The sequence below is a fragment of the Micromonospora coerulea genome (genome assembly GCF_016598485.1).
Lineage (GTDB): Bacteria > Actinomycetota > Actinomycetes > Mycobacteriales > Micromonosporaceae > Micromonospora > Micromonospora coerulea.
In genome coordinates, this window is the sequence record NZ_JAEMUW010000019.1 from 53,858 (window position 1) to 110,126 (window position 56,269).

53 protein-coding genes, 1 tRNA gene, 2 pseudogenes and 1 riboswitch (2 of these 57 cut by a window edge) are annotated in these 56,269 nt (G+C 73.4%); of the genes and pseudogenes, 27 read left to right on the forward strand and 29 right to left on the reverse strand.

The window, feature by feature from the left end; translation table 11 throughout:
• The 5 genes from I8N68_RS23155 to I8N68_RS23175 all read right to left on the reverse strand — a co-directional run.
• Nucleotides 1–137: the 5' end (the start) of a hypothetical protein gene (locus I8N68_RS23155; RefSeq protein WP_200213969.1), read on the reverse strand. 373 nt of this gene lie to the left of the window's left edge; the window shows 137 of its 510 coding nt (coding positions 1–137); its start codon is at nt 135–137; its stop codon lies beyond the left edge, outside the window.
• Nucleotides 138–248: 111 nt separating this feature from the next.
• On the reverse strand, nt 249–1,319 hold the full coding sequence (locus tag I8N68_RS23160) for a coiled-coil domain-containing protein (RefSeq protein ID WP_200213971.1): 1,071 nt from the start codon (nt 1,317–1,319) through the stop codon (nt 249–251).
• Nucleotides 1,320–1,322: 3 nt separating this feature from the next.
• Nucleotides 1,323–1,454: riboswitch (cyclic di-AMP (ydaO/yuaA leader) on the reverse strand.
• Between the two features lie 143 nt (nt 1,455–1,597).
• Complete coding sequence (locus tag I8N68_RS23165; protein WP_200213973.1) at nt 1,598–2,512, reverse strand: cation diffusion facilitator family transporter; 915 nt, start codon at nt 2,510–2,512, stop codon at nt 1,598–1,600.
• A gap of 105 nt (nt 2,513–2,617) precedes the next feature.
• On the reverse strand, nt 2,618–4,735 hold the full coding sequence (locus tag I8N68_RS23170) for a HelD family protein (protein WP_200214191.1): 2,118 nt from the start codon (nt 4,733–4,735) through the stop codon (nt 2,618–2,620).
• A 117-nt stretch (nt 4,736–4,852) separates the two neighbouring features.
• On the reverse strand, nt 4,853–5,806 hold the full coding sequence (locus tag I8N68_RS23175) for an alpha/beta fold hydrolase (protein ID WP_200213975.1): 954 nt from the start codon (nt 5,804–5,806) through the stop codon (nt 4,853–4,855).
• 148 nt (nt 5,807–5,954) lie between these two features.
• Here I8N68_RS23175 and I8N68_RS23180 point away from each other — a divergent pair, with 148 nt between their 5' ends.
• Entirely contained in the window at nt 5,955–6,581 is a 627-nt protein-coding gene (locus I8N68_RS23180) for a carbonic anhydrase (RefSeq protein WP_200214193.1), read from the forward strand.
• 68 nt (nt 6,582–6,649) lie between these two features.
• Here I8N68_RS23180 and I8N68_RS23185 read toward each other — a convergent pair whose 3' ends face one another.
• On the reverse strand, nt 6,650–6,979 hold the full coding sequence (locus tag I8N68_RS23185; protein WP_109804978.1) for a hypothetical protein: 330 nt from the start codon (nt 6,977–6,979) through the stop codon (nt 6,650–6,652).
• A gap of 323 nt (nt 6,980–7,302) precedes the next feature.
• Here I8N68_RS23185 and I8N68_RS23190 point away from each other — a divergent pair, with 323 nt between their 5' ends.
• From I8N68_RS23190 to I8N68_RS23205, 4 genes are all read left to right on the forward strand, one after another.
• Nucleotides 7,303–7,794: a DUF3145 domain-containing protein gene (locus tag I8N68_RS23190; RefSeq protein ID WP_200213977.1), complete on the forward strand. Its 492-nt coding sequence runs from the start codon at nt 7,303–7,305 to the stop codon at nt 7,792–7,794.
• Between the two features lie 39 nt (nt 7,795–7,833).
• Nucleotides 7,834–9,564: a glycoside hydrolase family 3 protein gene (locus tag I8N68_RS23195; RefSeq protein ID WP_200213979.1), complete on the forward strand. Its 1,731-nt coding sequence runs from the start codon at nt 7,834–7,836 to the stop codon at nt 9,562–9,564.
• 96 nt (nt 9,565–9,660) lie between these two features.
• Nucleotides 9,661–10,641 (forward strand): glycosyltransferase family 2 protein, encoded by a 981-nt coding sequence (locus I8N68_RS23200; RefSeq protein WP_307812938.1) that lies wholly within the window; start codon nt 9,661–9,663, stop codon nt 10,639–10,641.
• Nucleotides 10,638–12,917, forward strand: coding sequence for a hypothetical protein (locus tag I8N68_RS23205; RefSeq protein ID WP_200213981.1), 2,280 nt, complete (start codon nt 10,638–10,640; stop codon nt 12,915–12,917). The genes I8N68_RS23200 and I8N68_RS23205 overlap by 4 nt, the downstream gene beginning before the upstream one ends.
• 59 nt (nt 12,918–12,976) lie before the next feature.
• Here I8N68_RS23205 and I8N68_RS23210 read toward each other — a convergent pair whose 3' ends face one another.
• The 8 genes from I8N68_RS23210 to I8N68_RS23245 form a co-directional block, all read right to left on the reverse strand.
• Complete coding sequence (locus tag I8N68_RS23210; RefSeq protein ID WP_200213984.1) at nt 12,977–13,693, reverse strand: class I SAM-dependent methyltransferase; 717 nt, start codon at nt 13,691–13,693, stop codon at nt 12,977–12,979.
• A 122-nt stretch (nt 13,694–13,815) separates the two neighbouring features.
• Nucleotides 13,816–14,967: an IS30 family transposase gene (locus tag I8N68_RS23215; RefSeq protein WP_443673263.1), complete on the reverse strand. Its 1,152-nt coding sequence runs from the start codon at nt 14,965–14,967 to the stop codon at nt 13,816–13,818.
• Between the two features lie 144 nt (nt 14,968–15,111).
• Complete coding sequence (locus I8N68_RS23220) at nt 15,112–16,536, reverse strand: acyl-CoA carboxylase subunit beta (RefSeq protein WP_200213988.1); 1,425 nt, start codon at nt 16,534–16,536, stop codon at nt 15,112–15,114.
• 22 nt (nt 16,537–16,558) lie between these two features.
• On the reverse strand, nt 16,559–17,782 hold the full coding sequence (gene fabF / locus I8N68_RS23225; protein ID WP_200213990.1) for a beta-ketoacyl-ACP synthase II: 1,224 nt from the start codon (nt 17,780–17,782) through the stop codon (nt 16,559–16,561).
• Nucleotides 17,783–17,784: 2 nt separating this feature from the next.
• On the reverse strand, nt 17,785–18,024 hold the full coding sequence (locus tag I8N68_RS23230) for an acyl carrier protein (protein ID WP_088972559.1): 240 nt from the start codon (nt 18,022–18,024) through the stop codon (nt 17,785–17,787).
• An 84-nt stretch (nt 18,025–18,108) separates the two neighbouring features.
• Nucleotides 18,109–19,053 (reverse strand): beta-ketoacyl-ACP synthase III, encoded by a 945-nt coding sequence (locus I8N68_RS23235; RefSeq protein ID WP_200213992.1) that lies wholly within the window; start codon nt 19,051–19,053, stop codon nt 18,109–18,111.
• The gene (locus I8N68_RS23240) at nt 19,053–20,222 is read right to left on the reverse strand and encodes an acyltransferase domain-containing protein (RefSeq protein ID WP_200213994.1); all 1,170 of its coding nucleotides are present in this window, start codon (nt 20,220–20,222) and stop codon (nt 19,053–19,055) included. Before I8N68_RS23240 ends, I8N68_RS23235 begins: the two co-directional genes overlap by 1 nt.
• A gap of 78 nt (nt 20,223–20,300) precedes the next feature.
• The gene (locus I8N68_RS23245; RefSeq protein WP_307812939.1) at nt 20,301–21,602 is read right to left on the reverse strand and encodes a PucR family transcriptional regulator; all 1,302 of its coding nucleotides are present in this window, start codon (nt 21,600–21,602) and stop codon (nt 20,301–20,303) included.
• 66 nt (nt 21,603–21,668) lie between these two features.
• Between I8N68_RS23245 and pyrE the strand changes: the two genes are divergently transcribed.
• Together pyrE and I8N68_RS23255 are read left to right on the forward strand one after the other, a co-directional pair.
• Nucleotides 21,669–22,214 carry an orotate phosphoribosyltransferase gene (gene pyrE, locus I8N68_RS23250; protein ID WP_307812940.1) on the forward strand — a complete coding sequence of 182 codons (546 nt, stop codon included), beginning with the start codon at nt 21,669–21,671 and terminating at the stop codon, nt 22,212–22,214.
• A gap of 179 nt (nt 22,215–22,393) precedes the next feature.
• Entirely contained in the window at nt 22,394–22,732 is a 339-nt protein-coding gene (locus tag I8N68_RS23255; RefSeq protein WP_200213999.1) for a hypothetical protein, read from the forward strand.
• 24 nt (nt 22,733–22,756) lie between these two features.
• On the opposite strand, the gene I8N68_RS23260 is transcribed toward I8N68_RS23255, so the two are convergent.
• Nucleotides 22,757–23,410: a hypothetical protein gene (locus I8N68_RS23260; protein WP_200214001.1), complete on the reverse strand. Its 654-nt coding sequence runs from the start codon at nt 23,408–23,410 to the stop codon at nt 22,757–22,759.
• A gap of 245 nt (nt 23,411–23,655) precedes the next feature.
• On the opposite strand from I8N68_RS23260, the gene I8N68_RS23265 reads away from it, so the two are divergent.
• On the forward strand, nt 23,656–24,282 hold the full coding sequence (locus tag I8N68_RS23265) for a copper resistance CopC family protein (protein ID WP_307812941.1): 627 nt from the start codon (nt 23,656–23,658) through the stop codon (nt 24,280–24,282).
• 106 nt (nt 24,283–24,388) lie between these two features.
• Here I8N68_RS23265 and gltX read toward each other — a convergent pair whose 3' ends face one another.
• The 3 genes from gltX to I8N68_RS23280 are packed head-to-tail and all read right to left on the reverse strand — an operon-like array spanning nt 24,389 to nt 28,448.
• Entirely contained in the window at nt 24,389–25,798 is a 1,410-nt protein-coding gene (gene gltX, locus I8N68_RS23270; RefSeq protein WP_200214009.1) for a glutamate--tRNA ligase, read from the reverse strand.
• A 47-nt stretch (nt 25,799–25,845) separates the two neighbouring features.
• Nucleotides 25,846–27,123 (reverse strand): MFS transporter, encoded by a 1,278-nt coding sequence (locus I8N68_RS23275; protein ID WP_200214010.1) that lies wholly within the window; start codon nt 27,121–27,123, stop codon nt 25,846–25,848.
• Entirely contained in the window at nt 27,120–28,448 is a 1,329-nt protein-coding gene (locus I8N68_RS23280; protein WP_234040431.1) for a GH1 family beta-glucosidase, read from the reverse strand. The genes I8N68_RS23275 and I8N68_RS23280 overlap by 4 nt, the downstream gene beginning before the upstream one ends.
• Before the next feature lie 188 nt (nt 28,449–28,636).
• On the opposite strand from I8N68_RS23280, the gene I8N68_RS23285 reads away from it, so the two are divergent.
• Nucleotides 28,637–29,083 carry an SRPBCC family protein gene (locus I8N68_RS23285; RefSeq protein WP_200214011.1) on the forward strand — a complete coding sequence of 149 codons (447 nt, stop codon included), beginning with the start codon at nt 28,637–28,639 and terminating at the stop codon, nt 29,081–29,083.
• Nucleotides 29,084–29,274: 191 nt separating this feature from the next.
• On the opposite strand, the gene aceE is transcribed toward I8N68_RS23285, so the two are convergent.
• Nucleotides 29,275–32,019 carry a pyruvate dehydrogenase (acetyl-transferring), homodimeric type gene (gene aceE / locus I8N68_RS23290; RefSeq protein ID WP_200214013.1) on the reverse strand — a complete coding sequence of 915 codons (2,745 nt, stop codon included), beginning with the start codon at nt 32,017–32,019 and terminating at the stop codon, nt 29,275–29,277.
• Between the two features lie 247 nt (nt 32,020–32,266).
• On the opposite strand from aceE, the gene I8N68_RS23295 reads away from it, so the two are divergent.
• A complete protein-coding gene (locus I8N68_RS23295; RefSeq protein ID WP_200214015.1) occupies nt 32,267–32,671 on the forward strand; it encodes a secondary thiamine-phosphate synthase enzyme YjbQ in 405 nt (134 codons plus the stop codon).
• Between the two features lie 11 nt (nt 32,672–32,682).
• Here the strand turns inward: I8N68_RS23295 and I8N68_RS23300 are convergent, their stop codons facing one another.
• Complete coding sequence (locus tag I8N68_RS23300; RefSeq protein WP_200214017.1) at nt 32,683–33,459, reverse strand: AraC family transcriptional regulator; 777 nt, start codon at nt 33,457–33,459, stop codon at nt 32,683–32,685.
• A gap of 97 nt (nt 33,460–33,556) precedes the next feature.
• Here I8N68_RS23300 and I8N68_RS23305 point away from each other — a divergent pair, with 97 nt between their 5' ends.
• The 8 genes from I8N68_RS23305 (at nt 33,557) to I8N68_RS23340 (ending at nt 41,432) form a co-directional block, all read left to right on the forward strand.
• A complete protein-coding gene (locus I8N68_RS23305) occupies nt 33,557–35,056 on the forward strand; it encodes an MFS transporter (protein ID WP_200214019.1) in 1,500 nt (499 codons plus the stop codon).
• Between the two features lie 54 nt (nt 35,057–35,110).
• Complete coding sequence (locus tag I8N68_RS23310) at nt 35,111–35,593, forward strand: MarR family winged helix-turn-helix transcriptional regulator (RefSeq protein ID WP_200214020.1); 483 nt, start codon at nt 35,111–35,113, stop codon at nt 35,591–35,593.
• A 51-nt stretch (nt 35,594–35,644) separates the two neighbouring features.
• Nucleotides 35,645–38,248: a transketolase C-terminal domain-containing protein gene (locus I8N68_RS23315; RefSeq protein ID WP_200214021.1), complete on the forward strand. Its 2,604-nt coding sequence runs from the start codon at nt 35,645–35,647 to the stop codon at nt 38,246–38,248.
• A gap of 110 nt (nt 38,249–38,358) precedes the next feature.
• A complete protein-coding gene (locus I8N68_RS23320) occupies nt 38,359–38,796 on the forward strand; it encodes a DUF3052 domain-containing protein (RefSeq protein WP_200214022.1) in 438 nt (145 codons plus the stop codon).
• Between the two features lie 82 nt (nt 38,797–38,878).
• Nucleotides 38,879–39,346, forward strand: coding sequence for a peroxiredoxin (locus I8N68_RS23325; RefSeq protein ID WP_200214023.1), 468 nt, complete (start codon nt 38,879–38,881; stop codon nt 39,344–39,346).
• 84 nt (nt 39,347–39,430) lie between these two features.
• Nucleotides 39,431–39,502: transfer RNA gene (locus tag I8N68_RS23330), tRNA-Val, on the forward strand.
• A 511-nt stretch (nt 39,503–40,013) separates the two neighbouring features.
• Entirely contained in the window at nt 40,014–41,177 is a 1,164-nt protein-coding gene (locus tag I8N68_RS23335) for a low temperature requirement protein A (protein WP_200214024.1), read from the forward strand.
• A 63-nt stretch (nt 41,178–41,240) separates the two neighbouring features.
• Nucleotides 41,241–41,432: a cupin domain-containing protein gene (locus tag I8N68_RS23340; protein WP_200214026.1), complete on the forward strand. Its 192-nt coding sequence runs from the start codon at nt 41,241–41,243 to the stop codon at nt 41,430–41,432.
• Between the two features lie 140 nt (nt 41,433–41,572).
• Here I8N68_RS23340 and I8N68_RS23345 read toward each other — a convergent pair whose 3' ends face one another.
• A complete protein-coding gene (locus I8N68_RS23345; RefSeq protein WP_200214028.1) occupies nt 41,573–41,785 on the reverse strand; it encodes a hypothetical protein in 213 nt (70 codons plus the stop codon).
• A 148-nt stretch (nt 41,786–41,933) separates the two neighbouring features.
• Here I8N68_RS23345 and I8N68_RS23350 point away from each other — a divergent pair, with 148 nt between their 5' ends.
• Nucleotides 41,934–42,185, forward strand: a complete 252-nt coding sequence (locus I8N68_RS23350; protein ID WP_200214030.1) for a hypothetical protein — start codon at nt 41,934–41,936, stop codon at nt 42,183–42,185.
• Nucleotides 42,186–42,672: 487 nt separating this feature from the next.
• Here I8N68_RS23350 and I8N68_RS23355 read toward each other — a convergent pair whose 3' ends face one another.
• Together I8N68_RS23355 and I8N68_RS23360 are read right to left on the reverse strand one after the other, a co-directional pair.
• Nucleotides 42,673–43,095 carry a type II toxin-antitoxin system PemK/MazF family toxin gene (locus I8N68_RS23355; protein ID WP_200214040.1) on the reverse strand — a complete coding sequence of 141 codons (423 nt, stop codon included), beginning with the start codon at nt 43,093–43,095 and terminating at the stop codon, nt 42,673–42,675.
• A gap of 155 nt (nt 43,096–43,250) precedes the next feature.
• The gene (locus I8N68_RS23360) at nt 43,251–43,841 is read right to left on the reverse strand and encodes a dienelactone hydrolase family protein (RefSeq protein WP_200214042.1); all 591 of its coding nucleotides are present in this window, start codon (nt 43,839–43,841) and stop codon (nt 43,251–43,253) included.
• Between the two features lie 63 nt (nt 43,842–43,904).
• Here I8N68_RS23360 and I8N68_RS23365 point away from each other — a divergent pair, with 63 nt between their 5' ends.
• On the forward strand, nt 43,905–44,489 hold the full coding sequence (locus I8N68_RS23365) for a winged helix-turn-helix domain-containing protein (protein ID WP_200214047.1): 585 nt from the start codon (nt 43,905–43,907) through the stop codon (nt 44,487–44,489).
• Between the two features lie 101 nt (nt 44,490–44,590).
• Here the strand turns inward: I8N68_RS23365 and I8N68_RS23370 are convergent, their stop codons facing one another.
• From I8N68_RS23370 to I8N68_RS23380, 3 genes and pseudogenes are all read right to left on the reverse strand, one after another.
• A complete protein-coding gene (locus tag I8N68_RS23370; protein WP_200214070.1) occupies nt 44,591–45,697 on the reverse strand; it encodes a DNA glycosylase AlkZ-like family protein in 1,107 nt (368 codons plus the stop codon).
• A 75-nt stretch (nt 45,698–45,772) separates the two neighbouring features.
• Nucleotides 45,773–46,099 (reverse strand): annotated as a pseudogene (locus I8N68_RS23375) (GNAT family N-acetyltransferase); the annotation flags it as partial.
• Nucleotides 46,100–46,195: 96 nt separating this feature from the next.
• Complete coding sequence (locus I8N68_RS23380; RefSeq protein ID WP_200214072.1) at nt 46,196–46,723, reverse strand: hypothetical protein; 528 nt, start codon at nt 46,721–46,723, stop codon at nt 46,196–46,198.
• Nucleotides 46,724–46,873: 150 nt separating this feature from the next.
• Here I8N68_RS23380 and I8N68_RS23385 point away from each other — a divergent pair, with 150 nt between their 5' ends.
• From I8N68_RS23385 to I8N68_RS23395, 3 genes are all read left to right on the forward strand, one after another.
• Nucleotides 46,874–47,617 carry a Stf0 family sulfotransferase gene (locus I8N68_RS23385; protein ID WP_200214075.1) on the forward strand — a complete coding sequence of 248 codons (744 nt, stop codon included), beginning with the start codon at nt 46,874–46,876 and terminating at the stop codon, nt 47,615–47,617.
• A 241-nt stretch (nt 47,618–47,858) separates the two neighbouring features.
• A complete protein-coding gene (locus I8N68_RS23390) occupies nt 47,859–49,349 on the forward strand; it encodes an NCS2 family permease (protein WP_200214078.1) in 1,491 nt (496 codons plus the stop codon).
• Nucleotides 49,350–49,605: 256 nt separating this feature from the next.
• A complete protein-coding gene (locus I8N68_RS23395; RefSeq protein ID WP_200214081.1) occupies nt 49,606–50,403 on the forward strand; it encodes an alpha/beta fold hydrolase in 798 nt (265 codons plus the stop codon).
• An 88-nt stretch (nt 50,404–50,491) separates the two neighbouring features.
• Here I8N68_RS23395 and I8N68_RS23400 read toward each other — a convergent pair whose 3' ends face one another.
• Nucleotides 50,492–51,448 (reverse strand): phosphotransferase, encoded by a 957-nt coding sequence (locus I8N68_RS23400; RefSeq protein ID WP_200214091.1) that lies wholly within the window; start codon nt 51,446–51,448, stop codon nt 50,492–50,494.
• A gap of 75 nt (nt 51,449–51,523) precedes the next feature.
• Between I8N68_RS23400 and I8N68_RS23405 the strand changes: the two genes are divergently transcribed.
• Complete coding sequence (locus tag I8N68_RS23405) at nt 51,524–51,739, forward strand: hypothetical protein (RefSeq protein ID WP_200214094.1); 216 nt, start codon at nt 51,524–51,526, stop codon at nt 51,737–51,739.
• Nucleotides 51,736–52,887 carry a polysaccharide pyruvyl transferase family protein gene (locus tag I8N68_RS23410; RefSeq protein ID WP_200214097.1) on the forward strand — a complete coding sequence of 384 codons (1,152 nt, stop codon included), beginning with the start codon at nt 51,736–51,738 and terminating at the stop codon, nt 52,885–52,887. The genes I8N68_RS23405 and I8N68_RS23410 overlap by 4 nt, the downstream gene beginning before the upstream one ends.
• Nucleotides 52,888–52,897: 10 nt before the next feature.
• Here the strand turns inward: I8N68_RS23410 and I8N68_RS23415 are convergent, their stop codons facing one another.
• Entirely contained in the window at nt 52,898–53,104 is a 207-nt protein-coding gene (locus I8N68_RS23415; protein ID WP_200214100.1) for a DUF8847 domain-containing protein, read from the reverse strand.
• A 79-nt stretch (nt 53,105–53,183) separates the two neighbouring features.
• Between I8N68_RS23415 and I8N68_RS23420 the strand changes: the two are divergent.
• Nucleotides 53,184–53,540 (forward strand): annotated as a pseudogene (locus tag I8N68_RS23420) (mycothiol transferase); the annotation flags it as partial.
• A gap of 12 nt (nt 53,541–53,552) precedes the next feature.
• Here the strand turns inward: I8N68_RS23420 and I8N68_RS23425 are convergent.
• On the reverse strand, nt 53,553–54,425 hold the full coding sequence (locus I8N68_RS23425; RefSeq protein WP_200214104.1) for a carbohydrate kinase family protein: 873 nt from the start codon (nt 54,423–54,425) through the stop codon (nt 53,553–53,555).
• A gap of 63 nt (nt 54,426–54,488) precedes the next feature.
• Here I8N68_RS23425 and I8N68_RS23430 point away from each other — a divergent pair, with 63 nt between their 5' ends.
• A protein-coding gene (locus I8N68_RS23430) for a DEAD/DEAH box helicase (RefSeq protein WP_200214106.1) crosses the window boundary here: on the forward strand, nt 54,489–56,269 show its 5' portion. 1,363 nt of this gene lie beyond the right edge of the window; the window shows 1,781 of its 3,144 coding nt (coding positions 1–1,781); its start codon is at nt 54,489–54,491; its stop codon lies off the right edge, out of view.

A 56,269-nucleotide genomic window follows, 5' to 3' on the forward strand; every position in this document is an offset into this window, starting at 1 on the left:
ACCACCGCGGGGTCGGCGCCGCGCAGTACGGCGACGCCGAGGGTGAGCAGCACCAGGTCCGCCCCGAGCCAGCCCAGCGAGGTGACCAGGTGCAGGGTCAGCAGGGCCTTGCGGGTGGCGGGGGACAGTCGACTCATGCCCTCGATGCTCGTCCGCCGGCGCGGCCGCGTCGTGGGGCCGGCGGCGACATCCGACGTACGTCAATGGGCGTAGGGGTGACCCGTCGGGGCGACGGGCCACCCCCGCGCTCAGTAGACCGACAGGTGCACGTGGTTGGTGTGGTCGCTGGACGGGTCCCCGTTGCCCCCGCTGTACGACTTCCACCCGCTGCTGGGCAGCCAGATCTGCTTGAACCAGATCACGTAGAGCACGGCCAGCGCGTCGGAGTTGCGGACGAAGTACGCGGCCAGGTTGTTGCCGTACGTCCGGTCGCCGCCGCTGGCGACCCCGCCGAAGCCGTCCGTCTGCGCGGCGAAGTCGCAGGCCCGGCCCTTCGGATGCTCACCGGAGCCGCTGGGCCGGTAGCAGGAGACGTACCGGGTGAACCCGGCCGACTTGGCCTCGTTGAGCGCGTGCAGCGTCCGCGGCGTGATGCAGCCGTCGGCCGGGGTCGGGTCGTTGACGCTGCACGACTCGGGCGGCCAGGAGCCGTCGGCGTTGCGGGGCGCCGGGTCGGCGTTCGCGGTGGAGGTGCCCCGGACCGTGCCGCCGGTGCTGGGGCTGTCGGCGCGGTCGTTCGCCACCTCCAGGGCGCGTTCGGCCTGCTGCTTGCGCTTGGCCATCACCGTGACCTGCTTGCGCTGCTCCTGGATCTCAGTGTTGAGCGCGAGGCGGGTCTTGGTCGCCCGGTCCCGGGTCTCGATCAGGTCGCGCAGCGCCCGGTCCTCGTGGGCGGCGACCTGCTCGAGCGCGGCGGCCCGGTCCATGAAGCCCTCCGGGCTGCCGCTGGACAGCAGCGCGGAGGCGGTGCCGAGCCGCCCGGTCCGGTACGCCACCTCGGCGATCTCGCCGACCTTGCTGTCGCGGACGCTCAGCTCGGCGTTGATCGTGGTGAACTGGTCGGTGAGCTGCTTCTGGCGGCTGACCGAGCGGGCCAGCGACGCCTTCGCCTCGAGCCAGCCCTTGCTGGCCGCGTCGAGCTGGGCGCGCAGCGCCGGGGTGCCGCCCTCGTCGTCGCCGGGGGCGGCGGCGAGCAGGCCGGTGCGGGGGGCCGCCGCGGCGGGCCCGACCGGTACGGTCGCGACGCCGAGGGCGAGCGTCGCGACGAGCAGGGCCGCCAACCGGGCGGCCGTCCGTCGTACAGGTGCCACTGCTGGCATTCAATGTCCTTCCGTCAGCCGCCGACCGGGTTAGCTGACGGGTTCGGGACGGAAGATCCCTACCGCTGTCGCGGATGCACCCCACGTACGTGGTTCCCCGGTTCGCCGCGGGCGGCGATTAGGCGGCGGCCACCGCAGGCGCCGGAGGGCGCCGCCCGGCGGAGGCCGGGGCCGAGCCTACCGGTGCTGCTCCGGCCGGGCCCGGCGAGCAAAGGCCCCGGCCGGGGGCAAAACCGGCACTAGTGCACAATACCCACACAGATTTAAGTTTGCCCTAATTACCACTCGACCGCACCACAGGCCCCAGGTGACGTTCCGGGCTCGATCTGCAGCGTGGCGTGATCGATCCGGAAGTCCTGGTGCAGGGCGGTCCGGGCGGCGGCCAACACCTCGCCCACCTCGGCGCCGGGCGCCATGGTCAGGTGGGCGGAGGCCACGTCCATGCCCGAGGTCAGGGTCCAGACATGCAGGTCGTGCACCTCGGCGACGCCGGGCACCGCGGTCAGCCGGTCATGCACCGCGGTCACCTGAAGGTGCTCCGGGGCGGCCTGCACCAGGATGCGTACCGCGGCCCGGCCCAGCCGCCAGGTCCGGGGCAGGATGAACAGGCCGATCGCGACGGCGACCACCGGGTCCGCCCACCACCAGTCGGTGAACGCGATGACCAGGGCGGCGCCGATCACCCCGAGCGAGCCGAGCAGGTCGCCCAGCACCTCCAGGTACGCCCCGCGCAGGTTGATGCTCTCCTTCGCCCCGCCGCGCAGCAGGCCGAAGGCGGCGATGTTGGCCAGCAGGCCGAGCAGCGCCACCGCGAGCATCGGGCCGGCCAGCACCTCGGGTGGCTCGCCGAACCGGCGGACCGCCTCGACCACGACGTAGACCGCGACGGCGCCGAGCAGCACGGCGTTGGCCAGCGCGGCCAGCACCTCCAGCCGGTAGAGCCCGAAGGTGCGCTGCGGGTCGGTATCGCCCCGCCGGGTGGCGGTGATCGCGGCGAGGGCCATGCCGATGCCCAGCACGTCGGTGAACATGTGCCCGGCGTCGGAGAGCAGGGCCAGCGAGCCGGTCGCGAAGGCGGTCACCGCCTCGACCAGCATCAGCGCGGTGAGCAGCCCGAAGGCGGCCCAGAGCCGGCCCCGGTGGTGGTACGCGGCGTTGGCGACGGAGCCCTGGTGGTCATGACCTGCGCCCACGCCCACACCCTCCGTCCCTCGCCCGGACCCGGCCCAATCTATGTTCACATCGCTATGTGTGCAAGTAAAGGGTCGGCGCCCTCCCGACACCCGTGGACGCCCTGCTCAGCCCCGCGAGTCGACGGTGGTGAGCCGCTGCGTGGCCCGGGAGAGCGCCACGTAGAGGGTGCGTACCCCGGAGCCCGGGTCGGCCCGGATCTCGCTCGGGGCGACCAGCACGACGCCGTCGTACTCCATGCCCTTGGCCTCCAGACTCGTCACCACCTGGAGCCGGGAGCCGCCCAGGTCGCCGAGCCAGCCGGCCACCTCGTCGCGGCGCGGCACCGGCGTGATCACCCCGACCGTCCCCTCCACCTCGGCCAGCAGCGTGCCGGCCGCCTCGACGGTGGCCGTCGGCAGCTCGCCGGCCGGCACCGACCGCTGGACCGGGTCCACCCCGGTGGACCGGACCGCGGTGGGCAGCGGCAGATCCGGGTAGAGCCGCCGGATCTCCGCGGCCGCCACGGCGAAGATCTCCGCCGAGTTGCGGTAGTTGGTGGTCAGCGTGAACTGGTGCCGCCGGCGCCGACCCAGCGCCTGGTCCCGGGCCCGGGTCAGCTCGTCCGGGTCGCCGGTCCAGGCGGTCTGCGCCGGATCGCCCACCACCGTCCAGGAGGCCAGCCGGCCACGCCGGCCGATCATGCGCCACTGCATCGGGGAGACGTCCTGCGCCTCGTCGACCACCACGTGCGCGTACTCCCGGTAGTCCTCCGGCCGCTCCCGCGCCGCGGCCCGCGCGGCCCGCTGCCGGTCGGCGAACGTGCTCAGCTCGCGGACCCCGCCGGCGAGCTGGAACGGGTCGCGCTTCGCCTTCGCCGGCCGCACCGGCTTCCCCAGCAGCGCGTCCAGCTCGTCGAGCAGCGCGATGTCCGCGATGGTCAGCCCCGCGTCGTCCAGGCTCCGGTACGCCTGGGTGAGCAGCCCGATCTCCGCACCGGAGAGGATGCCGCCGGCGTACCGGCGCAGCCTTTCCGGGCGGGCCAGCCAGCCGAGCACGTGCCGCGGGTGCAGCCGGGGCCACCAGGCCTTCAGGAACTCCCGGAACTCCGGCCGTTCGATGATCTCGTCCTCGAAGGCGCGCTGCTCGGGCAAGCGGCCGACCCGCAGCTGGCGGGCCTGGACGTACAGCGCCGCGAGCACCCCGTCGAAGCCGGCCCGGCGCACCTCGTTGCGACGCGCGCCCCGGGTCAGCGCCCGGTCCCGGATGCCGTCCAGTTCCCGGCGCTCCAGCCGGAGCAGCTCGCCGCGGTAGAGCAGCCGCAGCTCGGTCGGGGAGTCGGGCACCCCGTCGCGGGCCGCCCGCTCCAGCACCCGGCGCATCCGCAGCGACCCCTTCACGGCCGCCACCTCCGGCGGATCGGTCCGGTTCGCCGACATGCCGGGGAACAGCGAGCCGAGCGAGTGCAGGGTGGCCGTCTCCTCGCCCAGCGAGGGCAGCACCGAGGCGATGTACTGGACGAAGACGCCCGAGGGGCCGACCACCAGGATGCCGCCGCCGGCGTACCGGCTGCGGTCCGAGTAGAGCAGGTACGCCGCCCGGTGCAGCGCCACCGCCGTCTTGCCGGTGCCCGGACCGCCGGAGACGATCGTCACGCCCGAGCCGGGGGAGCGGATCGCCTCGTCCTGTTCCCGCTGGATCGTCGCGACGATGTCCCGCATTCCCCGCCCGGTGGCCCGGGACAGGGTGGCCAGCAGCGCCCCGTCGCCGACCACTGCCATGTCCGGCGGCGCCGACTCCGGGTCGAGCAGGTCGTCCTCGATCCGGGTCACCTTCTCCGCAGAGGACTGGATGGTGCGCCGACGCACCACGCCCATCGGCTCGGCCGGGGTGGCCTGGTAGAAGGCCGCGGCGGCCGGCGCCCGCCAGTCGACCACCAGGGTCTCGGCGTGCTCGCCGCGCACCCCGAGCCGCCCGACGTGCAGCACCTGCCGGGTCCGCAGGTCGAGCCGGCCGAAGACCAGACCCTCGTGCTCGGCGTCCAGCGCGTGCCGGCGCTGCGCGGCGTGGAAGACCATCGCGTCCCGCTCGACCAGCGCCCCGAAGTTGCCCACCCGGGCCAGCCGGTAGCCCTCCCGCTCGGCGTCGGCGGCCGACCGGCGCAGCTCCGCCAGGCGGATGTACACCCGGTCGAGATGCCGTTGTTCGGCGGCCATCTCCTGTTCCAGGGTGGTCTGGTCGGTCAACGCGGCAACTCCTGTGGTCATGCGGGCGGGCACGGTGGCTGAATGAGGGTACGGGCCGGCGATCGGGCCCGCGTCGGGGCCATGCCGGTCCGGGGGCCCCGCCGCCCGGGTTGCCCGTTATCCGACCGTTCCCACCCCGGCGGACGGCCCGTCACCGGCCCGGTCCGGCGCCGGCCGGGCCAGCGCCTGCTCGAGCACCGCCGCCAGGGCCGCGTTCACCTCGTCCGGCCGCTCCATCATCAGCATGTGCCCGGCGCCCGGGCAGACGGTCAGCTCGGTGGTGGGCAGCGCGGCGGCGATCGACTCGGCGCAGGGTGGCGGGGTCAGCCGGTCCCGGTCGCCCACCAACGCGGCGGCCGGCAGGTGGGCCAGGGCGGCCAGGGTGTCCAGCCGGTGCTGGGCGCCGATCGAGGCGCGGAACCCACCGATCGAACGCAGCGAGGCGTGCGCCACCGCCGAGGTGACCAGCCGGATGTCCGCCGGGTCGCAGCGGTCGCCGAAGAGCATCCAGCGGATGCTGGGGCGCAGCGCGCGCAGCAGCGCCCGGGGCGGCCGCCACGATCCGCAGCGGGCCAGCACCCCGGCGCCGGTGGTCTCGGCGAGCCGGATCAACCGGGCGATCCGGGGCGACAGCCCGTAGACCGTGTGCGTGTGCCCCTCGGCGGTGGTGGAGACGAAGACCAGGCCGGCAATACGGGCGGCGAAGTGGCCGGGGTGGCGGTGGGCGTACTCCATCACGGTCATCCCGCCCATCGAGTGCCCGACCAGCACGACCTTGCCGGTCGGGGCGACCTGGTCCAGCACCGCGGCCAGGTCGTCGCCGAGCTGGGCCAGGGTGGCCGTACGCAGCGCCATGCAGCTGGACCGGCCGTGCCCACGGGCGTCGTAGGTGACCACCCGCACCCGGTCGCCGAACCGCTCCCCGACCTCGGCGAGCTGCCGGTGCCAGCTCCGGCCGTCCAGCGTCCAGCCGTGCAGCAGGATCGCGGTCACCTCGGCGTCGGCCGGCCCGGTCACCGCCACGTGCAGGCGTACGTCGTCCGGTAGGCGTACCTCCACGTGCTCCGGCATCGCTACCTCCCCCGGGCCGACCGGTCTCCCATGCACCGGTTAACCCGGCGGTAACACCGGCTACCCGTCATGACAACACGCCAACCGTGGTGGTGAGAAGATTCGCAACCCCGCCCCGGGCCGTCGATCGGTGACCAGGCTGGAGGGCATGCCGCCGCCGAACCCGACTCCGGCCGCCGGAGCGGCCCGGACGCCGCGAACCGCGCTGGCCGAGCTGCTCGCCGGGAACCGCCGCTTCGTCAGCGGCCAGCCGGTCCACGGGCACGACGTCACCGCCGCAGCGGCGGTGGCCTCCGGGGACCAGCAGCCGTACGCGGTGGTCCTGGGCTGTATCGACTCGCGGGTCCCGCTGGAGGCGATCTTCGACCAGACGTTCGGGTCGATCTGCGTGATCCGCACCGGCGCGCACGTGCTCGACCAGGCGGTCTGCGGCTCCATCGAGTACGTGGTGGGCCAGCTCGGGGTGCCGCTGGTGATGGTGCTCGGGCACGAGCGGTGCGGGGCGGTCGGGTCGGCGGTGGAGGCGCTGCGCAGCGGGGAGCGGCCGGGCGGCTCGCTGGCGTACGTGGTGGACCAGATCGCCCCGGCGGTGGCCGAGGTGGGCGCGGACGACCCGCGGGCGCATCCCATGGCGGTCCGCCGGCACGTGCTCCGCACGGTGGCCACGCTGCGGGCCGACGACCTGCTCACCGGACCCGTCGCCGCCGGCCGGGTCGCCGTGGTCGGCGCGCTCTACGACCTTGCCACCGGCAACGTCACGCTGCTGGAGGAATGACGGGGCCGAGAAATGACGAACCGCCCGCCGGGTGACCCGGCGGGCGGTTCGTGGTGACGCGAGAGGGCTCAGCCCTCGAAGACGCCGGCCTCGACGAGACGCTTCTCGGTGGCGTCCCAGCCGTGGCCCGGGTGGGCGGCCGCGAGGCCGTTGATCTCCGCCCGGATCTTGGCGGCGTGGCCGGCCGCGGCCAGCACCCGGATCTCCTCGACGAAGGCCTCGGAGTCGGTGCGCAGGTGCGCGGTCTTGCCGTTGGTCAGGTTCCGCACGTAGGCGTGCTTGCCGCCGTTGAGCGGGATGACGTACTTGAACTCGCCCAGAACGCTGAGGGCGCCACCCTGGCCAGCCTGGCCGGCCCGGACTGACGCGCGCGCGGTCTTAGAGGTGTTGCTCGCCACGGAGGTACTCCTTGCAGACGTACGGGAGGACTTGATCGTCCGGGGGCTGTTGCGGGTGACGCCCGGATGAGCCTCGGCCCGCGAAGATGTACGGCGGCACACAACCGCCCAAGAAACTGTACACGACTGCGACACCTGGCTGGTCGTCGCGCCGTCATGGTGGTCAACGGGGTCACCCGGCCGGCTATTCCGGCCCGATCCCGGCACCGAATTTTCCGATTCGCTGGCGCACCATCCTTCACACGGGCCATCATGTGTTGCACAGGCCACTGGAGTGGACGAGGTCGTAGGGGAAGACGCACCTCGCTCTCCGGGAGGTCACCGTGCCAACGCGTGGCGTCGTATACGTCCACTCGACCCCGCTCGCCGTGTGCTCACACGTCGAGTGGGCGATCGCGCGCGTCCTCGCCGCGCCGGTCAACCTGCAGTGGACGGCTCAGCCCGTCGACCCCGGCGCCCGCCGGGCCGAGTGCGGGTGGACCGGTAGCCCGGGGACGGGCGCCGAGCTGGCTGCTGCCCTCCGGCAGTGGCCCATGATCCGTTTCGAGGTGACCGAGGAACCCAGCCCCGGCGCCGACGGCGAGCGCTTCATGTACGTGCCGGGGCGGGGCCTGTTCCGGGCCACCGTCGGCGCGGCCGGCGACATCCAGCTCGGCGAGGACCGGCTGCGCACCATCATGGCGTCCGCCCGCGCCCCGGAAGCCCTCGCGCACGCCCTGGACAAGGCGCTCGGCACCGCCTGGGACGCGGAGCTGGAGCCCTACCGGTACGCCGGCGACGGTGCGCCGGTGACGCTGCTCACCCGGGTCGGTTGACGAAGGTCAAGTTGCCCCGATACATGGCGCACTGGTGGGATGGGCCGCGTGTCGATTTCTCCGCGACGTGCCGGCGTCGCGCTCGCCGCACTGACCGCGCTGCTCGTCTCCGGATGCTCGGCGGAACCGGAACGACCGCGCAGCGGACCGTCGCCGAGCGCGTCCTCGGCCGGGCCCGCGCCGACTCCCACCGTGGCCGCCGACCCGGCCGCCCGCGCCGCGGCCCTGGTCGGCACGCTCGCCGACGAGGACCTGGTCGGCCAGGTGCTGATGCCGTACGCATACGGCAGCTCCGCCACGAAGGTGTCGCCCGGGTCCGCCGCCGGCAACCGGGCCCTGGCCGGGGTGGACACCCCGGCGGAGATGGTGGCGAAGTACCGGCTGGGCGGGCTGATCCTGGTCGGCTTCAGCGCCGACGACCCCACCGCCGGCAACCAGGCCACCACGAACGTCGACAACCCGAAGCAGGTCCGGGAGCTGACCGACGGGCTGCGGGCGGCCGCCGGGAAGCTCCCCGCCGGCTCGGCCCCCTTCCTGATCGGCACCGACCAGGAGTACGGGGTGGTCACCCGGATCACCGACGGGGTGACCCTGCTGCCCAGCCCGCTCGCGGCCGGGGCGGCCCGGCAGCCGGCGCTGACCGAGGCCGCCTGGCGGGCCGCCGGCGCGGAGCTCGCCGCGATGGGGATCAACCTCGACTTCGCCCCGGTCGCCGACGTGCTGGTCACCCGCAGCACGGTGATCGGCTCCCGCTCCTTCGGCGCCGACCCGGCCAACGCCTCCGCCCAGGTGGCCGGCGCGGTGCGCGGCCTGCAGGCCGAGGGGGTGGGCGCCAGCGTCAAACACTTCCCCGGCCACGGCCTGAGCGCCACCGACTCGCACAAGGACCTGCCGGTGATCGGCCAGTCCCGGGCGGTGCTGGACCGGACCGCGTTCCCGCCGTTCCGCGCCGGCATCGACGCCGGCGCGATGGCCGTCATGTCGGCCCACCTCGACGTGCGGGCCGTCGACCCGGGCACCCCGGCCACCTTCTCCCGCAAGCTCCTCACCGACGTGCTGCGCGGCCAGCTCGGCTTCCAGGGGGTGGTCATCACCGACGGGATGAACATGCCGCCCGCCAAGCGCTGGTCGCCCGGCGAGGCCGCGGTGCGGGCCCTCACCGCCGGCAACGACCTGATCCTGATGACCCCGAACGTCGGCCAGGCGTACGCGGGACTGCTCGCCGCGCTCCGCGACGGCTCGCTGCCCCGGGCCCGGCTGGTGGAGGCGGCCACCCGGGTGCTGACCATGAAGTTCAAGCTGGCCGACCGGCCGGCCCCGGCGCTGTCCGGGCTCGACGGCCCCGCGCACCGCAAGGCCGCCGCCGACCTGGCCGCGGCCGCGGTCACCGTGCTGCGGGGCAGGTGTGGCGGCCCGATCGCCGGCCCGGTCACCGTCACCTCCTCGGGCGGTCGGGACCGCACCCGGGGGACGCTGACCGAGGCGCTCACCGCGGCCGGGGTGAAGGTGGTGCCGAGCGGTGGCACGATCGTCCACCTCGTCGGCTACGGCGACGGCGCCGACGACCTGCGCGCCGACGCGGCGGTCACGGTCGCCATGGACACGCCGTACGTGCTGGCCGCCGCGAAGTCGCCGACGCTGCTGGCGACGTACTCGTCCAGCCGGGCGTCGATGACCGCGCTGGCCGGGGTGCTCGCCGGCAAGGCCCGGCCGGGCGGCCGGTCGCCGGTCCCGGTGACCGGGCTGCCCGCCACCACCTGCGGCACCTGACCGGCGGGGGCCGCCGCGACCGGGCCGAGCGCGACGGGCCGGACTGGTAGCGTTCGGGCCGTCCGCCGCCGCAGGTAGTACGGGGGGTCGAGCGTCGTGACCGGACCTCAGCCGGCACTCTCCGTGGTGGTGCCGATGTTCAACGAGGAGAGCGTCCTGCCGCTGCTGGCCGAGCGGCTGCGCGGCGTGCTGGACGGCCTCGGCGAGGCGTACGAGGTGGTGGCGGTCGACGACGGCAGCACCGACGGCACCGTCGCCGGGCTGACCGCCCTGCGCGCCGGCTGGCCGCAGCTGCGGGTGCTGCGGCTGCGCCGGAACAGCGGCCACCAGGCCGCCCTGGTCGCCGGGCTGCTCCGGGCCCGCGGCGGGTACGTGGTCAGCATCGACGCCGACCTCCAGGACCCGCCCGAGGTGATCGTCGAGATGCTCCGCCGGGCGCGTGCCGACGGGCTGGACATCGTCTACGGCGTCCGGGCCGACCGGAGCCGGGACAGCGCGTTCAAGCGGTGGACCGCGGCCGGTTACTACCGGCTGATGCGACGGCTGGTCGGCAAGCAGGTGCCCGCCCAGGCCGGCGACTTCCGGCTGCTCAGCCGGGCCGCCGTGGAGGCGCTGCGGGAGCTGCCCGAGCGCAGCCCGGTGCTCCGGCTGGTGGTGCCCTGGCTGGGCTTCCCCAGCGGCGAGGTCGGCTACGAGCGGCAGGAACGCGCGGCCGGGCGGACCAAGTACCCGCTGTCCCGGATGGCCGGGCTGGCCGCCGAGAGCGTCACCAGCTTCTCCGCCGCGCCGCTGCGGGTGGCCACCTGGCTCGGGCTGGCCGGCGTGGCGGTGTGCGGCGTGCTGGTGGTGGTGGCGGTGCTCGCCTGGTTCGCCGGCGCCACGGTGACCGGGTGGCCGTCCCTCTACGTGGCGGTCCTCTTCCTCGGCGCGGTGCAGCTGCTCTGCCTCGGCCTGCTCGGCGAGTACGTCGCCCGGATCTACACGGCGGTGCAGGGCCGGCCCGCCTACTTCGTGGCCAGCGACACCGCCGCCGGCTCGCCCGCCGATCCGGTCGAGCTGGCCGACAGCCTGTGGTGACCACGCTCGCCACCGGGGAGGCCACCGGGTCGACCGTGGACCCGCGCCGCCACGGGGTCGCGGTCCGGTTCGCCCCGGCCGTCGCCGGCTACGCGGTCGTCGTGGTCTTCCTGCTCCACACCGGTACGCCCGCGCTCGCGGTGGCCCGCTGGACGGCGTACGCCCTGCTCGCCGTGCTGCTGCCCGGCACGCTGGTGTTCCGGGCCCTGCGCCGCCGGCCGCACACCCTGGTCGAGGACCTGGCGATGGGCGCGGCCGTCGGCCTGGTGCTGGAGCTGGCCGCCTGGGCGGCGTTCACCGCCGTCGGGGCGCCCGGTTGGCTGCGGCTCTGGCCGCTCGCCGTGGTGCTGCCGTTCGCCGCCGTGCCCCGGCTGCGCCGGCACTGGCGGGTCCGGTACGCCACCGTCGCCCCGGTGGGCTGGGCCTGGTCGCTCGCCGCGGTGGTCGCCGGCTTTGCCGGCTACCTGCACGCCTCGTTCCTGGCCGTCAACCCAGTGCTGCCCACCGACGAGGGGCAGGCGCAGTACCTCGACCTGGCGTTCCAGCTCTCCCTCGCCGGGGCGGCCACCCACCAGGTGCCGCTGGACGTCCCGCAGGTGGCCGGTGAGCCGCTGCACTACCACTGGTTCGGCTTCGCGCACCTCGCGGCGACCAGCCTGGTCAGCGGGGTGGACCTGCCGACGGTCTTCTTCCGGCTCGCCGTGCCGGCGCTCTGCGCGCTCGCCGCCGTGCTGGTCGCGGTGGTCGGCTGGCGGATCACCGGGCGGCCGTACGCCGGGGTGGTCGCCGCGGCGCTGATGTTCACCGTCGGCGAGTTCGGCTTCGAGAACGGGTGGCGCCAGCTCTTCGGGACCCAGGCCACCTTCATCGTCTGGGGCAGCCCGTCGATGACTTACAGCTGGGTCCTGCTGCTGCCGCTGATCGCGGCGCTCGGGGAGGTCGTCGGCCGGGCGCGGGGGGTGGCCGTGCCCCCGCTCGGCCGCGGCGCCTGGGTGCTGGCGGCGTCCTTCCTGGCCGCCTCCACCGGCGCGAAGGCCAGCACGGTGCCGGTGGTGCTGGCCGCCCTGGCGTTCACCGCCGTGCTGTTGCTGGCGATCCGGCGGCGGCTGCCCCGCGCGGTGCTGGCCGCCGCCGGCCTGGCCCTCGCGGCACAGGTCTTCGCCACGGCCGTGCTCTTCGCCTTCGAGAGCCACGGGGTGACCGTCGACCCGTTCTCCGGGCTGCGGACGTACCTGCCGGTGGACCAGTCCGCCGGGGCCGCCGCGGTGACCTGGGTGGCGGTCGGCCTGGCCTTCCTGCTCAGCCTCCAGCTCCGACTGGCCGGGGTGCTGGCGTTGCTGCGGGTGCGCCGCTGGCGGCTGGAGGCGGTGCAGCTCTTCCTGCTCGGCGGCGCGCTGGCCGGCCCGGCCACCTACCTGCTGGTGGGGCATCCGGGCAGCAGCAACCAGTACTTCACCCGGACCGGCTTCGCCTTCGGGGTGATCCTGTCCGCCTGGGGCTGGGCCGAGTTGGCCGACCGGGCCGCCCTGTCGGCCCGGGGACGGCTGCTGCTCGGGGCGGGGACGGCCGGGTTCGCGGTGCTGCTGACCGCGGTCCAGCTCGACTCCGCGGCCAGCACGCCCATCACCCCCGCGTACGCGCGGGTGCTGCCGCTGCTCTGCTGGGCGGCCGCCCTGACCGTGCTGGCGCTGCTGGTGGCCCTGTGCTGGCCGGCGTTGGTCGGCCGGTGGCCCGGGCTGGCCGGCCGGGGTGGGTTGCTGCTGCTCACCGCCGTGCTGGTCGCCGGCGCCCCCGGCCTGGTGATGGACGCGGCCGCCGCCCGGAAGCAACCGAACGGCGGGGCGTACGCCGTGGTGCCGATGCCCGCCTCCCGGGTGGAGGCCGCCCGCTGGGTCAACGCGCACAGCGATCCCGACGACGTGCTCGCCACCAACGTGCACTGCCGAACCGTGGTGGACGGCTGGTGCGACGCCCGCTCGTTCTGGCTGAGCGGCTACGCCGAGCGCGCGGTGCTGGTGGAGGGGTGGGCGTTCGCGCCCCGGATGGTCGGCCGGCCGGAGGGCCCGTACGCCCCGTTCTGGGACGCCGAGCGACTGCGCGCCAACGACGCCGCCTTCACCGCCCCGACGGCCGCCGGGCTGGCCTCGCTGCGGGATCGGTACGGGGTCCGCTGGCTGGTGGTCGACCGCACCGTCGGCCCCGAGTCCCCGGCGCTGCGCACCCTGGCCGAGCTGCGTTTCGGCAACGCCGGGACGGCCGTCTACCGGCTGCGCTGATCCCCGGCCGGGTCGTCGCGCCGGGCCACGTCGGCATCGGGTCCGGACGACGTCGGGGCTCAGTCCTCGGTCGGACGATGGGCGCGGAGCATCAGCGAGACGCCGGGCAGCGACCGCACCGGCAGGTACCGCTCGGCGGTGATGATCGTGCGCAGCCCGAGGTTCACGACCGGGTGCGGGTCGGCCAGGTCGCTGCCGGTGGAGCTGCGGCGCCGCCAGGCGGCGACCGGGCGGAGTATCACGTTCCAGCTCCAGAGCTCGTCGACGACCAGGCCGGCCTTCGCCACCACCGCACGCAGCCCGGCCCGTTCGTAGCGGCGCACGTGCCCCACCGCCACGTCGTGGGCGGACCAGAGCCGCATGTCGCAGGGCACCGCGATCAGGGCGGTCCCGCCCGGGCGCAGGGTGCGGCGGATCTCCGCCGCGGCCAGGTGGTCCTCGTCGAAGTGTTCCAGGATGTCGAAGGCGACCACCAGGCCGAGGCTGGCGGAGGGTACCGGCAGGTGCCGCGCGTCGGCCCGGATCACGTCGAGGCCGCGCTCCCGGGCCACCCCGGCGCCCTCGGCGCTGTACTCCAGGGCCAGCGGCCGCCAACCGTGCGCCCGCAGCACCCGGGTGTTGCCGCCGCCGGCCGCGCCGATGTCCAGCGCCCGCCCCGGCCGCGTCCCGGCCGCTGCCAGGCGGCGCAGCGCCCGACCGAGCAGGGCGCGTCGCTCCCGGTACCACCAGTGGGTGTCCTCCAGCGCGGCGAGCTTGCGGATCTCGGTCGCTTCCACGGCGTACTCCTCGGCGGGTCGGCGGTCCTCACCCTAACCGCGCGGCCGCCGTCGGGCCGGGCGCGGACATGCGGAAGGGCCCCCGCGACGGGCGGTTTCGAGGGGTCGTTGCAACACGAGGTCTAGCTGGTGACGGCTAGGAGCTTAGCGAGGCGCTCGGCTGGGGTGTCCCAGCCGAGCGTCTTGCGTGGGCGGGCGTTGAGTTCGGCGGCGACGGCGGCGAGGTGTTCGCGGGTGTGGACGGCCAGGTCGGTGCCTTTGGGGAAGTATTGGCGCAGCAGTCCGTTGGTGTTCTCGTTGGAGCCGCGTTGCCAGGGTGAGTGCGGGTCGCAGAAGTAGACCGGCATGTCCGCGGCGATGCTGAACTCGTGGTGCATGGCCATTTCCGCGCCTTGGTCCCAGGTCAGAGACCGTTTCAGGTGGTGCGGCAGGGTGGCCATGGCGGCGAGCAGGCCGTCACGGACCCGGTCGGCGCTGCGGCCGGCGCCCAGGTGCACGAGCAGGACGTAGCGGGTGGCGCGTTCGACGAGGGTGCCGATCGCGGAGCCGTTGTCCTTGCCGATGATCAGGTCGCCTTCCCAATGACCCGGGACGGCACGGTCGTCGGCCTCGGCGGGCCGCTCGCTGATCATCACCATCGGATGAGTGAAACGGGGCTGGCGCTGCCCGGGCTGACGGCGCGGGCGTCGCACCACCCGGCCGGTGCGCAGCGCGGCGCTCAGTTCCCGGCGCAACTCGCCGCGGCCCTGGACGTAGAGCGCCTGGTAGATCGTCTCGTGTGACACGTGCAGCTCGCTTCGCTCGGGAAAGTCGCGGCGCAGCCGACGGCTGATCTGTTCCGGGCTGTGCTTGCAGTCGAGCATGCCCTGCACCAGGGAACGTAACTGCGGGCAGGCGGCGATCTTGCCGAGCTTCGGGCGAGGCCGCCGACTGTCGGCGCGTTGCTGGGCCGCGTAGGGCTGGTAGTCGCCGCTGTCCGGATGCCGGTTGCGGCGGATCTCCCGGCTGATCGTGCCCGGCGACCGTCGCAACTCAGCGGCGATCGCCGCCTGAGAGGCACCCTCGCGCAGCTGGTCAGCGATCACGATCCGCTCGTCCTGCGACAGATAGCGGCCCGACACGGCCGAAGGCCGGGCAGCAGGACGAGATACGTCCTGCTGCCCGGCCTTCGCCTGGCTCATGCGCCCGTAGCGCCAGCGGTGACCAGTCTTGCGATTGATCCCAACCAGCCGACACGCTTCACTCGTACTCACACCCCGCGCCACAAGATCCAAATATGCCTGGCGCTCCGCGCGAAGCTTCTTACGACCCTGCGGCCGACGATCCCCACGGATCTCGAACACTGCAACCCCTGATCAGGTCAGGCGTTGCAACGATCCCTAGAACCTAAGGACGGCGGGGGCCCTTCCTGGCTGGCGTTACAGCGGGATGTTGCCGTGCGCGCCCCGGGCGGCCGGGGCCGCGGCGAGCGCCTCGGCGATCCGCCGGCGGGTCTGCTCCGGCTTGATCACGTCGTCCACCACGCCGATCTCCAGCGCCCGGTTGACGCCACCGGCGACCCGGATCTGCTCCTCGATCAGCTGCGCCCGCAGCGTCTCCCGGTCCTCGGACGAGGCGGCGGCGAGCTTCTTGCGGTGCAGGATGTTCACCGCGGCGCTGGCGCCCATCACCGCGACCTCCGCGCTCGGCCAGGCGAAGACCGCGGTGGCGCCCAGCGAGCGGGAGTTCATCGCGATGTACGCGCCGCCGTACGCCTTGCGGGTCACCAGCGTCACCCGCGGCACCACCGCCTCAGCGAAGGCGTGCAGCAGCTTGGCGCCGCGCCGGACCACGCCGTCCCACTCCTGACCGAGACCGGGCAGGTAGCCGGGGACGTCGACCAGCACGATCAGCGGCACCCCGAGCGAGTCGCACATCCGCACGAACCGGGCCGCCTTCTCCGCGCTGGACGCGTCGAGGCAGCCACCGAGCCGCAGCGGGTTGTTGGCGATCACGCCGACGGTCCGGCCGGCGAACCGGCCGAGCGTGGTGACCACGTTCGGCGCCCACTTGGCGTGCAGTTCCACGCCCGGGGCGTCGAGCAGCGCCTTGACCACCGGCTTCACGTCGTACGCCCGGTTGGTCTCGGCCGGCATCTTCGCGGCCAGGTCGTGCCCGTCGACGTCGTCGGCCGGCACGTCGTCGGGCGAGAGCCGCCCCTGGTGACCCAGCAGCGCGGCGAGCTTGCGCGACTCGGTCATCGCCGCCTCGTCGTCGGCGCAGGTCACGTGGACCACACCGGAGCGTCGGCCGTGCGGCTCGGGGCCGCCCAGGCGCTCCATGTCGACCTGCTCGCCGGTGACGCTGCGGACCACCTCGGGACCGGTGACGAAGATCCGGCCGGCGCCGCTCATCACCACGATGTCGGTCAGCGCCGGGCCGTACGCGGCGCCACCGGCGGCCGGGCCGAGCACCACCGAGATCTGCGGCACCCGGCCGGAGGCCCGGACCATGGCGGCGAAGACCTGCCCGACGGCGTCGAGGGCGACGACGCCCTCGGCCAGTCGGGCGCCGCCGGAGTGCCAGAGGCCGAGCACCGGCACCCGCTCCCGGACCGCCGTGTCGATGGCGTCGACGATGTGCCGGCACCCCTCGGTGCCCATCGCGCCGCCCATCTTCGTGGCGTCGGTGGCGTAGGCGATCGCCGGCGTACCGTCGATCTCACCCCGGGCCCAGAGCACGCCGGAGGTGTCCCGCGGCGCCAGCAGGCGCAGCGAGCCCGCGTCGAACAGGGCCCGGAGCCGGACCTCGGGATCGCGGTAGTCCACTGTCGAGCTGTCCGCGCTGACGGCGGTCGTGGTCACTTGTGCCTCCAAGGCTGTGGTCTCAGGCCCGCGTGAAGACGAGAGCCACGTTGTGACCGCCGAAGCCGAACGCGTTGTTCAGCGCGGCGGGGATCTCCAGGTGGCGTGCCTTGTGGGCGGCCACGTCCATGGTCAGGCCCTCGTCCGGGTCGTCCAGGTTGATCGTCGGAGGGACGACACTGTCGCGGATGGCGAGGATCGCGGCGATCGACTCCAGCGCGCCGGCCGCGCCGAGCAGGTGCCCGGTCATCGACTTGGTGGCCGACAGCACCGGGTGGTCGCCGAGCGCCTTGTGCAGCGCGCCGATCTCCAGCATGTCGCCCACCGGGGTCGAGGTGGCGTGCGCGTTGACGTGCGTGATGTCCGTCTTCGCGACGTCCGCGTCGGCGATCGCCTTGGCGATGGCCCGGATCGCCCCCTCGCCCTCGGCGTGCGGCTGCACGATGTCGTACGCGTCGGAGGTGATGCCGGCGCCGGCGAGGCGCGCGTAGACCCGGGCGCCGCGGGCGGCGGCGTGATCGGCGCGCTCCAGGACCACCACGCCCGCACCCTCGCCGAGCACGAAGCCGTCGCGGCCCTTGTCCCACGGCCGGGAGGCCCGTTCCGGCTCGTCGTTGCGGGTCGACATGGCCCGCATCGAGGCGAAACCGGCGATCGGCAGCGGGTGGATGACCGCTTCGGTGCCGCCGGCCACCACCACGTCGGCCCGGCCGGCGCGGATGATGTCCAGGCCGAGTGCGATCGCCTCCGCGCCGGTGGCGCAGGCGCTGGCCACCGAGTGCACGCCGGCCTTGGCGCCCAGCTCCAGCCCGACCCAGGCGGCCGGGCCGTTCGGCATCAGCATCGGCACCGTGTGCGGGGAGACCCGCCGCGGGCCGGACGCCTCCAGGATGTCGTCCTGGGCGAGCAGGGTGGTGGCGCCGCCGATGCCGGAGCCGACGCTGACGGCCAGCCGCTCCGGGTCCACGGAGTCGGCCAGGCCGGCGTCGACCCAGGCCTGCTGCGCCGCGATGAGGGCGATCGCCTCGGACCGGTCCAGCCGGCGCAGCTTGACGCGCTCCAGCACCTCGGACGGGTCCACGGCGAGCTGGGCGGCGATCCGGACGGGGAGTTGCCCGGCCCACTCCTGGGTGAGCGCACTCACCCCGGAGCGGCCGGCGAGCATTGCGTCCCAGGTCGACGCGACGTCCCCGCCGAGCGGGGTCGTCGCGCCGAGCCCGGTGACGACGACGTCGGGGCGAGTCATGATCAGGACTGCGCCGCGATGTAGCTGACGGCGTCCCCGACGGTCTTGAGGTTCTGCACCTCGTTGTCCGGGATCTTGACGCCGAACTTCTCCTCGGCCGCCACCACGACCTCGACCATGGAGAGGGAGTCGACGTCGAGGTCGTCGGTGAAGGACTTCCCCTCGGCCACGTCGTCCGGGTTCACCCCGGCAACCTCTTCGAGGATCTCGGCGAGGCCGGCGGTGATCTCGTCACGGGTCATTGCGGTTGGTTCCTCTCATCGGGGGTTCTCGGCGGCCGACGTTGCCGGCCGCCATCCTCGGCGCGTGCGCGCCCGAGGGGGTCTTCAGGGGCAGCGGATGACCTGACCGGCGTAGGTCAGGCCGCCGCCGAAGCCGAACAGCAGCACCGGGGCGCCCGCGGGCACCTCCCGCCGCTCGACCAGCTTGGACAGGGCCAGTGGCACGCTCGCCGCCGAGGTGTTGCCGGACTCGACGATGTCCTTGGCGATGATCGCGTCCGGGATGTTCAGCCGCTTGGCGATGCCGTCGATGATCCGGGCGTTGGCCTGGTGCGGCACGAACGCGGCCAGCTCGGACGGCGCCACCCCGGCCTTCTCGCAGGCCTGCAGTGCCAGCGGGGCCAGCGCGGTGGTGGCCCAGCGGAAGACCGCCTGCCCCTCCTGCGCGATGTACGGCCGCCAGCCCTCGATGCGGACCGCGTCGCTCTTCTCCGGCACCGAGCCCCAGACCACCGGGCCCACCCCGGCCGGCTCGCCCTCGGCGGCGGCGGTCACCACGGCCGCGCCGGCGCCGTCACCGAAGATGATGCAGGTGGAGCGGTCGGTCCAGTCGGTGAAGTCGGAGAGCTTCTCCGCGCCGACGACGATCGCGTTGCGCGCCGCCCCGGCCCGGATGGCGTGGTCGACGGTGCCCAGCGCGTACGCGAAGCCCGAGCAGGCGGTGTTGATGTCGTACGCGGCCGGGGCGGTGATGCCCAGCTTGGCGGCGACCCGGCAGGCCACGTTGGGGCTGCGGTCGACCGACGTGCAGGTGGCCACCACGACCAGGTCGATGTCGGCGGCGGTGAGGCCGGAGTTGGCCAGCGCCTTGCCGGCGGCGGCGGTGGCCATGTCGGCGACCGTCTCGTCGCCGGCGATCCGGCGGGTGACGATGCCGACCCGGTCCCGGATCCACTCGTCGTTGGTGTCGACGAGCTGGGCGAGGTCGTCGTTGGTCACCACCCGCGACGGCTGGTAGTGCCCCATCGAGACGATCCGACTGCCGGCCATTAGTGCTGTCCTCCGATGCGGGCGAGCGGCTGGCCCGGGGCGACCGGGTCGTCGTGGTGGGCGAGCCACTCGGTGAGCAGCCCGCTGTCGTGCGCGGTCACCTCGACCGGCCCCTGCCGGGTGGCGATGTGACCGATGACCTGGCCGGTGCGCAGGTCCGCGCCCTCGGCCAGCTCGGCGGCCGGTTCGAAGGTGCCCGCGGCGGGGGAGACCACCACCCGGAACTGGATCACCGGCTCGTGGCCGCGCAGGCCGCTGTGCCGGGCGATCAGGTCCCGCGCGGCGGGCAGGTCGTCGGGGGTGTTCAGGGTGACGATCTCCGGTGCGCCGCTGGCCTTCAGCTCCCGCTTGACCAGGCCGGCGAGGGTGCCGGCCGGGGGCAGCTCGATCACCCCGGTGACGCCGAGGTCGGCCAGGGTGCGCATGCACAGGTCCCAGCGCACGGGGGCGGTCACCTGGCGGACCAGCCGCTGCACCATCTCCCGGCCGTGGTTGACCGCCGAGCCGTCGAGGTTGGACAGCAGGATCCGGGCCGGGTCGGCCGGGGTGATCCCGGCGGCCACGCCGGCCAGCGCGGCCTCGGCCGGGGCCATGTACGGGGTGTGGAAGGCGCCGGCCACCTGGAGCCGGATCACCCGGGTCTTCGCCGGCGGCTCGGCGGCCAGCTTCTCCAGCCCGGCCACCGCGCCCGCGGCGACCACCTGGCCGGTGCCGTTGCGGTTGGCCGGGTACAGCCCGTGCGCCTCGATCGCGGCGAGCACCTCGTCCGGGTCGCCGCCGAGCACGGCGGCCATCCCGGTGGGCTCCAGTGCGCAGGCGGCGGCCATCTCCCGGCCGCGTACGCCGGCGAGGGTGATCGCCGCCTCGGCGGGCAGCACCCCGGCGAGGGCGGCGGCGCCGAGTTCGCCGACGCTGTGCCCGGCGGTCACCGCGACGTCGTACATCGGCAGGTGCTCGGCGGCGAGCAGCGCGGCCGCGACCAGCAGCGGCTGGGTGCGGGCGGTGTCCTTGATCTCCTCGGCGTCAGCCTTCGTGCCGAGGTGGACTAGGTCGACGCCGGCCAGCGCGGACCACCAGCGCAGGCGCGCCTCGGAGCCGGTCAGGTCGAGCCAAGGAGTCAGGAAGCCGGGTTTCTGGGAACCCTGGCCGGGTGAGAGTACGGCGAGCACGTCTATGACTCTGACGGATACTCGTGGGTCGCGCTGTAGCGAGCGCCACCAAACCGCACTAGAACCTTTGGAGGGTTCCTACAAAAATCGGCGGTGATCATCACCCAGCTGTGATGTTTTCCTCACGGCTGGGGTCATTGTCTGGGTCGGGACGGGTGTGACGGCCGGGACGACCGGGTCCAGCCGACCCACCGTCAGCGCCACCTGGAGGGCGAACGCGTCCCGCGGCGTCAGTGGCGAGAAGCCGGTCACTTCGGCGATCCGCTTCAGCCGGTAACGCACCGTGTTCGGGTGCACGAAGAGCGCCCGGGCGGCGCTCTCCAGCGTGCCCCCGGCGGCCAGGAACGCGTCCAGCGTCTCCAGCAGCTCACCGCCGGCGCGGACCAGGGTGGCGTACACGTCGTGCCGGAGCCGGCGGCGGGCCTCCGCGTCGCCGGCCAGGGCCCGCTCCGGCAGCAGGTCCGCGGCAGGCACCGGGCGTGGCGCGGTCGGCCAGGCCGGGGCCGCGCGGAAACCGGCCAGCGCGGCCCGCGCCGAGTCCGTCGCCTCGTCCAGACTGGGTACGGCCGGGCCGACCACCACCGGCCCGTCACCGAAGGCGGTCAGCAGCTTCTCCGTCGCGGCCATCGGGTCGGCGGCCCCGCCGAGCACGATGACCAGCCGGTCGCCGTGCACACCGCCGATCACCTCCACGCCGATCCGGCGGGCCTGCCGGTAGACGGTGTGCAGCACGGCGGCCACCTCACCGCCCGGGGAACGGCCCACCGCCACCGCCACCGGGGGCGCGTCCGACCAGCCCAGCGCCGCCGCCCGACTGGCCAGCACGTCCGGCGAGTCGCCGCGCAGCAGCGCGTCGACCAGCAGGGCCTGCAACCGGGCGTCCCACGAGCCGCGCGACTCGGCCGCCCGGGCGTAGACCCGGGCGGCGGCGAAGGCGATCTCCCGGGAGAAGCGCAGCACGGCCTCCCGCAGCTGCTGCTCCTCGCCCTTGACGGCCAGGTGCGACACCTGCTCCTCGACCACGTCGATGGTCACCTTGATCAACGCCACGGTCTGCTGGAGGCTGATCGAGCGGGCGAGGGCCTGCGGGGCGGTGGCGAAGACCTCGTCGGAGACCTCCTGGGTGCTGTCCGCGGTGCCGCCGCCGGAGCGCAGCCACTGCACCAGCGACCGGGCGCCGGCCTGGGCGACCAGCATGACCCAGGAGCGCTGGTCCGCCGGCAGCTCCCGGAACCAGGGCAGGGTCTCGTCCATCCGGGCCACGCTGGCGGTGGCCAGTGCCCCCGCGGCCCGTTCGATCCGGCGCAGGGTGGCCGACAGCTCGGTACCGCCCGGCTCGCTCACCGCCCCAGCCTGACATGCCCTGAGCAGGGACTCCACACCGAGGGGCGGCGGTGCGCGGGACGCGCTCGACGTGGGCGCGGCGGTCGGCCAGAATGATCTTCCGTGACCGACACCGACCAGGCGACCGCGGCGCTGGCCCGCGACATCGACCGCACCTGCCGACTCACCGGCCGCTTCGTGCTCCGGTCCGGCCGGACCGCCGACGAGTACTTCGACAAGTACCGGTTCGAGGCCGACCCGGTGCTGCTCGACCGGGTCGCTGCCGGGCTGGCCGAGCTGGTCCCGCCCGGCACGGAGGTGCTGGCCGGTCTCGAGCTGGGCGGCATCCCGGTGGTCACCGCGCTGGCCCGGCACGTCGGGCTGCCGTGCGCGTTCGTCCGCAAGACGGCGAAGGCGTACGGGACCGCCCGGCTGGCGGAGGGGGCCGAGGTCGCCGGCCGTCGGGTGCTCGTGGTGGAGGACGTGGTGACCTCCGGCGGCCAGGTGGTGATCTCCACCGGTCAGCTCCGCGAGCTGGGCGCCCGGATCGACCAGGCCCTCTGCGTGATCGACCGGTCCGAGGGTGGCACGGAGGCGCTGGCCGCGCACGGCGTCGCGCTGCGCGCCCTGCTCACCCGCGCCGACCTGGCGGCGCACCGCCGAGCCTGAGCGGCCGACGCCGGCCGGTTGCCGGACGATCTCCGGCGCGCGCCGACCGGTCGGCTGGACGATCTCCGGCGCGCGCTGACCGGGTACGCGGCGCACGGCCCGTCGAGCCCGGCCAGTACGGTGTCAGGGCACGTCGGGGCGACCGCCCGACGGGCGATGGCGAGCGTGAGGAGACCGGGATGGCGCACGGGGAGGCCGAGCACGGCTGCGCCCAGGGCGAGCCCTGCCGGCTGGGCCACCACGAACAGCCGGCGTCCGCCAAACACCCCCGCCGGCTCGGCGGCATGACCCATTCGGGGGAGCCGACCGCCGGGCGCGGGCCCGAGCGGGCCGACGACGAGCCGCCCGCCCCGCGCCCGCGCGGGCCCGAGCCGGCCGAGCTGGCCGCGCCCGAGCCGGCGCCCGCCCAGAGCTGCCGCAGTGAGCGGGCGGGCTGGGCCGGCGCGCACCGGCACGGCGCGGTCCGACCGGGTAACCGGACCCTGCGCCGGGAGCGGCCGCCGCACCGCTGGTGCTGACCAGCCGCCGCCCGGCGGGAGGGCTCAGCGGGTGCGGTGGCGGATCAGCAGCGCGATCCCGGCGAGGCCGGTCGTGATGACCAGCATCACCCCGACGTTGAGCAGCAGCAGCCGCTGAAGCTCGCCCATCGCGTCGTCGATGTCCCGGCCGGGGTTCAGCGAATCCTCCGGGATGACCCGCTCGCCGCCGCCCACTCCACCGCTGACCGTGTCGAACTGCCGCTCCAGCGGCACCCCGACGCTGCGCAGCGTCTCCGACATGTTGAGCCGCCCGAGGAACCAGCCCGCCCGGGTCTTGCTCAGGTTCGGTTGCTTGGCCGGCCGGTAGACCCGCGGGCCGCCCTTGGCCAGCGGGTAGAGGTCGTAGGTGTGCATCGGCACGTCCCCGGCGAGCACCACGACGGTGTACTTCGGACCCAGGTCCTTCGCGGCGGGCCCGCGCTGCTGGCCGGTGCGGCCCAGCCAGCTCACCTGGTCGACGACGACGCCGACCTCGGCGGGCCGGGTGTCGGCGCGCAGCCGCAGCGGCTGTTCGAGCCGGTAGCCGGTGATGTGCACCCCGGCGGGCGGCAGCTTGGGCGCGGCCGCCTGGGCCGGGCCGGCGAGCACCAGCCCGCAGGCGGTCGCTATCAGCGCACCCGTCACCACGGCCAGCAGCCGCTTCACCTTTCGGACCATCGCCGCCTCCTCGCCCCGTTCGATGGGTGGCTTCCGCTGCAGGTCACACGCTGATCGGCCGACGGTGGTGGTCCGGCCCGCAAACCGGGTGCCCACCTAGAAGACTCCGCAGAACGTTGCTTGGTTGCAGCTGCTGGAAGAGTTATTGGAACTATCTGCGATCTGGGACCGACTAACGAGCGGTTGTTGATCAGCGGGCGGATCGTACCTTTGCGGAGGGGTTCATGGGGGGCAGCGTGGCACGCGTGGCACGGACCTGGCTAGCGGTTCTCGGCGTGGCGGTCGGTGCGTCGGTGGCGTTCCCGGCCACCCCCGCGGCCGCGCACAACTCGCTGACCGGCAGCGACCCGCACAACGGCGCGCGACTGGCGGCCGCGCCGAAGCGGATCGAGCTCCGGTTCCTGGCCAGCCCGGTCCCGGCTACGACGAAGATCACAGTCACTGGACCGGACAATGTGGACGCCGCGGGTGGCGCGCCGACGTTCACCGGGAACCGGGTGAGCGTCCCGTTCCGGCCCGGGGCGGCCGGCCTCTACATCGTCGACTACCGGGTCGGGTCGACCGATGGCCATCCGGTGACCGGCGAGATCCGCTTCACCCTCACCACCGGTACGCCGGCCGAGCCGCCGTCGGCCACCGCCACCGCCCTGCCGGCACCCACCGCCACCGCCCCCTCGGCCACCGTCGGGGCGACGTCTCCGGCCGGTTCGCCGACGGCCTCGGGAGGCGGCGCCCCGGTGAGTCCGGCGCCGGCCGCCGGGGAGAGCTCGGACGAGCGGGGGGCCGGCTGGTTCTGGCTGCTCGCCGCCGTGCTGGTGCTCGTCCTGCTCGGGGGCGGCCTGCTGCTCCGCCGCCGCCTCGCGCGCCGCTGACGCCCGCCCGGCCGGGGCGCCGACGCGCGGTAGGGCCGCCACTGGAGCCGCCGGACGTACCGCGAAGGGCCCGCCGGAAGACCGGCGGGCCCTTCGGGACGGGACGTCAGACCAGGCGGACCCGGGCGGCGCGCAGCCGGGTCAGGGTGCGCTCGCGACCGAGCACCTCGAGGGACTCGAAGAGCGGCAGCCCGACGGTCCGGCCGGTGACCGCGACCCGGACCGGCGCCTGGGCCTTGCCCAGCTTGAGGCCGCGTTCGGCGCCGACCGCCTCCAGCGTCGACTTCAGCGACTCGGCGTCCCACGACTCCAGCGCGTCGAAGGCGGCGATCGCGGCGTCCAGCAGGTCGGCCGCGCCCTCCTTCATCGCCTTCGCCCAGGCGGCCTCGTCGATCAGCGGGTCGGCCAGGAAGAGGAAGTCGACGTTCGGCACGATCTCGCTGAACACCGCGATCCGGGTCTGGGCCAGCGGGGCCACCGCGGCGAACGCCGCCGGGTCGAACTCCTCCGGCTGCCACGGCGGCGGCACGATGGTGCCGGTGCCGGTCAGCCACGGCTGGCAGGCGGCGATGAACTCCTCCACCGGCAGCGCCCGGATGTACTCGCCGTTGAAGGCGCGCAGCTTCTTCTCGTCGAAGAACGCGGGGGAGGCGTTCACCTCCTCCAGCCGGAACTCGTCCTCGATCACCGACCAGGGCACGATCTCCCGGTCGCCCGACGGCGCCCAGCCGAGCAGCATCAGGTAGTTGCGCATCGCGCCGGCGAGGTAGCCCTCGTCCCGGTACGCCTCCAGGGCGACCTTGTCCCGCCGCTTGGACAGCTTCTGCCGCTTCTCGTTGACCACTACCGGCACGTGCGCCCAGATGGGCGGCTTGACCCCGAGGGCGTCCCAGAGCAGCTGCTGCTTCGGGGTGTTGGGCAGGTGCTCCTCGGCCCGGATCACGTGGGTGATCCCCATGGTCATGTCGTCGACCACGTTGGCGAGCAGGAAGACCGCCGAGCCGTCGGCGCGGGCGATGACGAAGTCCTCGATCAGCTTGTTCTCGAAGGTCGGCTCGCCGCGGATCAGGTCGACCACCACGGTCTCGCCCTCGTCGGGCGTCCGGAAGCGCAGCGCCCGCCCCTCGCCCGGGCCGAGCCCCTTGTCGCGGTGGAAGCCGTCGTAGCCCTGGTACTGCGAGCCGGTACGGGCCTGCACGGCCTCGCGGGTGCAGTCGCAGTAGTACGCCCGGCCGGCGTCGAAGAGCCGCTGGGCGGCGGCCCGGTGCTCGCCGGCGTACGACGACTGGAAGTAGGGGCCCTCGTAGCTGCCCCGCTCGATGCCGATCCAGTCCAGCGCCGACAGGATGCCCTCGGTCCACTCGGGCTTGTTACGGGCCGCGTCGGTGTCCTCGATGCGGAGCACGAACACCCCGCCCTGCTGCTTGGCGTAGATCCAGTTCTGCAGGGCCGAGCGGGCGCCGCCGACGTGGAACATACCGGTCGGGGAAGGGGCGAAGCGTACACGTACCGTCACGTCCCCCAGCCTACGGGCGGCGGCCAGCGGTTTGCCGAGGGGGCCGGTCAGGGCACCGATTTGATCTTCAAAACCAGGACGCTGCCGACCAGGGTGACCACCGCGGTGACCGCGTACAGCGTGGGGTAGCCGCCCAGGTGCACCACGATCGGGGCGGAGATGGCCGGCCCGAGCACCTGCGGCGCGGAGTTGGCGATGTTGATCACGCCGAGGTCCTTGGCCCGGTCGGTGGCGGCCGGCAGCACCTGGGTGATCAGCGCCGCGTCCACCGCCAGGTAGACCCCGTAGCCGGCGCCGAGCAGCAGCGCGGCGGCCACCGCCATCGGCCAGACCGGCGCCACGGCGAGCAGCAGCGCCGCCACCGCCATGATCAGGCCGGACGTGATCACGAAGACCTTGCGGCGGCCGGAGCGGTCCGACAGCCGGCCGGCGACCACGGCGGTGACCATCATGCCGAGGGTGTAGAGCAGGATCAGCACCAGCAGGCCGCCCTCGGGGTCGGCCACCCGCACCCCGTCGGTGAGGAAGTACAGCAGGTAGAGGGTGCCCAGCGCGTTGCCGGTCTGGACCAGGAACCGGGTGAACCAGGCCCAGGCGAAGTCGGGGTGCCGGCGCGGGCTGATCCACATCGAGGCGAGCAGCCCGCGCAGCCGCAGCGCCGACCGGTGCTCCCGGGGCAGCGGGTCGTCGGCGGTGAGCAGCGCGAACGGCAGCGACAGCAGCAGCATCGCCACCGCGATGGCGGCGTACCCGGCGGCGTTGCCGGTGACCAGCGCGGTGACCAGCACCGCGCCGACCACCAGGCCGAGCGCCTGCGGGATGCCCACCCAGCCGGAGACGCCGCCGCGCTGGGCGACCGGGACGCGGTCCGGGATGGCGGCGGTCAGGCTGGCCAGCATCGCGTTGAAGCAGACCTGCGCGGCCACCCAGCCGACCGCCACCCCGGCGATGGTGTCCTGCCGGGCCAGCAGCACCAGGGCCAGCCCGCCGAGCACCGCGCCGGAGGCGGTCCAGACGTGCCGCCGGCCGAGGTGCCGGTTGGCCAGCCGGATCACCGTACGGTCCGACAGCGCGCCGGCGAGCGGGTTCGCCAACACCGCGGCGAGCGCGCCCAGCCCGGTGACGACCGCGAGCATCGCCTCCTTGTCGCCCGGGGCGATCCGCTCGATCTGCTGCGGCAGCAGCACCTGGATCGGGGTGAAGAAGGCCATCCAGACGCCCAGGTTGGCTGCGAAGATCAGCGCGATCCAGCTCCGCCGGACCGGCACGGTCGGTTCGGCGAGCGCCGCCGGCAGCGAGGCCGGCGTCGGGTTCATCGTGGTCATCCCCGGATCACGTCCCGCAACCACGCGTACGACGACTTCGGGGTCCGACGCTGGGTCGCGTAGTCGACGTGCACCAGACCGAACCGCTTGGTGAACCCCTCGGCCCACTCCCAGTTGTCGAGCAGCGACCAGACGAAGTACCCGGTCACGTCGACGCCCTCGTCGATCGCCGCCCGCACCGCGCGCAGGTGCCCGTCCAGGTACGCGATCCGCTCCGGGTCGGCCACCCGGCCGTCCGCGTCCTGGGTGTCGTCGTACGCGCACCCGCTCTCGGTGACCTGGATCGGCGGCAGCGCGTCGCCGTACCGGTCGCGGAGCCCGACCAGCAGTTCACGCAGCCCGTCGGGGACCACCGGCCAGTCGAAGGCGGTCCGCGGGTAGCCGCCGAGGGGAACGATCTCGAACGGCAGCGGCGAGCCCTCCTCCGCCGCCCGGATCCCGGTCGGGTTGTAGTAGTTCACCCCCAGCACGTCCAGCGGGGCGGCGATCACGTCGAGGTCCCCGTCGCGGACCACGCCCGGGTCGAGGCCCGGCTCCTCGGGGTAGCCGAGCCCGAGCAGCGGGTCGGTGAGGAGCCGGTTGTGCAGCGCGTCGTACGCCGCCCCGGCGGCCCGGTCGGCATCGGTGTCGCCGGCCAGGCGCACCGGGGAGTAGTTGTTCGCGATCGCGACCGGGCTGGTGCTGCGCGCTCGCAGCGCCGATACCGCGAGCCCGTGGCCGAGCAGCTGGTGGTGGGCGACCGGGAAGGCGTCGAAGAGCAGCATCCGGCCGGGGGCGTGCACGCCCATGCCGTGCCCGAGGCTCATGTGGATGAACGGCTCGTTGAGCGTGATCCACAGCTTCACCCGGTCGCCGAGGCGGGCGGCGACCAGGTCGGCGTACTCGGCGAAGCGGTGGGCGGTGTCCCGGTTCAGCCAGCCACCGGTGTCCTCCAGGGCCTGCGGCAGATCCCAGTGGAACAGGGTGGCGACCGGGTCGACGCCGTGGCCGAGCAGCTCGTCCACCAGCCGGTCGTAGAAGTCCAGCCCGGCGGGGTTCGCCGCCCCGGCGCCGGTGGGCTGCACCCGGGGCCAGGCGATCGAGAACCGGTACGCGGACACCCCGAGCCCGGCCAGCAGCGCGACGTCCTCGGCGTACCGGTGGTAGTGGTCGCAGGCCACGTCGCCGGTGCTGCCGTCGGCGATGCGGCCGGGGGAGTGGGCAAAGGTGTCCCAGATGGACGGTCCCCGGCCGTCGGCCGTCGCCGCGCCCTCGATCTGGTACGCGGCGGTGGACACTCCCCACCGGAATCCGGCGGGGAAGTCCGGCATCGGCGCGGTCGTCATTCGCCCTCCCGGAAATGTGAAGCGTGTTCGGGACTCTAGGGCGCGGGCCGCCGATGCGCCATAGGCGGTCAACGGCCGGCGGGGCAAGGGTTTTCGGCGTGTCTTTTCCGAACGCGTCCGGGTAAGTCCGATTAGCGCATACAGTGCCGAATATCGCGGATGTGTTTTAAGTGGGGGAAAGACAGAAAATGATCCTCGTGGAGCGCAGTGCGCACGTGATGGCGCCGGTGGAAGCGGTCTGGGACGTCGTCCAGCGGGCCGACCAGTTGCCGGCCTGGCTGGCGGGGGTCCGCGCGGCCGAGGTCCTCTCCGGGGAGGGCTTCGGGCGGCGGCAACTGGTGCAGGCCGGGCGCGGCTCGGCGCACGAGGCCGAGGTGATCGCCTACCAGGAGCCCACCCTGATCGGCTGGCGCGAGCGGGCCAAGGGTGCCGGCGCCCGGGCCGAGGCGCGTACCGAGATCTACGTACAGCTGACTCCGGACGAGGAGGAGGGCGGGACCATCGTGCGGCTCATCGTCGTCCGGTGGCCCGCGGGGCCGGTCAAGGCCGCCCTGCTCCGGCTCGGCCTCCGTCGGGTCGGCGCCGACCTGGAGGACTCGCTGGCCCGGCTGACCGACCTGGCCGCCGTCGGTTGACCGGCCCGTCCCGGCGTCGCCCGCGATGGTGATGGTCCGGCGTCCCCGCCAGGGACGCCGGACCATCGTCACCTCCGCCACCCCGACCGCCTGACCGGCCCCGCTCGAGCCCTTCGTGGCGGAGCTGACCGTCGCCGATGAACGGGCGAGGGCCCGGCGGGGATATCCGCCGGGCCCTCGTCAGGGATGGGTCAGCTGTCGCCGCCGGTCTCGCCGACCGGGGCGGCGTTGACGTCGTCCAGCGCGTACTTCTTGGCGGCCTCGGCCGGCACGTTCGCCGGCACCGCGCCGCGCAGCGCGAGCTGGCGCAGCGTCGCGACCGTCACCGACTCGGCGTCGACGTGGAAGTGCCGGCGCAGCGCGTGCCGGGTGTCCGACATGCCGAAGCCGTCCGTGCCCAGCGAGGTGTAGTCGCCCGGTACCCAGCGGGAGATCAGGTCCGGCACCGCGCGCATCCAGTCGCTGACCGCGACCTTCGGCCCGTCGGCGTCGGCCAGCTTCTGCTGGATGTACGGCACCCGCTGCTCGCCGCCCGGGTTGAGCAGGTTGTGCTCCTCGCACTCCACCGCGTCCCGGCGCAGCTCCGTCCAGGAGGTCACCGACCAGACGTCGGCGGCCACCCCCCAGTCCTCGGCGAGGACCTGCTGCGCCTTCAGCGCCCACTGCATGCCGGTGCCGGAGGCCAGGATGTTCGCCTTCGGCGCGTCCCCGTCCACCTTCGGGGCGGGGGAGTAGCGGTAGATGCCCTTGAGGATGCCCTCGACGTCCACGCCCTGCGGCTCGGCCGGCTGGTAGATCGGCTCGTTGTAGACCGTCAGGTAGTAGAAGACGTTCTCCTGCGCCTCGCCGTACATCCGGTGCAGGCCGTTCTCCATGATGTGCGCGATCTCGAACGCGAACGCCGGGTCGTACGCGACCACCGCCGGGTTGGTGGCGGCGAGCAGCAGCGAGTGGCCGTCCTCGTGCTGGAGGCCCTCACCGTTGAGCGTGGTCCGGCCGGCGGTGGCGCCGAGCAGGAAGCCCCGCGCCATCTGGTCCGCCGCCGCCCAGAGCCCGTCGCCGGTCCGCTGGAACCCAAACATCGAGTAGAAGATGTACATCGGGATCATCGGCTCGCCGTGCGTGGCGTACGAGGTGCCCGCCGCGGTGAACGAGGCGACCGAGCCGGCCTCGTTGATCCCCTCGTGCAGGATCTGCCCGTTGGTGGCCTCCTTGTACGACAGGAACAGCTCCCGGTCGACGGAGGTGTACCGCTGGCCGTGCAGCGAATAGATCTTCGCCGTCGGGAAGAGCGAGTCCATGCCGAAGGTGCGGGCCTCGTCCGGGATGATCGGCACCCAGCGCTTGCCGAACTCCTTGTCCTTCATCACGTCCTTGAGCAGGCGGACGAAGGCCATCGTGGTGGCCACCTTCTGCTTGCCCGAGCCGCGCTTGACGTCGGAGAACCGCTCGGGGCCGGGGATCTGCAGCCGCTTGCCGGTGGTCCGCCGGGACGGCAGGTACCCGCCGAGCTGCTGGCGCCGCTCCTTGAGGTACTGGATCTCGTCGGACTTCTCACCCGGGTTGTAGTACGGCGGCAGGTAGGGGTTCTCCTCCAGCTGCTTGTCTGGGATGTCCAGGTAGAGCCGGTCGCGGAAGAGCTTCAGGTCCTCCAGCGTCAGCTTCTTCATCTGGTGGGTCGCGTTGCGGGCCTCGAAGTGCGAGCCGAGCGTCCAGCCCTTGATCGTCTTGGCCAGGATCACCGTCGGCTGACCGGTGTGCTCCATCGCCGCCTTGTAGGCCGCGTAGAGCTTGCGGTAGTCGTGCCCGCCGCGCTTGAGGTTCCAGATCTCGTCGTCGCTCAGGTGCTCGACCATCTTGCGGGTCCGCGGGTCACGGCCGAAGAAGTGCTCCCGGACGTACGCCCCGGACTCCGCCTTGTAGGTCTGGTAGTCACCGTCGGGGGTGGTGTTCATCAGGTTGACCAGGGCACCGTCGGTGTCCGCCGCGAGCAGCGGGTCCCACTCCCGACCCCAGACCACCTTGATCACGTTCCAGCCGGCGCCCCGGAAGAAGGCCTCCAGCTCCTGCATCACCTTGCCGTTGCCGCGGACCGGCCCGTCCAGGCGCTGCAGGTTGCAGTTGATCACGAAGGTGAGGTTGTCCAGCTCCTCGCGGGCGGCCACCCCGATCGCGCCCAGCGACTCGACCTCGTCCATCTCGCCGTCGCCGAGGAACGCCCAGACGTGCTGCTGGCTGGTGTCCTTGATGCCCCGGTGCTGCAGGTACCGGTTGAACCGGGCCTGGTAGATCGCGTTGATCGGGCCGAGGCCCATCGAGACGGTGGGGAACTCCCAGAAGTCCGGCATCAGCCGCGGGTGCGGGTACGAGGGCAGCGCGCCGCCGGGGTGCGACAGCTCCTGGCGGAAGCCGTCGAGCTGGTCCTCGCTCAGCCGGCCCTCCATGTACGCCCGGGCGTACATGCCGGGGGAGGCGTGCCCCTGGTAGAAGATGTGGTCGCCGCCGCCCGGGTGGTCCTTGCCCCGGAAGAAGTGGTTGAAGCCCACCTCGTAGAGCGACGCGGAGCTGGCGAAGGTGGAGATGTGGCCGCCGACGCCGATCTCGGGCCGCTGCGCGCGGTGCACCAGCATGGCGGCGTTCCACCGGATGTACGCCCGGATCCGCCGCTCGACGTGCTCGTCACCCGGGAACCAGGGCTCGCGCTCCGGGGGGATCGAGTTGATGTAGTCGGTGGTGGTCAGGGACGGTACCCCGACCTGGCGCTCGCGCGCCCGCTCCAGCAGGCGCAGCATGACGTACCGGGCGCGTTTGGTTCCGCGCTCGTCGATGACACCGTCCAGTGACTCGACCCATTCGCCGGTCTCTTCAGGGTCGATGTCCGGAAGCTGGCTCGGCAGACCAGCGGTGATCACCGGGCGCTTGCGTTCCGTAGCCACAGGCGTTCCCTCGGGTGTGTGTGGGATAGGTCTCTAGCGCCATCCTGCCCCCTCGTGGCGCTCGTCGTCACGTCTCCCTCCCCCAGACGCGACGCTGAACACAGGTACCCACCAGTAACTTTGCGCGATCACGGGCTGCGCTGGGCCGGGGACCGCTCGCCACCGTGGTGGCGACCACTGCGGTGGTGGCGGGGGACTGTGGCGGTGGTGGCGGCGGCAACGGGGTCGCTGCGGCAGAATGCGACGTGTGCGCAGTGAGGTGATCACCGTCCAGACCGGGTCCCGGCCGACCGTCCGGGACATCACCGCCGAGGCCGAACGGTTCGTCTCCGGGCAGGGCGACGGCCTGCTGCACGTCTTCGTGCCGCACGCCACCGCCGGGCTGGCGATCATCGAGACCGGCTCCGGCTCCGACGACGACCTGCTGCGGGCGATCGACGACCTGCTCCCCACCGACGACCGCTGGCGGCACCGGCACGGCTCACCCGGACACGGCCGGGACCACGTGCTGCCCGCCTTCGTCCCGCCGTACGCGACCCTGCCGGTGCTCGACGGGCGGCTGGCGCTCGGCACCTGGCAGTCGATCTGTCTCGTCGACACCAACGGCGACAACCCCAGCCGCAAGGTCCGCTTGTCCTTCCTGCCGGGCTGACCAGCGGCGGTTCAGCGCAACAGGCGGCGGAGCTGGCCGGGGGTGTCGCCCAGGTGGGCGCGGACCGTCCGGGTCAGGTGCGCCTGGTCGGCGAAGCCCAGCTCGGTGGCGAGCCCGGCCAGGCTTTCCGCCCCCTCCTCCAGCCGGTCCAGCAGCCGCCCGACCCGCAGCCGGTTGCGGTACCGGGTCAACGGCACCCCGACCCGCGCCTGGAACTCGCGGCTGAGCCGGTACGGCGACACCCCGAGCGCCCGGGCCAGCGGGACGAGTCCGGCGGCGGCGGGTTGCCCGTCGTGCAGCGCGGCCCGAGCCCGCTCGACCAGCCGGCGGCTCCGTCCCGCGCCGTCGACCACCGGCCCGGTCGCCGCGGCGACCAGCCGCACCAGCCGTTCGGCGGCGGCGAAGTCCGGATCGTCGCGGGTGGCGGGTCGCAGCAGCAGCCGGTGGGCCAGGTCGACCCGGGCGTCCGCGTGGACGACGGCCGGGACCGGGCGGTCGGCGAACAGCTCCCGCCACAATCGGGCGGAGAGGTGCACGGAGGTGCAGTCGTCACCGCCGGCCGGATGGGCGAACCGCTCCTCCTCACCCGGCACGGTCAGGTAGGCCACCGTCGGGTCGATGAACTCGGCCCCGCCCCGCCCGGCGCGCCGGAAGCCGCCCCGGCGGGTCAGCACCAGCCCGTGCGCGCCGCTCGGTTCCGGATCGGACCAACCGGTGTGGTCGTCCCGGCAGCGCACCGCGGCGACCCGGAAGTCGGGATGCCGCAGCAGCTCCACCGCACTCCGCATGCCGGCCAGCGTAGGCGGGAGCGGACGACCGCGGCTGATCCGGCGGGCGCAAGAATCGTCAAGACCGCCGGCCGGACCGCCCGGCAGGCTGGCGGCCATGACCGAGTCGACCACCGACCGGCGCGCCGCGCTGCTGGTCGTCCTGCTGACCGGGCAGGCGATGGCCTCCATGGACACCTCGATCGCAGCGGTGGCCGCCCCGGCGATCCGCGCCGACCTGGCCGGACCGCCCGCCGTGCAGCAGCTCGTGCTCGCCGGTTACACCCTCACCTTCGCGGTGCTGGTGGTGACCGGCGCGCGGCTCGGCGCCCGGCACGGGTACGGCCGGGTCTTCCTGCTCGGTTTGGCCGGTTTCAGCCTCGCCTCGCTGGCCTGCGGGTTGGCGCCGGGTCCGGTCGCGCTGGTGCTCGCCCGGGTCGGGCAGGGCGCCGCCGCGGCGCTGATGGTGCCGCAGGTGCTGTCGCTGATCCAGTCCTGCTTCACCGGGGCGGCGCGGGCCCGCGCGATCGGGGCGTACTCGATGGTGCTGGCGCTCGGCGTGGCCGCCGGTCAGGTCGCCGGTGGGCTGCTGGTCACCCTCGACCTCGGCGGGCTGACCTGGCGGACGGCGTTCCTGGTCAACGTGCCGGTCGGGGCGCTGCTGCTGCTGCTCGGACGGCGGGTGCTCGCCGCGCTGCCCGGCGCGCCCCCGCGCCGCGAGGGCCTGGACCTGCCGGGGGTGCTGCTGCTCTCCGCGGCGATGCTGATCCTGGTGCTGCCCCTGGTGCTCGGCCGCGACCTGGGCTGGCCCGGCTGGACGATGCCCGCCGCGGTCGCCGCCGGCGCCGTCGGGCTCCGGCTCTTCCTCGGGTACGAGGGGCGGCGGGCCCGGCGCGGCGCAGATCCACTGCTGGACGTGGCGGTGCTGCGGCACCCCGGCGTGCCGGCCGGCCTGCTCGCCTGCTGCGTGGTGATGGGCTGCTACGCCGGCTTCCTCTTCGTGCTCACCCTGCGCCTGCAGGACGGGCTGCGGTTCACCGCGCTGGCGGCGGGACTGGCCTTCCTCCCGTACGCCTCGGGTTTCGCGCTCTGCGGCCTGACGGTGCCGCGACTGCCGGACCGGGTCCGGGGGGTGCTGCCGGTCGTCGGCCCGGTGGTGCTCGCGGCGGTGGTGGTCGGGCTGGCCTGGCTGTCCCGCGCCGGCTGGCCGTGGCTGCTCGGCAGCGCACTGCTGCTGGCCGGCGGCGCGGCGCACGCGGCGTCGTTCAGCCCGCTGGTCAGCCGGTTGGCCGGCGTCGTGCCGGTGACCTCGGCCGCCGCCCTCTCCGCGCTGGTCTCCACCGGCACCCTGCTCGCCGCGGTCCTGGGCGTGACGGTGATCGGCGGCCTGCACCTGGCACTCACCGCCGCCGCGCACCCGCCGCTGGTGGTGGCCCTGCCCCCGGCCGCTCTCACCGCGGCCCTCCTTCTGCTCGGTGCCCTCGCCGCCCACCGCGCCACCCACCCCGCCCGGCCCGGCCCACCCCCGCCCGGCCCGGTCGATCGGGACATGTCGTCGGCGGCCCCGGCGGGTCGGCGCGATGACTTGGCGGTGCGAAGGCCCGACGCATTTGCGTGAGCTGCTCAACAGTAGAGCCAATCAACTATCGGTTTGGGAAGTAGCATGTGAGGCATGGCGCAACCCACCCTCCCCATCGCCGGCCCCGACGCGGGCGACCGCTCCGGCCTGGCCGGGGACGCGGTGCGCCGGATCATGCACATCGCCTCCGCGATCCGGCACTACCAGGACGTGGAGATCTCCGAGCTGGGCCTCACCCCGGCCGTCGCCCGGGCGCTGCACGAGCTGGACCCGGACCGGCCGCTGCCCGCCCGCGACCTCGCCGAGCAGTTGCGCTGCGACCGCTCCAACGTCACCGGGCTGGTCGACAAGCTGGAGCAGGCCGGCCTGGTGGAGCGGCGGGTCGACCCCGCCGACCGGCGGCAGAAGACCCTGGTGGTGACCGACGCCGGCCGGCGGATGCGGGACCGGGTGCACCAGGTGATGTCTGATTCGCGACTGCTCGGTGGGCTCACCACCGACGAGCTGGCCGCCCTTCGTGAGCTGGTCTGGAAGGTCTCCGACGGAGGCTGCCCGGAGCAGTGCGGCGGCGAGTAGGCCAGGGCGGGTGGATCGTGTCCGAGTGGGCGCGGCGCCCCTTCGTCGGTAATGCTGTCCGACGTGACCACCCCGCAAGATCTCGACGACCGGTTCCGGGAGGCCCTGGGCGCGCTCGGCGTCCCCGCCCGGCGGCGTGACCTCGACGAGCCGCTCACCGAGGGCACGCCGCTGACCGCAGCGCAGGCCCTGGCGCTCTTCGACGCCCAGGTCACCAGTCGACTGCTCGACCTCGCCGGACGCTGGTTGCGCGGCTTCGGCGAGGGCTTCTACACCATCGGCTCCGCCGGCCACGAGGGCAACGCGGCCGTGGCCGCCGCCCTGCGACCCACCGACCCGGCCCTGCTGCACTACCGCTCCGGCGCCTTCTACTGCGTCCGCGCCGCCCAGGCCGCCGGCGAGTTCCCGGCCGGTGATCCGGTCCCCACCGGTCCGTCGACGGACCCCGGGCCCGACGACGCCCCGGTCGGCGACGACCGCGCCACCGAGGGCGGGACGGCCGACGGCGATCCGGACGCCGCCGAGACCTCGCCGGCCGAGGACGACCGGGGCGTCGACCGCGCGGCCCCGCCGCCGGACGAGGGCCGGGACGACGACGCCGGTGAGGCCGCCAGCGTGCCCGTCGGCGCCGGGGTGGCCGTCGACGCCACCGGCGCGGCGGTGATCGGCGACCCGCCGGCGGTCGGCGAGGACGCGTACGCCGAGGCGGCGCGGGACGTCCTGCGGGGCATGGTCGCCTCCGTCCGGGAACCGATCGCCGGTGGCCGGCACAAGGTGTTCGGCCGAGCCGACCTCGCCGTCATCCCCACCACCTCCACCATCGCCTCCCACCTGCCCCGGGCGGTGGGAATGGGGCTGGCCCTGGAACGGCTGCGCCGGGCCGGCGGCGGGCGGCGCGCCGGGCTCGCCCCGTCGACCGCGGAGCCGACCGGCGCGCCGTGGCCGCCGGACGCGATCGTGGTCTGCTCGTTCGGCGACGCCTCGGTCAACCACGCCAGCGCGACCGCCGCGTTCAACACCGCCGGCTGGTACGACCACGCCGGCCTGCGCATCCCCGTCCTGTTCGTCTGCGAGGACAACGGCCTCGGCATCAGCGTCCGCTCGCCGCAGGGCTGGGTGGCGGCGGCGCTGCGCGCGAAGCCAGGGATCCGCTACTTCGCCGCCGACGGCGCCGACCCGGTCGAGGCGTACCGGGTGGCGGGGGAGGCGGCGGCCTGGGTGCGCCGGCACCGGCGGCCCGCCGTGCTGCACCTGACCACCGTCCGGCTGATGGGCCACGCCGGGGCGGACGCCGAGACCGCGTACCGCAGCCCGGCGGAGATCGCCGCCGACGCCGAGCGGGACCCGCTGCTGGCCACCGCGCGGCTGCTGGTCGACGGGGGCTTCGCCACCGGCGCGGAGCTGCTGTCCCGGTACGACGAGCGGGGCTGGCAGGTCCGCCGGGTCGCCGAGGAGGTGCTCGACGAGCCGAAGCTCGCCTCACCGGCCGAGGTGGTGGCGGCGTTGGCCCCGCGCCGGCCGGTGCGCATCTCCCGGGCGGTGGCCGACGCGGCGGCGCGGGCGGCCGGACCGAGCGCGGGCGCGCGGGCCGAGGCCTTCGGCGGCAAGCCGCCGGAGCTGGCCGGCCCGCTCACCCTGGCGCAGAGCATCAACGCGGCGCTCGCCGACGGGATGCTCGACCACCCCGGGATGGCCGTGTTCGGCGAGGACGTCGCCGCCAAGGGTGGGGTGTACGGGGTGACGAAGGGGCTGCGGGACAAGTTCGGCGCCGCCCGGGTCTTCGACACCCTCCTCGACGAGACCTCGATTCTCGGGCTGGGCCTGGGGGCCGGGATCGCCGGGATCTTGCCGGTGCCGGAGATCCAGTACCTGGCGTACCTGCACAACGCCGAGGACCAACTGCGCGGCGAGGCGGCGACCATGCAGTTCTTCTCCTCGGGGGCGTTCCGCAACCCGATGGTGGTGCGGGTGGCCGGGCTGGCGTACCAGGAGGGTTTCGGCGGGCACTTCCACAACGACAACTCGGTGGCCGTACTGCGGGACGTGCCCGGCCTGGTGATCGCGGTGCCGGCGCGGCCGGACGACGCCGCGCCGATGCTGCGGACCTGCCTGGCCGCCGCCGCGGTGGACGGCAGCGTCTGCGTGTTCCTGGAGCCGATCGCGCTCTACCACGCCCGGGACCTCTACGACGACGGCGACGGGGAATGGCTGGCCGAGTACGCCGAGCCGGCCGCCTGGGCGGCCGGCCACGTGCCGATCGGCCGCGCCCGGGTGTACGGGGTCGGCTCCGCCGAGGACATCACCATCATCACGTTCGGTAACGGGGTGCGGATGTCGCTGCGGGCGGCGGCCACCCTCGCCGACGAGGGGATCGGCAGCCGGGTCGTGGACCTGCGCTGGCTCGCCCCGCTGCCGATGGCGGACATCATCCGGGAGGCCTCGGCCACCGGCCGGGTGCTGGTCGTCGACGAGACCCGTCGGTCCGGCGGGGTCGGCGAGGGGGTGATCGCCGCGTTGGTCGACGCCGGGTACGTGGGGGCGGCGCGACGGGTGGCGGGAGTTGACTCGTTTGTACCATTAGGTCCGGCGGCGCGTCAGGTTCTGGTCTCCGAGGAAGCCATCACCCAGGGTGCCCGTACGCTGCTGGCACGGTAAATTCCGTTCCACCCGGTGCGCCACTTGCGCGGGGAGCCACAACTGTGTGGACTTGGCCCGACGGCGTCGTACGACGCCGCGGGCAGGATGAGATGAGGAGGCACGCGACAGTGAGCGCGACCGCTGGTCAGGCCGCCGACGGGGTACGCAGCCTGGCGGACCGGTTCGGGATCGAGCCGGGGATGGTCGTCATGGAGATGGGGTACGACGACGACGTCGACCAGGATCTCCGGGACGCCCTGACCGACCGCTGTGGAGACCTGGTCGACGAGGACACCGACGAGGTGGTCGACTCGGTCCTCGTCTGGTACCGCGACGGTGACGGTGACCTCTTCGAGCTCCTCGTCGACGCCCTCGGGCCGCTGGCCGACAACGGGGTGGTGTGGCTCCTGACGCCCAAGGCCGGGCGGAACGGTCACGTCGAGCCCAGCGAGGTCGCGGAGAGCGCGCAGACCGCCGGCCTCCAGCAGACCTCGACGATCAACGCGGGCCGGGACTGGAGCGGCGCGCGCCTGGTGCTGCGCCGCGGATCGAAGGCGAAGAAGTAGCCGACCCACCGCTGCCCGACGGCTACCGCCGCCGGGTGTGGCAGGCTGATCATCTCCAGACTCGACCCCTCAAGGAGCTCGCATGACCATCGAGGTTGGCGCCCAGGCGCCGGACTTCGTGCTCAAGGACCAGAACAACCAGGAGGTCCGGCTCTCCGACTTCCGCGGCAGGCGCACGGTGCTGCTGGTCTTCTACCCGCTCGCCTTCACCGGCATCTGCCAGGGCGAGCTCTGCGAGGTGCGGGACAACCTCAACGAGTACGTCAACGACGACGTCCAGGTGCTCACGGTCAGCGTCGACTCCGTCTACGCCCACAAGATCTGGGCCGACCGGGAGGGCTACCAGTTCCCGCTGCTGGCCGACTTCTGGCCGCACGGCGCGGTGGCCCAGGCGTACGGCGTCTTCAACGACGTCGCGGGTATCGCCAACCGGGGCACCTTCGTGATCGACAAGGCCGGCGTGGTCCGGTTCGCCGAGATGAACATGCCGGGCGAGGCGCGGGACCAGGAGGGCTGGCGCAAGGCGCTCGCCGAGACCGCCGCCGCCTGATCCCGGAACCGGGCATACCGTTCGACCGGGCCGGTGACCGGCAGGTAAGCTTGCCAGCCACCGGCCCGCCGTACGGGGCGTTCCGGGCGCGTAGCTCAGCGGGAGAGCACTCGCCTTACAAGCGAGGGGTCGCAGGTTCGAAACCTGCCGCGCCCACCCATCACCACCAGCAGAAACCGCCCCGAGAAGATCGGCTCCCGGGGCGGTGACAGCAACCGAGGCGGTCCGGGGCAGCCGAGGTCAACTGGTCGCGCGACATCCCCCGAGCTACGCCGCCGTTGACCGCGACGCCGGCAGTGTCTCTTGATCCGCTGGTTCCCTGTGCGAGGCACGGCTCGGAGAGATGTAACCCCGGTACTCAGACGATGCCTCGTCTGATCGGCGGGTACCTACGTCCCGCCTTTGCCTCGCAGGCGTCCATCATTCGCACTCCAAGCCGCGCCGCAACAAGGACGGGCTCAACCCTCGGCCCGCAGATCGGTCAATAGCGCTGTGACCCTGTTCTCGATGTCGTCTCCGACTTGGCGGACGACGTCGTCTTGGCGGACGACGTCGAGGGACATCAGTGGCGCGTCGTGGCATCGGGTACCACCTTCGGCGACACGCCGCGACCGCTCACCACCTGCGACGTCATCACCGCTGCAGATGCGAGCGTAGGATCCCGGCGATGAGGATCGCGGTTTCGCGCAGGCCCGGCGCCAGACGCGCCGTCACCCCGCTCGAGCTGTTCTTTGACCTCGTCTACGTGTTCGCGGTCGGGCAAATTTCACACCACCTACTCCAGCACGTCGACCTGCAGACCGCCGCCGAGACCGTGATCATGGGGCTCGCAGTAGCCTATGCGTGGTACATGACCGCGTGGGGCGCGAACTGGCTCGACCCAGACCGGCTGCCGGTGAAGTTGCTCCTCATCGCGCTGATGTTCGCCAGCCTGCTCATGTCCGCCGCGATAGAGGACGCATTCGATGGACGAGCATGGCTCTTCGTCACCGGCTACCTAATCCTGCAGATCGGACGCTCGGCATTCCTGATCGTGGCCCTGCGAGGCCGGGCACTCGGCGGGCACTTCATCAACGTACTGGTCTGGGAGCTGCTCATCGGCGTCCTTTGGGTGGCCGGAGCGATCGCCGGCAGCCACGCGCGCCTTGTGCTCTGGGGCCTTGCCGTGGTGGCCAGCCACGGGGGCGCGTGGGCCCTGCACTGGGTACCGGGCCGTGGACGGGCCATCGACCTATCCCACAGCGAGATCGCCGGTGAGCACCTGATAGAACGCTTCCGACTGTTCTTCATCATCGCGCTCGGCGAGACAGTGCTGACGATGGGCGTGGCATTCGCAGACGAGCCGTTCGAGCTCGACCGCCTGCTCGCTCTGGCGATCGGCTTCACCGGGACCGTCGCCCTATGGTGGTGCTACTTCCAACGCGTCGAGAGGATCGGTGTCCAGGCGGCGGAGACCGCCGAGGACGCCGGAGCCGTCGGCTGGCAGGGCACATGGACCCTCACGCTCACCGTGCTAGCGCTGGTCGGAATTGCCGTCGCCGACGAGCTCGCCATCGCCCATCCTGGCAGCGACACGACGGCCAGCTTCATGATTATTACATTCGGGGGATCGGCACTCTTCCTGCTGGCCCAGTTCTTCTTCCTCCGTGACGCACTCGGGCGAGGCCCACGGTCCCGGCTGCACGGGATCGGAGCACTAGGGATCCTCGCCCTTGCCACCGCGCCGCTGACATTGATTGCCGCGACCGCTGCTTCGACCGCAGTACTCGTCACGATCGCCATCGCCGACTCCATCCGGAACCCCGCCTTGGCGCCCAGCCCGCGGAAATAGCGCCACGAGGAGTGGCCGCCGCCACAGTAGGTACGGGCCCTGTTCGGCAGCCGCGACAGCACCGTGACCGAGGTCCACCCCGGCCACACCCTGTGCACCCCGCCCGGTGAGGAGCACTGGCACGCAGCCGCCCCCGACTGCTTCATGGAGTACATCGCGATCCTCGAGAACGGCGCCGACCCGGCCACCACCACCGTCTGGCTCGAGCACATCACCGACGAGGAATACAACGGCCCCCGACGGTCGCGCCAATGAAGGCAGCGAGCAGGCAGCGAGAGCATCGTCAAGGGCCGACAACGTCTGGCACGAGCAAGCGTGGCGGCCGTGTTCGGCAGCACGGGACAGCAACGGATGACACCTGATGGCGCTCCGCACCCGCGTTCACACCGAAGAAGTCACTGGCGATGTTCCAAACAGCCATCGCCATCGAAGTGCTTGAAGCAGAGGTTTCGGGCCAGCTCGTTGATCGCGCGCTGAAGCGGCGTCTGATGCTCGTCTTCGGGTAGGAAGGTCAACCAACCTTCGTCGAACGCGGCGTCAACAACCGCATTGGCATGTCGCTCGATGCGTCGCGCGTACTCGGCGTCGTAGTCCGGTTTGGGGGACATACGACTCCTCGGGGAGGGACCAATGTAGCTGTCGAGCGTCGTGCCCGATCCGTGCCCGATACAGCGGCCAACACGGGGACGCAGAGGCACACGACCTGGCAGGTGATCAACGCTCGGTAGTGACATCCAGATGATGTGACTACCCGCCGTGCAGATCAACACGATTCCCAAGCTGTCAGTCGACGTGCAGGATGGTCGCGTGGATGCCTGGCAGTCGATCGATGACCTCATCGTGCAACGGCGGATCCTGCCAGCGATGCAGGCCATCCGCGAGGCAGAGGGGTGCAGCCTGCACCGGGCAATCGACGTCTTTGCGGAGCGGTATGAACTCCTGCGACGGACCCGGCCAGATGACTTCACAGTCTCCAGTGAAGAGTACGGGCGCGGCGTCTACACCTGAGAGTCATGCGAGTGGGTGACTAGCTGGGTGACGACTGGGATGCACGCGGGCGGACGAGCACGGACGCCGGGGGGCCGTTGCAGCAGCTAACTGGGTATATGGCAACAGGTCAAGACACCGTGTTGGTTGCCCGGGGGGCTGCCCAGAGCGTCTCGCTCGGTCGAGAACGTGTTGGTACATGCCGCACACGGTAGAGACTGCCCACACTCGCCACGCGCCGGACATGACACGCCGTCAACGACCACGGGCCCGAGTACCCGGCCGGACAGCCTCGCGGCCCTGCCGGGCGGTCCAGCAGGCCGACCGCGGCCTGACAGCACGCGCGCTACGACTGGCGACGACGAGCACGAGCAAGGACGGGCGGCCGTGGACGCTCGCGGACCGTTTGGCCCGCTCGACCCAGACGCCCACGCAGCTCAGCCGCCGCTGACGTGCCGCACTCGTCGAGGTGGTCGGCGGTTCGTTGCTCACCGCGGTCGCGAAGGTGCTACTCGATTCCGGCCAGCCGAAGAGCATTCTCGAGCTGACGGAGCTTCGCGGTCGATAGAGCCCCCGCCCGCTCGATCAAGTATTCCCGCGTCAGGGTGACCAGCCACGTGCAAAAGACGCGGCCGCCGTGAGGAAGCGCGACGCGCACAACGCCTTCGTGCGGAAGCCCTTCGCGAGTTCCGATCTCCACTTCCACGCCCACACCACCGATGTCGGTGCCCGCGGAGGCAATGATCTGCTGCATCGCTCGGGGATCAGACGCCGCTTCTCCCGACAAGACCACGAACCCGCTTTTCTCATCGGTGGTTGCGGGGGCGACGATCTGCATCGCCCGGAACCCCTCGGGCGCCTGTTCTCCCGACAAGAGCACAACGGGGCGCTTCTCGTCGATGAGCGCCCACCACACCTCGCCGCGCTCCACTCGTCCTCCCAACGCAGGGCGGCCAGCGAACGCTAATGCGCCACGCAAGGCCGCCTGATCCCGCTGACGGTATCCCCGTCCTTCGGGCGCAGGCGCGAAACCTGCCGTGCCCACCCTGCACCACCAACATGGGAGTGCTCCAGCGGGATCCGCGGTCAGCGCACCCGGTCGAGGAAGTCCCGGGAGCGCTGCGCCACCAGGGCCGTCGCCGTCGCGTCGTACGACGGCAGCGAGCTGTCGGTGAACAGGTGCCGGTCGCCCGGGTAGACGAACAGCTCGGCCAGGTCGGACCCGACGATCCCAACCAGCTCGCGGGCGGCGTCGATGTCGCCCTCCAGCGCGAAGAACGGGTCCTTGTCCATGCCGTGGATCTGTACCGGGACCCCGTCGGGCCACGGCCCGAGGGCCCACTCGTCGGTGACGGGGAGGCAGGACTCGTAGAGCAGGGCGCCGCGGGCGCCGGGCCGGGTCTGGGCGAGCCGCTGCGCCGTGGCGGCTCCCCAGGAGAAGCCGGCATACACCAGGCCCTCCGGCAGGTCGGCCACCGCCCGGTCGGCGCGCTCGTCGAGCACCTGGTCCCCGATCCGCTTCGTGAGCGCGATGCCGTCGTCGATCGCCGCCGGTCGCTCCCCGTCGAACAGGTCCGGCGTGTGCACGGTGTGCCCGCCGGCGCGCAAGCGTTCGGCGAAGGCGCGCACCCCGTCGGTGAGTCCCTGGAGGTGGTGGAACAGAACGACGTGGGCCATCTCTACACTCCTGTCATCGGACGACAGTGATCGAATGATCCAGAATTTTAGAACGGTCGAGATATGTCGGTCAATGACCAGGTCCCGGACTACGACCTCGACGAGATGGTCGTGGTCACCGCGCCCGAGCAGCTGCGTGCGCTGGCCGACCCGCTGCGCGGCACCCTCCTGGAGCTGCTCCTCGAGCGGGCCGCCACGGTGAGCGAGATGGCCCAGGCGGTCGACCGTCCCAAGAGCAGCGTCGCGTACCACGTGAACCTGCTCGTCAACGCCGGCCTGCTGCGTGTGGTGCGCACACGCCGCGTGCGAGCGATCGAGGAGCGGTACTACGGCCGGGTCGCCCGCACGCTCTACATCGGGGTGCTGAACCGCCCCGAGGACAAGCAGGTGGTGGCCGCCATCAACGGGCTCTCGGAGGCGGCCGCCGAGTCCGCTGCCGCCCACGCGGCCGACGAGCTACGGTGCACGCTCGTCCACGCCCGCATCCCGGTCGAAGAGGTGCGGAACTTCTGGGCGGAGGTCCAGGAGCTCGCCCGCCGCTTCGCCCAGATCCCCCGGTCCGGCGATCAGGTCTACGGCTTCGTCGCCGGCCTCTACCCCACGAACGTGCCGACCCTCCCGGACGCCGAGCGCTCCCCGACCGACTGACGCGCCCCCTACCGACACTTGCGGGCGGTGGCGCCGGTGCCATTGCCCACGAGTCGGCGAGGAAGGCCACGTGTCCGCGCGAGTCGCGGTCAGGTGAAGCGTCATCGGCGGGGCAGCGCGAGATCCATGTCGAGCCAGTCGGCCAGATCCCTGATCTCGCACTCCACCGCGGCGGACATGGCCCCGTCGAAGGCCACATCCTCGTGGACCGCGTCGACCCGGAGCACCCCGGCCTTCCGGTCGGCGGTGGCGTCGAGCTTGCCGACCAGTCGATCGCCGTACAGGATCGGCAGCGCGAAATATCCGGACCGGCGCTTGCTCGCGGGCTTGTACATCTCCAGTTGGTAGTCGAACTCGAAGAGCTCGGTGGTGCGCCTGCGGTCCTGTATCAGCCGGTCGAACGGGGACAGCAACGCCGCGCGGCCCGCGAACGGCTGGGCCAGGTGGGCGGGGTCGACCCGCCACTGGCCGGGGACGCCCTCGACGACGGCCGGCTCTCCGGCGTCACCCACGTCCAGCGGCTCGACCGGGCACTCCGGTCCCCGGGCGCGCGCGATGCCCAGCGCGTGCAGCCGTCGTTGGTCGCGGACGCGGCGCGCCTCGTCGGAGGGGACCACCGGGTCGTCGGGGTAGACCCGGGTCGCCAGGTCCCACAGCCGGTCGCGGGCCCTGCGCCCGGCGATCGCGACCTCGCCCCGCCGCACCATGAACTCCAGCAGTTGGGTGACGTTGCGGTTGTTGGTCCACCCGGTCGACTTCCACGGCACCGTGCAGGTGTCCGGGAGCTCGCGCGAGGGCAGGGGCCCCATGGCGCCGAGCCGATCGAGGATGTCGCGCCGACACGCGTCGTTGGCCCGTACCCAATCCCGGTTGGCCTCCTGCCAGTCGCGCAGCTCTCCGCGACCGGGCCACCCGGCCATCTCCGCGCGGTACAGGGCGAGGTCTTCGCTCGGCCGGATCATCGCCCGAAGTTCGAGCAGGGCGCGGTCCGCGAGGGCGGCCGTCAACTGCGCCGGCGAGTACGACGAGCCGAGGCGACTCCACGCCACGAGATCGGCACTCGGCGCGATGGCGCCGGTCGGGTCGATCTGGAGCAGCGTCAGGTGGCGCACCACGTCGAGCAGGCCGGTCGGCCGCGGGCTGTCCAGCAGTTGCGCCCGCACGGCGATGCGGCGGGCGTCGAGGCGCGACAGCTCGTGGACGGCCACGAGCCGAGGCTAGACGACGGGTCCGACCGGGAGCCACCGCTGCGGTCGGAGTGCCCGGGACGGCAGCGGTGACCGTCAGGCCGCAGTGAGCGGCAGGGTGTAGCGAACGCCGGGGCGACCGTCGACGACGAGGTCCGACGCCGCCGTGAATCCGGCCCGTCGGAGCACCGCCATCGACGCCGGGTTGTCCCGGGTCGTGACCGCGGTCAGCGTGACGAGGCCGTACGCCGTGGTGGCGAGCCGGCACACCTCGCGTACCGCCGCCGTGGCGACCCCCCGGCCGCAGGCGCGCTCCCCGATCCGGTAACCCGGCTCCGCCGAGCCGTCCGCGACGTCCACCAGATTGACCCGGCCGATCAGCTCGCCCCGATGATCAAGGACGACGTGGAAGTGGATCAGGCCGGCGTCCTGTTCGGCCGCTCCAACCTGATCACCCGGACAGCGTACGGATGGCCGGGCGGCAAGGAACCGCGGCCGCGGACCGACCGGCCCGGCGGGTCAGGGCGCGGTCGGTTCACACTCCGCGGCGAACGTGTCGAAGGCGACGGTGACGGTGCCGTCGGCGTTGATCGTGCTGTGGTTCGTGATCCGGATCGACGCGTCGTTGCCCGGTCCCGGGCCGACGATCTGGAACACCAGTTGCTGGGTCGACGTGATCGGCAGTGACCCGGATCCCTGGTTGTAGACGAAGAGGTTGACCCGGGTGCTGACGTACCGGTCCCCGGTCGTCTCGCCGGTGCCGTGCACGCTCGACTGGGTCTCGACGAGGTGGACGTGGAAGCCCCCGGTCTCGTCGACGGTCACGTGGTACAGCTCGGAGATCGTGCCGTCGAGGTCGACGACCTCGCCCAGGCCGCCGTTGGCGCAGGGCAGGAAGAGGGACAGCTCCAGCGGGGCCCGGAGGATCCGGGTGGTGGTCTCCGCGGCGTACGCCGGCGCCGGCCCGGCCACCAGGACCAGCGACGGTGCCAGCAACGCTGCCGCCGAGGCGAGCCGGACCGGACCGGTGGCTCTGATCTTGTTCATGGCGATCGTCCTTCCGCGGACGTCCCGGCCGTGACCGACCGGGGATCACCCCGGAATCTGCTCGCGGTGGGTAAGAGTGTCAATACCGTACGCGTGTCGCGCCGGGATAATCCGGTTGTCGCCGCTGGCGTCCGTCGATTGGCTGGTGCCATGGCCGACGTCGACTCCTACTTCATCTGCGCCACGCCCCGCACCGGCAGCTCGCTGCTCTGCGGCCTGCTCGCCTCGACCGGGGTCGCCGGGCGGCCGGAGGCGTACTTCCGGGTGCCCGACGAGCCGGCCTGGGCCGGCCGCTGGGGACTGGACCCCACCGCCTTCGACTACGGCGACTTCGTGGCCGCGGCGCTGGCCGCCGGGCGGACGGGCAACGGGGTCTTCGGGGCGAAGCTGATGTGGGGAACGCTGGACCGGGTGGTGGACGGGCTGGCCACGGTCCACCCGGAGCTGGCCGGCGCGGACGACGTGCTGCTGCGGCGGGCCTTCGGGCGGACCGCCTTCGTGCACCTGCGGCGCGACGACGTGCTCGCCCAGGCGGTGTCCTGGCTGCGCGCGGAGCAGACCAACCTCTGGTACGTCGGCTGCCCGGACGCGAACGGCGCGGAACCCCGGTACGACCACGACGGGATCGACGACCTGGTCCGGACCATCGACGCGCACCAGGCGGCGTGGGAGGAGTGGTTCGCCGCGTACCAGGTGACGCCCCACCGGGTGCGCTACGAGGAGCTGGCCGCCGACCCGGCCGGGGTGACCCGGAAGGTGCTCGGCTTCCTCGGGCTCGAGCTGCCCGCCGGCGCGACGATCCGCCCCCGGCACCGGCGCCAGGCCGACGCGCTCAACCGGGAGTGGATCGACCGACACCGGGCCGGGGGGCGGCTGCCCGACTCCGACGGCTGATGGTGACGTTGCCCACGCCGCCCGGGCGTACGCCTAGCGGCAGGTCATTCGGCGTTGCCCGGCGGTTAAGGTGGGCGGGCGAAGTCGCTCCCTGACCGGGGTGCGGCTTCGTAGCGCTTCACGGGATCCGTGGAGCCCGGCCGTTCCGACGTTCTCCGGGCCAACCGCACCGGGACGGCTGCACCCCCACCGCCCTACCGGCACGTCCGGTGGGCCAACCCGGAACGGAGTAAGCCACGCCATGAGCGTGACTACGCAGGATCCTGCTGTCCCGGCCGAGCCGACGGAACCCGCCGAGCGCGGCCGTCTCGACCGCTTCTTCGAGATCACCCGGCGGGGCTCGACCGTCAAGCGCGAGGTGCTCGCCGGGCTCACCACCTTCGCGACGATGGCCTACATCGTCGTGCTCAACCCGCTCATCATCGGCACCGCGCCGGACGCCGACGGCAAGCTGCTCGGCATCGCTCCGGTCGCCGGGGTCACCGCCCTCGTCGCCGCGGTGATGACGATCCTGATGGGCGTCATCGGGCGGGTGCCGTTCGCGGTGGCGACGGGCCTGGGTCTCAACGCCTTCGTCGCGTACGCCGTCGCCTCCCAGATGACCTGGGCCGAGGCGATGGGCCTGGTCGTCATCGAGGGTCTGATCATCACCGTGCTGGTGCTGACCGGCTTCCGCAAGGCCGTGTTCCGGGCCATCCCCGCCGAGCTGAAGGCGGCCATCGCCGCCGGTATCGGCCTGTTCATCGCGCTGATCGGCTTCGTCGACGGCGGCCTGGTCCGGCGGGTGCCGGACGCCGCCGGCACGACCGTGCCGGTGCAGCTCGGCGGCGACGGCACGCTACGCGGCTGGACGACCGTGGTCTTCCTGGTCGGCCTGCTGGTCACCGGCATCCTGGTCGCCCGCAAGGTCAAGGCCGGCATCCTGATCGGCATCGTGGCGACCACCGTCGTCGCGGTGATCGTCAACGCGCTGGCCAAGCCGGGTCCGGCGTTCGTGGACGGCAAGCCGAACCCGACCGGGTGGCAGCTGAACGTGCCGACCCTGCCCGACCCGCTGATCAAGGCGCCCGACCTGCACCTGCTCGGCAACGTGTCGTTCACCGCGTTCGCGCACGTCGGCGCGATGACCGCCCTGCTGCTGGTGTTCACCCTGGTCCTCGCCGACTTCTTCGACGTGATGGGCACCACCGTCGGCCTGGCCAGGCAGGCCGACCTGGCCACCGCGGACGGCACCGACATGCCGCGGCTGGGCAAGGTGCTCTTCGTCGACGGTGTCGCCGCGGTCGCCGGTGGCGCCGGCAGCGCCTCCTCGGCCACCACGTACGTCGAGTCGTCCTCGGGCATCGCCGACGGCGGCCGGACCGGTCTGACCAGCGTGGTCACCGGCCTGCTCTTCCTGGGCGCGCTCCTGCTCACCCCGCTGGTGTCGCTGGTGCCCAGCGAGGCCGCCGGCCCGGCGCTGGTCGTGGTGGGCGCGCTGATGATCCGTCAGGTCAAGGACATCGACTTCACCGACGTCGGCGTGGCGGTCCCGGCGTTCCTGACGATGACGCTCATGCCGTTCACGTACTCGATCACCAACGGCATCGGTGCCGGCTTCGTCAGCTGGGTGGCGATCCGGGTGGCGCAGGGCAGGGCCCGCCAGATCCACCCGCTCCTGTGGGCGGTCGCGGTGGCCTTCGTGTTCTACTTCGCCATCAACCTGGTCAAGGCCGTCACGGGCGTCAGCTGACCGGCGTCGACGCGCCCCCGCTGCCTCCGGCCCGACGGCAGCGGGGGCGCGTCGTATCCGCCTCCCGGGCTATGGTGCCCGGGCGCCTCGCCGGGCGACCCGACTGCCTGCACGAGTACGGCCACCGCCAGTCCCCGCCGCCGGGTCGGCTGTCCACCCGGGTCGCCGATGAGTTTGCGGCGTCGTCGGCGTTACATCAGGTGTGCCCCGTCGACGATGGTCGCGGGACATGCCGACGAGTGACGGAGGAGTCAGGGTGAGCTACGCGGACGTCAACGGGGTGCGCCTCTGGTACGAGATCCACGGCACGGGCCGCCCGCTGGTGGCACTGCACGGCGGCTACGGCGCGGTGGAGATGTTCGCCGCGATCCTGCCCGCCCTCGCCGAGCGCCGGCAGGTCATCCTGGTCGACCTCCAGGGCCACGGACGGACCGCCGACGTGGACCGGCCGCTGCGCTTCGAGTCGATGGCCGACGACATCGCGGCGCTGATCGAGCACCTCGACCTGCCCGAGACGGACCTGCTCGGCTACTCCCTCGGCGGCGGGGTGGCGCTGCGCACCGCGATCCAGCACCCCGGCCTGGTCCGCCGGCTGGCCCTGGTCTCGTCGCCCTGCAAGCGGCAGGGCTGGTATCCCGAGGTGCTGGCGGCGATGGCGACGCAGGACGAGCGGGTCGCCGAGCAGATGCGCGGCACCCCGCCGCACGAGCTGTACACCCGGGTCGCCCCGCGCCCGCAGGACTGGCCGACCCTCTGGGTGAAGACCGGTGACCTGCTCCGCCAGGAGTACGACTGGTCGGCCGAGGTGGCCGCCCTCGCCATGCCTGTGCTGCTGGTCTTCGCCGACGCCGACTCGATCCCGGTCACCCACATGGCGGAGTTCTTCGGCCTGCTCGGCGGCGGGCACCGGGACGCCGGCTGGGACGGCTCGGACCGCCCCGCCGCGCGGCTGGCCGTACTGCCCGGACTGACCCACTACGACATCATCGGCGCACCGGCGCTGCCCGCCGCCGTCCTGCCGTTCCTCACCCACGAGGTCCGCTCAGTGGCCTGACCGCCCGCACCCGCCTCGTCTCGCCCCATCCCCACCGCCCCGAACCGGGTGGCGGGGATGGGGCGAGCCCCCCGGCCAGTTGGACGGCTCAGCCGGCGACGCCGCCTCCCCCGTCGATGCGCTCGGCGAGCCAGGGCAGCAGCGCCTCGCCCTGCGCCCGCTGGAACGCCCGGACCGTCGGGATGCCGGGCGGGGGCGGCTGCCGGGCCGCGTCGAGGAAGAAGCCGGCCAGCCCGGCCAGCACCCCGGTCAGCGCGGCCGGGTCCACCCCGGCGGTGAGCGGCAGGTCGCGCAGCAGCGCCTCGGTGTCGTGGCCGCCGTGCAGCCGGACGTTGACCAGCAGCAGCACGGTGTCCAGCCAGGACGGGCCACGGCAGGCCCACGGCCAGTCCACCACGGTGACCGTGCCGTCCGGGCCGACCAGCAGGTTGTCGGCGCGGACGTCCAGGTGGCACAGGGTGTCGCCGGACAGGGCGGCGAGGCCCCGATCCGCCGCCGCGCACAGCTCGGGCAGGTGCGCGCGGGCCCACGGCGCCAGGTCGGCGGGCGGGTCGGCGGCGATCCGGCGCCAGCCGGCGAAGTCCGGCCCGAGTTGCTCGGCCGCGGTGCGCACGGTCGGGACCGGCGTCGGGGTCAGCGCGGCGGCCATCGCGGCCAGGGCGGCCAGCACGCCGGCCAGTTCCTCGTGGCGCCACGGGGTGGCCGGGTGCCGGCCGTCGACGTCGGTGAAGACCAGGGCCACCCACTCGCCGTCGTCATGGCAGCCCAGCAGGCGGGGCGTCGGGGCGTACGGGGGCAGGGCGGCGGCGATCCGGGCCTCCGTGCGGTGCAGGTGCGGGCTGCGGTCGTTCTGCGCGGGGCTGACCGCCTTGACGAAGGCCCGCCGGCCGCCGGCGGTGCGGACCCGGTCGGCGGTGCCGGGGGAGTAGCCGCCCGGTTGGGACACCGCCTCGACGACCCGGTCGCCGAGGAGCTCCTCGACCGTGGCCCGCACCCCGGCCGGCAGGTCGGTCCAGCCGATCCGGGTCTTCATCGCGCTCTGCATGCGTCCACGGTGCTTCCGGCCCGGCACCCGGGCAAGCCGATTACCGGGGCGTCGTGGCGTAGCGGAGGATCACCGATGCCCCCCGACCCGACCGTTCTGGCCGAGCTGGGCCGCCTGGAGCCGCCCCGGGGGTACGCCGACGACTTCGAGGCCGGCTTCGACACCGATCAGGTGATTTCCGCCCTGGTGTCCCGGCTGGTCGCCGACGACTGCTTGATCGACGCCTTAGGTATGTCCACCGGCGCAGTGGGAAACCGCCCCGGGACGCACCTGGGGAGGAGCGACGGATGACGGATGGCGCCGAAATGACCATCGGTGTGCTCGGCTCGTACGGGGGCCGCAACCTCGGCGACGAGGCGATCCTCAGCGGACTCCTGGCCGACCTGCGGCACCACGAGCCCCGGGCCCGGATCATCGTCTTCTCCCGCAACCCCGCGCACACCTCCCTGGCCCATCCCGACGTCGAGGCCGTGCCCTGGGAGGGCGTCAGCCGGGCCGACTCCGCCCTGATCCTGGGCGAGCTGGACCTGCTGATCCTGGGCGGCGGCGGGATCCTCTACGACCGGGAGGCCCGTCGTTACCTACGGGTGGTCCGGGTCGCCCAGGAACGCGGCCTGCCCCTGCTCACGTACGCGGTGGGGGTCGGACCACTCAGCGACGGGGTGGACACCGGCATGGTCCGGGAGACCCTCGCCGGGGCGATTGAGGTCACCGTCCGGGACCAGGAGTCCCGGATGGTGCTGGAGGAGGCCGGACTGACCAACCCCATCACGGTCACCGCCGACCCGGCGTTCCTGCTCCAGCCCGAGGAGTTCCCGGAGAGCTGGCTGCGCGAGGAGGGGGTGCCGGCGGGCAAGCAACTCGTCGGGTTGAGCGTCCGGGAGCCGGGCCGCGCCGCGGAACGGCTCGACGTGGACGGCTACCACCGGCTGCTCGCGCAGATCAGTGACTTCCTGGTGCACCGGATCGACGCGTACGTCCTCTTCGTACCGATGGAGCGCGACGACATCCGGCACTCCCACGGGGTGATGTCACACATGATCGCCGCCGAGCGGGGCCGGGTCCTGCACGGCGACTACTCGCCCCGCCAGGTCCTCGGGCTGATGCGGCACTTCGACCTCGCCGTCGGCATGCGGCTGCACTTCCTGATCTTCGCCGCCATGGTGGGTACGCCGTTCCTGCCGCTGCCGTACGCCGGAAAGGTCTTCGACCTGGCCCAGCGGCTCGGGGTGCCGGCGCTGCGCGGCGTGGAACGCGAGGTGGAGGGCCCGCTGCTGGCGGAGGTGGACCGGCTCTGGGACGAACGGGAAACGCGCGCGGCGGAGACCGCCCGGCGGGTGGCCGAGGTGTGCGAGCAGGCCCGGGGCACCTCCCACGTCACCCGGGGAGTGTTGGAGAGCATCCGGTCCCGGGGCCTGAGCCGGATCAACGCGGGCTGAGCCGGGCGGGTCAGACCGCCGGCCCACGGAAGGTGTAGATCCACGGCCGGCCCGCCGCGTGGTCCGACTCCAGCTCGTAGATCTGCGCCTCGGCCAGCCCCTCCGGGCCGAGGTGGTGGTGGGTCAGCGGCGGCCGGCCGTTGCTGTCCAGCTCGACGGTGACGGTCTCGCCGTCGGCCGTCCCGCCCACCAGGGGGATCTGCACCGTGGATGCCATGGGCCCATCCTGCCCCGGAGATCGCCGGCCCGCAGCGGATAGCGGGCCAGCGCGCTGGCCGGAACGGGGCTAGGGTCCGAGCACCCTTGCCGGCCTGCTCAAGCACCTGGCGCTGGTGGAACGGAACTGGTTTCCCTGCCTGCTCGCACCGGAACCCGGCGACGTCTACCTGACTACGGAGGCGGAGGCGGAGGCCAGCTTCACCCTGGACGCCACCGAGACCGTCGATCGGCTCGCCGTGGCGTACGCCGCGGCCTGCGCCCGCTCCCGGGCGGTGGCCGCCCGCTTCGACCTGGCCGACGTGGTGCCACCCCCGCAGCTCGGCGAGGTGTCGTTGCGCTGGATCATGGTCCACCTGATCGAGGAGACCGCCCGACACGCCGGCCACGCCGACATCCTGCGGGAGCTGACCGACGGCGAGACCGGCGCGCTCTGACCGGCCCCGGGCTCAGTCCCCGGGCAGGAGGCCGGCCGGGTACTCCATCCCGTCGTGGGTGCAGGCGGCGGCGGCGACCCGGGCGGCGTACCCGGCGGCGCCGGTCAGGGTGGCGCCGCGCCGGCGAGCGGCGATGACGCCCGCGGCGAAGGCGTCACCGGCGCCGTTGGTGTCGATCACCGCGGCGGGTGGGGTCGCCGCGGGCACCCGTACCGGGGGCGCTTCCCGGGTGTGCAGGGTCGCGCCGGCCTCCCCACCGGTCACCACGACCGTTCGGGGCGCCAGCGCCGCCGCGACCGACCCGGACCGCGCGGCCAGCCGGACGCCGCTGACGAAGACCAGGTCCGCCGCCTCGGCGAACGGGCGGTGGTAGGGGTTGTCCCCGTCCCAGTCGTGCAGGTCGGTGGAGAGCGTCGCGCCGGCGGCGAGCCCGGCGCGCACGGCCGGCAGCACGTCGCGTGCCCAGTCCATGATCGACACGTGCACGTGGGCGGCGTCCCGGACCAGCGCGGTGAGCGCGTCCGGCGGGAACGGCGGCGGCCCCTGCCAGGGGCGCGGGTCGTAGAGGGACATCCGCCGGCCGCCGTCGTCGACCAGGCTGACCGACCGGCGGGTGCCGGCCGGGGCGTCGGCGAGCACGGCGTGCACCGAGGTGCGGGCCAGCGCCGCCCGGACGACGTCGCCGGCCGGGTCGGCGCCGAGCACGTCCACCAGGGCCACCCGCAGCCCCAGCGCGTGCGCCGCGAGCGCCACCCCGGCCCCGGTGTTGCCGATCCGCAGGTCGATGGGGGGCACGGTCAGCGAATCCGCGGCCGGCAACGGCAACGCGGGCACCCGGGTCCGCACGTCGACCCCGAGGCCGCCGATCACCAGCAGATCGAACATGGCGCCGACAGTAGCCGGCCGGGGCCGCCTATCCTGGGCCCGGGCGTCGACGAGGGGGAGTGCGTGCTGGTCATCCACGGGGTGTGGCTGCCCGGCGTCGGGCTCGCCGTCTGGGCCGAGGACAGCACCCTGCCGGCGCGGGCGCCCCGCCGCCCCGGCCGGGCGCCGCGCGAACGTCCGCATCCGTTCGCCGCCGGTCCCGCCACGCTGGCCGCCGCGCTCGGCGACCGGCCCGCCCGCGCCACGTCCGTCCTGCTCACCCTCCCCACCCGGGCCGGCTCGCCGCTCGACTCACCGGAGCTGGTGCGGACCACCGTCGGGGAGCCGGGCCGCGGCCCGGTCACCCTGGCCGGCTGGCGGGCGCCCGCCCTGACGTACCCGCCGGACGGCGCGCTCGACCTGCTGCGCGCCCTCGGCGGGGATCCCGGTACGGCCGGCGGCGCTCCCGCCGTGGCGCCGGCGGTCGACGGTCGTCCGGTGGTGCCCGGGGCGGCCCTGCGGCACCTCGCCGAGCTGGCCGGCTTCGCCACCGACCTGGTTGCCCGTGGGCGGATCCTGCCGGGCGTGGCCGAGCCGGCGGCCGGCCCGCCGACCGACGGGCCGGCAGAGGTGCCCGCCCGGGCGGTGTGGCGACCGCTGCTCACCGGGACGGACGCCGCCTGGGCCCGGTCGTTGGCCCTCGCCCTGCCCCCGGCGGCCCGGGCGGCAGCCGACGGCGGTCCCGGACCGGGGTTGCTGGTCGCGGACGCCCTGGACGCCCTGACCGACGCGGCCGCCCGGGCCGCCCTCGCCACCACCGTGCTCACCCGCGGCATGCGTCCCTCCGGGCCGGTCCCGGCCTGGCTCGCCGCCTTGACCGGCGAGCCGGACTTCACCGCCGACCGGGCCGCGCTGGACGTTCTCCGGACCGAGCTGGAGCAGTGGCAGCGCGACGCCGCCGGAGGCGCGGTGCGGGCCAGCTTCCGGCTGGTCGAGCCGGCACCGGACGAGATCACCGACGCGCTGCTGGTGGTGCCGGCCGACCCGGACGGCGTGGTGACGCACGGTGGCCGGTGGCGGATCGAGTTCGGGTTGCAGGCCGCCGCCGAGCCGGGCCTGCTGGTCGACGCCGGACAGGTGTGGCGGGAACCGGAGCGCCTGCCCGGGCTCGGCGCACACCTGGCCGACCCGCAGGAGACGCTGCTGGCCGAGCTGGGCCGGGCCAGCCGGCTCTGGCCGGAGCTGGACGACGCCCTGCGGACGGCGACGCCGGAGGGGATGGAGCTGGACCCCGACGGGGCGCACCGCTTCCTGCGGGAGGGTGCCCCGGTGCTGCACGCGGCCGGCTTCGGGGTGCTCCTGCCGTCCTGGTGGCGGCGGCCGTCGAGCCGGCTGGGCGCCCGGCTGCGGGCGCGCAGCCGGACCGCCCCGGGCACCGTCGCCGCCACCTCCGGTGCGCTGGGGCTGGACGCCCTGGTCGACTACCGGTGGGAGATCGCCCTCGGCGACCAGCCGCTGACCGCCGAGGAGCTGGCCGCCCTGACCGAGCTGAAGTCGCCGCTGGTCCGGTTGCGCGGGCGCTGGGTCGAGCTGGACCCGAAGCGGCTCGCCGCCGGCCTGCGGCTGCTCCGCTCGGCCGGCGAGCTGACCGTCGCCGACCTGCTCCGGCTGGGCCTGGCGGAAGCCGACGCGGCCGACGAGCTGCCGGTGCTGGAGATCACCGCCGACGGCGCGCTCGGCGAGCTGCTCGCCGGGGAGGCGGAGCGGCGGCTCACCCCGGCCGACCCGCCGCCCGGATTCCACGGCACGCTGCGGCCCTACCAGCGGCGGGGACTGGCCTGGCTGGCCTTCCTCCAGTCGCTCGG

Coding starts and splice junctions, on each gene's coding strand:
- I8N68_RS23410 (WP_200214097.1), top strand. CDS start 51,736: ATGACGGATGGCGCCGAAATGACCATCGGTGTGCTCGGCTCGTACGGG.
- I8N68_RS23180 (WP_200214193.1), top strand. CDS start 5,955: ATGCCGCCGCCGAACCCGACTCCGGCCGCCGGAGCGGCCCGGACGCCG.
- I8N68_RS23405 (WP_200214094.1), top strand. CDS start 51,524: ATGCCCCCCGACCCGACCGTTCTGGCCGAGCTGGGCCGCCTGGAGCCG.
- I8N68_RS23230 (WP_088972559.1), bottom strand. CDS start 18,024: ATGACCCGTGACGAGATCACCGCCGGCCTCGCCGAGATCCTCGAAGAG.
- I8N68_RS23175 (WP_200213975.1), bottom strand. CDS start 5,806: ATGCCGGAGCACGTGGAGGTACGCCTACCGGACGACGTACGCCTGCAC.
- I8N68_RS23275 (WP_200214010.1), bottom strand. CDS start 27,123: ATGACCACGATGAACCCGACGCCGGCCTCGCTGCCGGCGGCGCTCGCC.
- I8N68_RS23365 (WP_200214047.1), top strand. CDS start 43,905: ATGTCGGTCAATGACCAGGTCCCGGACTACGACCTCGACGAGATGGTC.
- I8N68_RS23425 (WP_200214104.1), bottom strand. CDS start 54,425: ATGTTCGATCTGCTGGTGATCGGCGGCCTCGGGGTCGACGTGCGGACC.
- I8N68_RS23195 (WP_200213979.1), top strand. CDS start 7,834: ATGGGCCGCGTGTCGATTTCTCCGCGACGTGCCGGCGTCGCGCTCGCC.
- I8N68_RS23335 (WP_200214024.1), top strand. CDS start 40,014: ATGAGGATCGCGGTTTCGCGCAGGCCCGGCGCCAGACGCGCCGTCACC.
- I8N68_RS23280 (WP_234040431.1), bottom strand. CDS start 28,448: ATGACGACCGCGCCGATGCCGGACTTCCCCGCCGGATTCCGGTGGGGA.
- I8N68_RS23255 (WP_200213999.1), top strand. CDS start 22,394: ATGGCGCACGGGGAGGCCGAGCACGGCTGCGCCCAGGGCGAGCCCTGC.
- I8N68_RS23160 (WP_200213971.1), bottom strand. CDS start 1,319: ATGCCAGCAGTGGCACCTGTACGACGGACGGCCGCCCGGTTGGCGGCC.
- I8N68_RS23310 (WP_200214020.1), top strand. CDS start 35,111: ATGGCGCAACCCACCCTCCCCATCGCCGGCCCCGACGCGGGCGACCGC.
- I8N68_RS23415 (WP_200214100.1), bottom strand. CDS start 53,104: ATGGCATCCACGGTGCAGATCCCCCTGGTGGGCGGGACGGCCGACGGC.
- I8N68_RS23285 (WP_200214011.1), top strand. CDS start 28,637: ATGATCCTCGTGGAGCGCAGTGCGCACGTGATGGCGCCGGTGGAAGCG.
- I8N68_RS23315 (WP_200214021.1), top strand. CDS start 35,645: ATGCTGTCCGACGTGACCACCCCGCAAGATCTCGACGACCGGTTCCGG.
- I8N68_RS23345 (WP_200214028.1), bottom strand. CDS start 41,785: ATGTCCCCCAAACCGGACTACGACGCCGAGTACGCGCGACGCATCGAG.
- I8N68_RS23380 (WP_200214072.1), bottom strand. CDS start 46,723: ATGAACAAGATCAGAGCCACCGGTCCGGTCCGGCTCGCCTCGGCGGCA.
- I8N68_RS23260 (WP_200214001.1), bottom strand. CDS start 23,410: ATGGTCCGAAAGGTGAAGCGGCTGCTGGCCGTGGTGACGGGTGCGCTG.
- I8N68_RS23390 (WP_200214078.1), top strand. CDS start 47,859: ATGAGCGTGACTACGCAGGATCCTGCTGTCCCGGCCGAGCCGACGGAA.
- I8N68_RS23325 (WP_200214023.1), top strand. CDS start 38,879: ATGACCATCGAGGTTGGCGCCCAGGCGCCGGACTTCGTGCTCAAGGAC.
- fabF (WP_200213990.1), bottom strand. CDS start 17,782: ATGACTCGCCCCGACGTCGTCGTCACCGGGCTCGGCGCGACGACCCCG.
- I8N68_RS23360 (WP_200214042.1), bottom strand. CDS start 43,841: ATGGCCCACGTCGTTCTGTTCCACCACCTCCAGGGACTCACCGACGGG.
- I8N68_RS23385 (WP_200214075.1), top strand. CDS start 46,874: ATGGCCGACGTCGACTCCTACTTCATCTGCGCCACGCCCCGCACCGGC.
- I8N68_RS23235 (WP_200213992.1), bottom strand. CDS start 19,053: ATGGCCGGCAGTCGGATCGTCTCGATGGGGCACTACCAGCCGTCGCGG.
- I8N68_RS23305 (WP_200214019.1), top strand. CDS start 33,557: ATGACCGAGTCGACCACCGACCGGCGCGCCGCGCTGCTGGTCGTCCTG.
- I8N68_RS23400 (WP_200214091.1), bottom strand. CDS start 51,448: ATGCAGAGCGCGATGAAGACCCGGATCGGCTGGACCGACCTGCCGGCC.
- I8N68_RS23300 (WP_200214017.1), bottom strand. CDS start 33,459: ATGCGGAGTGCGGTGGAGCTGCTGCGGCATCCCGACTTCCGGGTCGCC.